Genomic DNA, 53,818 nt, shown 5'->3' with positions numbered 1-53,818 from the left:
GCGGAAGTCTTTGCCCTCGCCCAAAATCAGGTGCGCCAATTTGACGACACGGTCCAAAGTATCGAAGCCCTGGCCAAAGCGTCCCAAGGGCTGATCCGGATCGTTTCCGTCCCTTCGGTGGCAGCACTGCTGTTTCCATCGCTGCTTGACCACCTGTCCGGCGCCTTTCCCGGCCTGAAGATCGAGTTGAGGGACACCGACACCCGACAGGTTTTGGACAGCCTCGCCGAGGGGCGGGCGGATGTGGGGATTGCCTCGGGTCATCACCCGTTGAACGGAATACAGGCCGAGCCGCTGTTTCAGGACAGGTTCGGGCTTGTGGCCGCCGCTGATCACGCCCTGATCACCGCGCACGAGCCACCAACGCTGAGCCAGGTCGCGGCCAAGGGATTCGTGCACAACTCGCTGTGCCAACTCATTGAAAATCCCGGTTTCGAAGACGTAATCGCAGAGTCTGCGATCACGGTGCACAACACTCACTCGTTGATCGCCATGGTCGCAACCGGGCGGTGGGTGACCATACTGCCCGAAACGGTCGCACGGTTTTTGCCGGAAAACACTGCCTTCCGTCCGATCGAGGATTTGTCGGACGTTCGTGATGTCTATCTGTACACCCGCGAGCGAACACAGTTCCCAGAAGTGGCAGAAGAGTGTCGCAGCCATATCCTGAATTGGCCTCGCAATCGAGACCCCAGAGAACAACCCTGCCAAGCGCACCCAAACGAGCGGGGTAGGTATAAAAAATACGATGGATAGAAAACAACGTACCGCACCGCCGGAAAGCCGCTCAGACAAGGACAAGCTTTTTTGCGTTTTCGGAGAAGATGGTGCCCCCACACGGACTCGAACCGCGGACCTACTGATTACAAATCAGTTGCTCTACCAGCTGAGCTATAGGGGCAAGCATTACGCTTTCAAATACCTTTGCAGGCACAGGCAAGAACGGGCTACCACTCCCACCTTTTCAACCCACTGTGATTACATGGCTAACGAAAGACAAGTAATCCCATAGAGCCGATGGCGCTGTGATTAGGTGAAAGCCTCAATAAAGGCAAGCGGGTTTGCGACGGAATTGCGCAACAACATGCGGAAAATCGGCGCCAAATCAAATCGCCTCGATCATCTGCAACACAGACGCCGCAGATCGGTACACCGCAACGGTGGTTGCGAGGCATCTCGACCCGGTTGTTCCTGGCGCTGTCCTGTTGACCACAATCAAGTTTCGACGTTCTCAGGCAATCTTTATCATTGCGAAAGAATGGCAGGTTTGACTGTCTATCGTTCAACCTGTAACCCCGAAACGTATTCAATCGAAGGGCAAGGACAGCGGTCGACATGCATGTGGCCATTCACTCCGGTGTGGTTTATTCAGACGGGGGGCTCCTGCTCAAATCGCTTAAGGCGAATGCCAAAGTATTGCAGGAAAACGGCATTGTGCTGTTTGGTCCGCGCAGGTTCCGGAAGGCATTCAAGACGCCGCTGAATGCACTGGACGAAGGCAAGCTGACACCAGATGCCTTCGAGCGTTTGAGAGCCCAAATTCCTGATGATCCGGAAACCGGCCGGGTGGTCATGAGCACTGCGGACTTCATCGGAGAACTGAACAGCGCCATAAAGGACGGCCAATTCTTCCCCCATGCAGGTCGTCGGCTGGCCTTGCTGGATCAGGCTTTCGAAGAACACGAGGTCGAATTGTTTATCGGGCTGCAGAATCCGGGCAGCTTCATACCCAAGGTATTGATGGCATTGCCGGACGAAACCCGCGAGAGCATTCTGGCGTCAACGGACCTGAGTTGCCTGAGTTGGCTGACCCTTATCGAGGATATTCACGATCTTGCCCCCTCCGTTTCCATTACGGTCTGGGCCAATGAGGAGTGCCCGTTGATCTGGGGGGACATCATCCGCAGCCTGTGCGGTCTGAGCGCCGAAATACCGCTGACCGAGGAGTTTTCGCTGCTGTCCTCGCTGGTTGACGCAGACGGCAAGCGGGAGATTGAAGAGATCCAACAGGTCGGGCACACCGACCCCGCCCTCCTGCAAGACCGCCTCGCGGCCGTCTTTTCGCAGCACGCCTTGCCGGACAGAATCGAGGAGGAACTGGACTTCCCCGGGTGGAGCGCCGAAATCCACGCGGCGTTTTCTGAGCTTTACACACAGGATCTGGAACGGCTCAAGAAAATGCCGGGCGTGCGGTTTCTGGGGCGCTGACCGAAGCCTCAGAAGGCCCGAGGCTTACATGCCCAGGGCTTCCTTGTACATTTCCAACACCGCTTCTTCTTCGGCGATATCGTCTTTGTCACGCTTGCGCAGCGCGATAACCTTGCGCATCACCTTGGTGTCGTAGCCACGTGCCTTGGCCTCAGCCATCACTTCCTTCTGCTGGTCAGCGATGTCTTTCTTTTCGGCCTCCAGACGTTCGAACCGTTCGATGAACTGGCGCAGCTCGCCTGCTGTCACGCGGTAGTTCGCAGCGGCCTGGTCTTCGGTCATGTCTTCCATATGCGTCTCTCCCAAGTGGAATTCTCTTTAGCCGGGGTCACGGGCAACATGTCGGATACCGTGCCGGCGGGTCCGCCGCAAGCGAACAATGGGGCTGGTTGCCTTGTGCCGCCGGCAACGATCCGCTAAGCGCATCGGCAGCGAAACAGAACGATGCGGGGCGCAATGTTCGAGGTGTTCATCTGGGGAGGCGCCAGCCTGTCATTGGCCGGGCTGGCAGGATTGGTCTGGTGCATTCTGCGCGTGATGAAGGCTCGTCGGTCAGGCTTGACTGACGACGAATTGCGGGCTGCCGTTCAGCGGGTGCTGCCTTGGAACATGGGTGCGCTGTTTCTGTCCGTCATAGGACTGATGCTGGTTATCCTTGGCATATCGTTCGGCTGACCGCCGGCGTCAAATCGGCATATTGTCGAACTGGGCTTCAACCGCATCTTCGATCAAGGCAGCGTCCAGCCGTCGAAAGCGCGATGGTACGCTCATGCCCTGAGCGCGCATGCGTTCAATTACCTTGGTGACACTGGGCTGCAGTGCCAGACGGGTCTCGAGATTTGCCCCGTGCAGTTTCCGCTCCAGCCGCTCGGCTTCGAAAAAAAGCTCGTTCGTGGTCATGTCCATCCTCCCAAATGCTGCCATCCTGCCTGATATAGGTAACAGGACTGAGACCAACACAGGACCCGCCCAAACCCAGCAAGAAATCGCCCGCGCTCTATCCGGCGGCCGGCGCTGGGCCGCGAGTCGATCGAATATTAACCTGATTTCGACCAAACTGCCTTGACAGACATCAATCCGCAAAAGCCGCAGCGGAAGAAACCGCATTGCGCAAGAACGGTCACGCCGTGGAACTGGACAGGGCTGACTCTGCGACCTAAGAAATCGGCATGGAGATTCGACAGATCACGCCCCGCTATTTCGTCTCGCCGCAGATCACGGTCGAGGATGTGCCCGCCATCGTTGACGCCGGCTTCGTCAAGGTCATCTGCAACCGGCCGAATGTCGAAGTGCCTGCGGCCATGCAATCAGAGGCAATCGGCCAGGCCGTGCGGGATGCGGGTCTCGAGTTTGAGGTGCTTGAACTGACGCACCAAACCATGACGCCCGAGAACGTGGCACGGCAGCGCGACCTTGCCGAGTCTTGCGAAGGCCCGGTTCTTGCCTACTGTGCCTCGGGCACCCGCTGTTCCGTCGTTTGGGCCCTTGGGCAGTGCGACACAATGAGCCCCGATGAAATACTCGAAGCCACGGCAAAGGCGGGCTACGCGCTGGACGGTCTGCGCCCGGCATTGCTGCAGATGCGGGCTGCGAGCACCTGATTTCAAACGTCAGTCGTTGGGTCGTTCCGCAAGAGTCGGAAGACCCGCCAATTCGGATATTTCGGACGCGAGGCGGTCGGTGCTTGTTTGCGCGAAGTCTTCATCCACTGCGGATTGCGCATGCGATCGGTCTTGGGCAACAGCGTCCTGACGCGACAAATCAACATCTGCTATTTCAGCCGGCGCGTCCCTTCGCTTGTGCTCGACAAAGCTCTGCGCTTCGGGTCGTGTTGGGGCAGTTGGCTGCAGAAACTCGTTGATACGCACGGCCCGTTGACCGCCACATTGGCCCAGACGTCCCGTAGTGGCCTGGGTCCGATCAATCGCGGCAATGTCGATCCGATCAAGTCGCGCTCCCGCAAGTGGCAGCAGATCCCCGATGCCCAGCTCCGACAGCGTTGTCAGCGGAAGATGCATCCGACAAATCACCGCATTGAGTTCGGCCCGAACCACGCCTGCGGCTTGCGACAGTGTCTTGAGAGGCTCCAAATCTGCATGCCCGTGCTGCCCCTCGACCACCGAAATTTCCTGCAGCAGGATGAGGACCGTTCCTTGCCGTACACCGCCCTCGACTTCAACCGTGAACTCGAACGCATCATACCCGTCCTCGACCAGTGCCAAAGACAGCGTGCGCCGATCGACCGCCCTTGAAGCGAACTCATATCCGTTCAGGCGGGCTGCATCGCTTTGATCATCGACCAGTTCTCGGGCCCGTTCCAGCATGTCCTCGACCAACGGGACCACCATTGCCGCATCGGTGTCGGTGAGGGCGCGAGGCTGGGGCGGGTCCGGGAATACTTCGCCCATTGTCTGCTTCTGGATGACCGCCGAGACCAAACCGACGTCCAAGACAACACTGGCCACCCTGCCCTCCTTGGTCGCGAACAGCAGAAACATCTGACCGTCTTCCAGCCCGTTCGCGACGACTTCCTGGCATCTTCTGGCCTGTTTCGCGCCAATGACGGATGCTGATAGTTTGAACCGTTCGACCGCGGCGCGGGCAATCGCAAGGCGCAATGCCCGCAGCAGCGCCCGGGATTTGCTACCCGGCCCCTCTTGTCCTGCCGACAATTTACGCGCCAAGGCCGCGCTGACAGTCTTTGACATCGCAACGGTCCGCCAGTTTCGATTCTGCTCGTTACTGGTCTAGCCCATTTTTCGTTACGAATACCTTTACTTGGCCGTTACTGAGCGGCCTGGCGGTGAGGCAATGGCAGGCTCACGCGGAACGCTGCGCCGCCCTGCCCGGGCAGATAGGTGATTTCTCCCCCAAGCCGGTGCATGATCTCACGGCAAATAGCCAGTCCAAGGCCCGCACCACCCGCCTTGTCGAATCCGACTCGCGCGAATTTCTCAAAGATCATCGACTGGGCGTCCGGCGGGATGCCGCTGCCATTGTCGACAAAGTCGATCACCGCCTGGCCACCGACATCATGGGCTGAAATCGTCAGGACCGGCTCGGGCGCGTCACAGTATTTCTGTGCGTTCGAAATCAAATTGATGAAGACCTGCCCCAGGCGATCCAGATCGGAATGCAACGCGATGCGCTCGGCAGACAGATTGCGGCGAATGGTCAAAGGGCTGTCTGCTCCGGCCATAGTCGTTGAAACGGCCCGATCCAGAACCGTCCGCAAGCTGGCATCACCCATATTCAAGCTGACCTGACCGTTTTCCAGAACGCTCAGGTCCAGCAGGTCATCCAGCAGCCGCGTCAGTCGCAGCGCTTCGTCATGGATGATCGTCGCATAACGCCGGGAATCCTCAGCGCTCAGCCCGTCAGTGTCCCGCATGATCTCCGAAAAGGCACGAATGGACGTCATCGGAGTGCGCAACTCGTGGCTGACCTGCCCCAGAAAGGCATCTTTCTGACGCGAGATCTGGGTCAGTTTTTCGTTGGCCTCGCGCAGCTTGCGGGCCGTTCGGCTCAGTTCGGCCGACTTCGCCTCAAGCTGGCTGGAGTATTCGAGCAACTGCGCGGATTCATCGGCCACCGCCAACAGATCCTCGACCGAAACGGACGAACCTCCGACGATCTGCCCGATCATGGCATGAGCTGTGGCCGCACCGACCGAGCCGCTCAATTCGCGCTCCAGCCGCTCCAGAAAACCCGGCGTAGGTTCTGGCCAGCGCCCGCGCACGCCCTGCTTTTCCGCCTCGGCCTGAAAGAAATCCTGAGCGGGACCGGCCCCGAGGATCCGTTGGGTCATGATCATCAGGTCTTCACTCTGGGCAACGGACCCCGTCCACCCCCCGGGCGCGACAGAATGATCAAAGACATTGACGAACTGCGCCCCCTGCAACCGTTCAAGCGGGCTGGGAAAGCTCAGAAGTGACGCTAGGCAAAAGGCCAACGTGTTCAGTGACAGCGACCACAGCACCGTGTGGGTCATCGGGTCCAAACCATCAAGACCGAACAACGCTTGCGGACGCAGCCACCCCAGACCGAAAGGACCGTTTTCGATGACCGAGGCGGACATGACACTGCCGCCCATCCCCGGCAGCAACAGCGTGTAGATCCAAAGGAAGAACCCCACGCTCAGCCCAACAAGGGCACCTGTCCGTGTCGCCCCGCGCCAGAACAGGCCGCCGACCAGAGCCGGCAGAATCTGCGACACACCCGCAAATGCCACCAAGCCGATCGAGGCCAGCGCGGCGCCGCCACCGGACATACGATAGTAGAAGAACCCCAAGGCCATGATGGCGGCAATCGAAACCCGGCGCGCCATCAGCACCACGTTTCGCACATCGCCTGACATGGAACTGGCGTTCTCGCGTGTATTCAGCCAGATCGGCATCACGACGTGGTTCGAGACCATGGTCGACAAGGCCATCGCCGTCACGATGACCATCGACGTGGCAGACGAAAAACCGCCGATGAAAGACAGCATCGCCAGCCAGTCATTTCCCTGTGACAGAGGAACCGTCAGCACAAATAGGTCCGGATTTGACCCGGCCGGCAGCAGATCCAGCCCGACGACCGCAATGGGAACCACGAAAAGGCTCATCAAAAGAAGGTAGAGCGGGAACGCCCAGGCCGCCGTTCTCAGGTGACTTTCGTCATCGTTCTCGACGACCATGACCTGAAACATCCGCGGCAAGCAGACAAAAGCAGCCGCCGACAGGAAGGTAATGGCCATCCAACGTCCGGTATCCACGTTCCAACGCCCGATTTCCGACGCGTCGATCCGCTCCATCATAGGCGTGACGCCTCCGGCCACCCCCCAGACGACAAAGATACCCACCGCCAACAGAGCAAACAGTTTGACGACGGATTCCAACGCGATGGCGGTCACCACACCATGGTGCCGTTCATTGGCATCCAGATTCCGGGTGCCGAACAGAATGGCAAACACGGCCAGACCCGCGGCCACCCAGAATACGCTGGCGCCCTCGCGGTAAAGGCCCGAAGGATCGGCCTCGGCGAAAATCGAGAAAGACAGCGTTATCGATTGAAGTTGCAGCGCGATATAGGGTGTGCCCCCCAGCACGGCGAGGATAGTCACACAAATGGCCAAGGTGTTCGACTTGCCATAACGCGATGAGATCAAGTCGGCGACTGATGTCACCCTCTGGCTGCGACCCACACGCACCAGCTTGCGCAGCCCCCACCACCAGCTGATCATCACCAAGGTCGGCCCGAGGTAGATCGTCACGAATTCCAGACCGGACCGGGCCGCATTGCCAACCGCGCCATAGAAGGTCCAGGCGGTGCAGTAGATCGACAAAGACAGCGTGTAGATCAACGGTGACCGCAGCCATTTGCCTCGCCCCGCGGCGGCCATGCGATCGGCTGCGAACGCAACGCCGAACAAAAGCACGACGTAGCCCAGGCAAACAAGGATCAGGACATTCAGCGTGGCCATTGCTCACTCTCTGCCGCGGACCCTTCCGAGGACGACATCCGCCGGGCAGCAAAACCGAACAGAAGGCTGACCACGATCAGGGCGGCCCAGCATGAAAAGATATAAAGAATGGCTGACGACAATGGGATGCCAGAGTTTTCCGGCCCCGGATCCGGCCACAGCAGCGGGATGCAGATCAGGCCCGCGCCGACAAAGGGCAGCATTCGGGCCGCATCGGCCAGCCTTCGGCGGCGGTAACTCTGCCGTTCCAAAAACACCGACGGACGCGGGCCTGTCGGGCGGGCTGGCTCGTTTTCCGGTGTGTTCATGACTGTGACGCCTGCGCGTGCAAATCACGCACAGCCGTCAGCACTTCGGTATTCGAGAACGGTTTCGTCATAAACCGGCTGACGCCTGCTTTTTCCGCCATCTCGCGGTCCCGCGACTGACCGCGAGCGGTCAGCATCAGAACAGGCAGGGCGCGCATCTCCTCGTGCTCGCGCAATTCGCGCAGAACATCCATACCGCTCTTGCCGGGCAGCATCACATCCAGAATGACCAGATCAGGCTGCGCAGACAGTATCGTTTGAACCGCGTTTTCACCTTCGGCATGGGTTTCGACCTGCCACCCTTCGCGGGTCAGCAGAAACCTGATTGCCTCCGTGATGTTCGGTTCATCCTCGATCAACAGAACCTTGCGGCTCATATGTTCACTTCCTCCCCAAGACCGGTCGCACCTCCAGCCACCTGCCAAGTGCAGATTAATCGCTGTGTCAGGAAACTGTCAAAAACCTTCACTCAAAATCGACGGCTCCCGCCGGGAGTCGCACGGCTTTCGGGGGCAGATCCTGCAGCTTGTGCCGACCTGTACCGGCAAGTCGGTGGCCACGCCGGGCTCTTCTACCGGCAGCACCAGCATCGCCGATCTGTACACAGGTTCCTGACCGAAGGCGCTGACGGGCTGAGGCCAGGCGATTGCAAAGCAGTCGAAATCCGCCGGCGTCCGGCCCAACAGGGTCACACGTTTTCGGATCGGCACAAGGGGCCGGTTCAGCGCGCTGAAGACCGGCCACAAAGGACAGGCTTCGCCGTGGCGCGGCATTGCGAAACCGGGGACCGGCTTGAACAGCAAAATGCTTCCCGATGAATCGCATATGACCAAACCGGCCGGACGCGGCATGACATCCTCGGGCAGAAACGCAAGCCGTCGCAGGACTGTCGGCACTTCAACCGAAAACCGTGCGGCAAGACGCAGGGGATCAACGCCTTCGACCTCCAGTGCCTGCGAAACCGCCTCCAGCGGCATGGCCCGGGAATCCGCCGCATAGGCGTCGAGCACCTGACGCGCGACAGATCTTGAGGCGGAAGAGGCCATCTCGGCCTGCGCGAGGGATACCGGGTCCTGTCCAGTCTCAAGTTCCGGCAAATGAAACCCGCGCTTCTCCAGAAATGCCTCGACCTCCTCCATCGGCAACCCGCGCCGTTCGCCGGTGTCCTCGCTTTCGTCCAGAAAGGCGACCAGAGCTTTTGAGCTTTCGGCCAGACGTTCGGCATCCTGGTGCAGGTTTCGGTGGAATCTGTCGCGCCACTCGGCCTCGATCTCGCCCGGTTCCGCCAGGATGGCGGCTGTCGACCGAATCGCTGCTGCGGCGGACAGGACTTCGTGCATGGATGCCGCAAGGTGCGGGTCATGGGTCAGCCGGTCTGACAGGGTTTCCACGGTGCGCTCCAGCGAAACCACCCGACGATGCATCTGTGCCAGTACAGCGGCCCAGCCGGGAAACCGGCCGGCGAACTCATCCAGCGCCTCAACCTCGGCCTTTTGGCCGACCGCATCCGCCGCCGCCTCACGAAGAGCCGCGATCAGCGTCGCCTCGACCCCCTGCGTCAAAACCGAAGGCTCAACGGACAAAGCCGAAGCGATATCGACCAGCAGTTTGCCCCCGATGCGCCGCCGGTTGTGCTCGATCAAATTCAGATATGACGCTGAAATGCCGACCTGACGCGCCAGCTGGGCCTGACGCAATCCCGAGATTTGCCGCCTTTCGCGGATACGGCTGCCCGTCAATGAATCACGCATGATGCCCCCGCCGAAACGTGTTCGAGTTGCCCTCGAAACAACCCCGTATTTTCTGAATACTTCATGTATTTATATGATTTACGCCGCCCTTTTCAAAGCAGTTTTACAACATTGACAATGTCGTGGCTTTCGCCGGGCTCTGATCGCTTTCGGACGCCAAAGCAATCCTGTGCTGCAATGCCCTCTTCAATTCCGGCCGAATTGGCGGCACGATAGGCAAATGAGTGATCCGGCCTTCGAATACGCACCTATCGGGCTTGTCGAGCTTGAAAACCGCATCATCCGGCGGTGCAATTTGCAGTTTGCCCGGACATTCGGGGGCAACGAATCCGACTACCGCAACCTGCCTTTGCTGCACCTTTACCCTTCCGTTGCCGATTGGGAGAGAATTGGCGCACGAAGTCTTCAGGTCATGCGGGACACCGGCTACTACACGGACGAGCGGGTCATGCGCCGCCGCAACGGCGACTTGTTCTGGTGTCGCGCCCGCGGCCGGTCGCTGACACCCGATGACCCATTCCGCCATGGAATATGGAGCTTTTCCGACATTTCCGAGGAACGCCCGCTGGTCGAATTGACCAAACGCGAACGTGAAGTCGCGATCCTGTCCTGTCGCGGCCTGTCGGCCAAGGAAATCGGCGTCGAACTGGGGCTCAGCTACCGGACCATCGAAGCCTACCGCGCCCGGCTGCTCGAGAAATTCGGCGCGCGCAAGCTGCCGGAACTGGTCGCCAAACTGTCCGGCACGCCGCTCTGACCGTCGTGGACCCTGCCGATAACGCAGAAACCGGGGCCGAACGGCCCCAGTCGGCGCTTTTCATGGCCGCGCGGTTGCCTTATAACGCAGCGTAATTGACCAGAGCCCGCGCAGATAGACGGGCCAAAGGGGAACCTTCGAGGACACTCATGACAGACAACAGACACGAAGCGGATGTGACGTTCATCAAGGCACTGGCCGAACTCTTGCGCGAAAACGACCTGACTGAGTTGCAGGTGAAACGGGAATATGGCGAAGAAGACAGCCTGAACGTCCGGGTCAGCCGAGTAAGCCCGACAGCCGCGCCTGTGCAAGTTGCCGTCCCGGCACCCGCTGCCGCGCCGGCACCTGTCGCAGCCCCCGCTGCTGCCCCCGCCGAAGCACCCGCTGCCGTCGAGGACCCGGCGAGCCACCCTGGCGCGGTGACCTCGCCCATGGTTGGTACCGTCTATATGCAGCCGGAACCCGGCGCGTCCCCGTTCATTGCCGTTGGCGCATCTGTTTCCGAAGGCGACACGCTGCTGATCGTCGAAGCGATGAAGACCATGAACCACATCCACGCCCCCAAATCCGGCACCGTCAAGCGGATCCTGGTCGGGGATGGCGACGCTGTCGAATTCGGCACTCCTCTGGTCATCATCGAGTAAGGCGGGCCCATGTTCGACAAGATCCTGATTGCCAACCGAGGCGAGATCGCCCTGCGTGTGATCCGCGCCGCGCGCGAGATGGGGATTGCGACGGTTGCCGTGCACTCGACCGCTGACAGTGACGCCATGCACGTGCGCATGGCTGACGAGTCCGTGTGTATCGGACCGGCACCCGGCCCCCAGAGCTATCTCTCGATGCCCGCGATCATCTCGGCCTGTGAAATCACCGGCGCCCAGGCGATCCACCCCGGCTATGGCTTTCTGTCCGAAAATGCCGAGTTCGTTCAGATCGTCGAAGACCACGGCATCACGTTCATCGGCCCTACCGCGGAACACATCCGCATCATGGGCGACAAGATCACCGCCAAAGACACCATGAAAGAGCTGGGCGTTCCCTGCGTACCGGGCTCGGACGGCGGCGTTCCGGATCTTGAGTCGGCCAAGCGCATCGGTGAAGAGATCGGCTATCCGGTCATCATCAAGGCCACCGCAGGTGGTGGTGGACGCGGCATGAAAGTCGCGCAGACCGCGGCCGAAATGGAAAGCGCCTTCATGACTGCGCGGGCCGAGGGCAAAGCCGCGTTCGGCAATGACGAAGTCTATATCGAGAAATACCTGACCACGCCCCGCCACATCGAGATTCAGGTCTTCGGCGACGGCAAGGGCAATGCGGTCCACCTGGCTGAGCGCGACTGTTCGCTGCAGCGCCGTCACCAGAAAGTATTCGAAGAGGCTCCGGGCCCCTGCATCACTCCTGAGGAACGCGCCCAAATCGGCAAGGTCTGCGCGGATGCGGTCGCCAAGATCAACTATATCGGCGCGGGCACGATCGAGTTCCTGTATGAAAATGGCGAGTTCTATTTCATTGAGATGAACACCCGCCTGCAGGTCGAACACCCTGTGACCGAAGGCATTTTCGGCGTCGACCTTGTTCGCGAGCAGATCCTTGTTGCGGCCGGAGAACCGATGTCGTTCGGCCAGGATGATCTGGAGATCAACGGCCACGCGATCGAAGTTCGGATCAATGCCGAAAAGCTGCCGAATTTCGCGCCCTGCCCGGGCAAGATCACGGCGTATCACGCACCGGGCGGCCTGGGTGTCCGGATGGATTCGGCGCTGTACAACGGGTATTCGATCCCACCCTACTACGACTCGTTGATCGGCAAGCTGATCGTGCACGGGCGCGACCGCCCCGAAGCGCTGGCGCGGTTGAATCGGGCCTTGGGTGAATTGATCGTGGACGGTGTGGACACGACGGTTCCCCTGTTTCACGCACTTCTGCAGGAACCCGACATCCACAGCGGCGATTACAACATCCACTGGCTGGAGCACTGGCTTGCGGAGAACATGGCCTAGTATCGACCAAGCCGCGAGAGCACGCGCTCTCGGGCTTGTCGCCGCGGTGTGAGCCATGGGCCTGACGCCTGATCTGCTTTTGCACGGCTATTCCATTGGAATCTTCCCGATGGCTGAACACAGGAACGACCCGGATCTTTTCTGGGTCGATCCAAAGCTGCGGGGTGTATTCCCGTTGGACGGGTTTCACATCTCCCGCAGCCTTGCGCGACGCATCCGGAACTGCGGGTTCTCCGTGACCATAAACCGGGATTTTGCAGCCGTCGTAGACGGATGCGCGGACCGGGCGGACACCTGGATCAATGACGAACTGCGCAGACTCTATGCCCAACTGCACCACTCGGGCCGCGCCCATTCACTTGAGGTTTGGGAGGGCGAGGAGCTTGTCGGTGGCGTCTATGGAGTTGCCTTGGGTGCGGCATTTTTCGGGGAAAGCATGTTTTCGCGCCGTACCGATGCGTCAAAAATTGCGCTCGCCTATCTGGTCGACCGATTGCGCCAGACGGGCTTTCAACTGTTCGACACACAATTTCTGACGGCACATTTGGCTTCGTTGGGGGCGATCGAAATCCCCAGACAGCAATACCGCCAACTTCTGGATCAGGCCACTGCTTCCAGCGCAGATTTCACCGCCGAGGTGTGTCAGACCCCTCAGGGGGTGATACAACGGATTACCCAGACATCGTAGCGCGAGTGATCCAGGGCGTTGAGCGCCGGGGACGTGGCGATCATCCAGCCGTCGAACAGCTGGTCGGCCTTTCCCTTTTCCCAAATCGTAAGATAGGCAAACGCGTCACCGGTCGGGTTTTCAGACGGATACCGGCAATCACCCAAGGCGACATCCAAGCCGAAAACTTCGACCGTATCACCGGTCGGCACCTGCACGTCCACCGTCTGACCGCTGACCTTGTCCAGCCCGCGCAGCATGGCCCCCGGTCCCGAGGAAACCTTCTGCTGCGCGCCGGCCGTCGTCGCGGCCAACAGCAGCGCCATCAGGGCGGCACGCATCATTCGCTGCCATCCCCGGCCACAAACTTGACCAGCAACGAGATCAGGCTGACGGCTCCTTGCGTGTCTTCAATCTGATCGCCCGGCTCAAAATAGAACGGAGATCCGCCGGGCATGACCTCGACGAAGTTGCCCCCCAGAAGGCCTTCGGACGAGATCACGATCGCGCTGTCATCCGGAATCTGGATGTTTTCGGCAACCGAGATCGTCGTATCGGCACGGTAGGTTTCAGGGTTCAACTCGACATCGGTCACGGTGCCGATCTTTACACCCGCGAGGCGCACATCTGTGCCCACCGCCACACCCTCAAGCGACCGAAAGGACGCCTCAAGGTGATAGCCCCCGTTTTCGCGCGACCAGCCCGTGGACTGGCTGGCATACACGCCAAACGCCAATGCACTGGCCAGCACGACACCGCCGACAAGAACTTCGGTCATGTTGTGGGTCGACATGTGGATCTCGCTTATTCTGGGCTCCAGGCTTCGTAGTCCTTGCGCTCGATCGGATCGGGACGGCGCAGGGACCCCGCCGGCACATAGGCCATCGCGGTGCCCGTAAGATTTTCCTGATGCGGCTTTTCCCACGCCTTGTGTGGCAGTGGCTTGTCGGTCGGAGGCTCATCCCAGGTGCGGTGCAACCAGCCGTGCCATTCCGGGTCGATCCGGCTGGCCTCGGCCTCTCCATTGAAGATCACCCACCGTTTGCTGTCATCGGCGTTGCGATAAAACACGTTGCCCTGATCGTCCTCGCCCACCTTGATACCTTTGCGCGCAGTGTAGATCTGCGTGTTCAGAGTGGCCCCGTTCCACCAGGTCACGGCCCGCAAAAGAGTGTTCAGGATTCCCATCGGCTGCCTCCGGCATTTCTGTCCATGCAGATATGGACCAAAGCCGAGCAGAGGTCCAGAGCCACAAAGAGCGCACCCATTACTTGGGCAAGAATGCGGTGACCTCGATTTCGATTCGGTATTTTGGATCAATCAAGCCGCATTCGATCATCGTCGCAACAGGCGGGTTGGCACCGAACGTCTCGGCCAGGACCGGCCAGCACGCTTCAAATTCGCGGCGATCGGGCAGCATATAAGTCACGCGCACCACGTCGGCAAAAGAGGCGCCCGCCTCTGCCAAGGCGTTGCCTATGATCGTCAGCGCCGAGCGGCATTGGTCGACGACGCCTTCGCCCTGCCCGACCGTTCCGGCAACATGGACCCAGCCACCCGCGACAACGGCCCGGCAGTAGCCGACCTTGGCTTCGAACTCACCGCCCGAGGAAATACGTTGGATCGTCATGACGCCCTCACATGAAAACGGCGCGGACTTTGCCGCGCCGTATCTGCATTAAATTTCAAACAGTTCAGCCGGCAGATGCCGATTCCGGCGCGGCATCCGCATAGATGATCAGCGGCTGCGCGTCCGACGTCACGGCCTCTTCGTTAACGACCACCTTGGTCACGTTCTTCATGCCCGGCAGTTCGAACATCGTGTCCAAAAGAATGTCTTCCAGGATGGAACGCAGGCCGCGGGCACCGGTCTTGCGTTCGATCGCCTTCTTGGCAATCGCCGCAAGCGCGTCGTCGGTAAAGTCCAGTTCGACGTTCTCCAACTCGAACAAACGCTGGTATTGCTTGACCAGCGCGTTCTTGGGCTTGGTCAGGATGGTGACAAGCGCGTCCTCATCCAGGTCCTCAAGCGTTGCCAGCACCGGCAGACGTCCAACGAATTCCGGGATCAACCCGAATTTCAGCAGATCCTCGGGCTCGAGATCCTGAAAGATCTCGCCCACGCCGCGTTCGTCATTGTCACGCACATCGGCGCCAAAACCCATAGCCGAGCCTTTGCCGCGCTGCGCGATGATCTTGTCCAGACCTGCAAAAGCGCCGCCGCAGATGAACAGGATGTTGGTGGTGTCCACCTGCAGGAATTCCTGCTGCGGGTGCTTGCGCCCGCCCTGCGGCGGAACGCTGGCCACGGTTCCTTCCATCAGCTTCAGCAGGGCCTGCTGCACACCCTCGCCCGACACGTCGCGGGTGATCGAGGGGTTTTCGGATTTACGAGTGATCTTGTCGACCTCGTCGATATAGACGATGCCGCGCTGGGCGCGCTCGACATTGTATTCGCTGGCCTGCAACAGCTTGAGGATGATGTTCTCGACATCCTCGCCCACGTAACCGGCTTCGGTCAGCGTGGTCGCGTCAGCCATCGTGAACGGCACGTCCAGAATCCGCGCGAGCGTCTGCGCCAGCAAGGTTTTGCCGCACCCGGTCGGACCAATCAGCAGAATGTTCGACTTGGCCAACTCGATGTCACCACCGGCCTTCTGCGCGTGGTTCAGACGTTTGTAGTGGTTGTGCACGGCAACCGACAGGACACGCTTGGCCCGAGCCTGGCCGATGACATAGTCGTCCAACACCTCGCAGATATCTTTGGGGGTGGGCACACCGTCCGAGGATTTCAGTCCGCTGGCTTTGGTTTCCTCGCGGATGATGTCCATGCACAGTTCGACGCATTCATCACAGATGAACACGGTCGGTCCAGCAATAAGCTTACGCACCTCATGCTGGCTTTTTCCACAGAAGCTGCAGTAGAGCGTGTTCTTGCTGTCGCCGCCTGAATTCGTCGCCATGTTCTACCTTTCGGGCTCCATCCCTGCGGCCCGGATCCGGACCGCGCTTGCCGCCTGTCCGTGCAGCTTAGGCCAGCACCGGGGCAGCTACAATGTCAAAATCGCACCCCGCACCCGTGGGTGCGGGGTTTCCGCATCACGCTTCGGTCGGTTCGGATTTGGAGCGGCTTTCGACGATCTCGTCGATATGGCCCCACTCTTTTGCTTCTTCCGGGCTCATGAAATTGTCACGGTCCAAAGCCTTTTCAATGGCCTTTTTCGACTGTCCGGTATGCTTGGCATAGATATCGTACAAACGATCCTTCAGCTTCTGCGTTTCGGCCGCGTGAATCATGATGTCGCTGGCTTGACCCTGGTAACCGCCGCTGGGCTGGTGCACCATGATGCGGCTGTTCGGCAGCGAGAAGCGCATCCCCTTCTCTCCGCCCGCCAGCAGGACCGACCCCATCGAGGCCGCCTGGCCGATCACCAATGTCGAACATTTTGGCTTGATGTACTGCATTGTGTCGTAGATCGACAGACCGCTGGTCACGACACCGCCGGGCGAGTTGATGTAGATCGAGATTTCCTTGTTGGGATTCTCGGCTTCCAGATGCAGAAGCTGCGCTACGATCAGGTGGCTCATCCCGTCATGGATCGGGCCATTGATGAAGATGATCCGCTCCTTCAGCAGGCGAGAGAAGATGTCATAGGCCCTTTCGCCGCGGCTGGTCTGCTCAACGACCATCGGGACGAGCGTATTCATGTAGGTGTCAACTGGATCGAACATTCGGAACCTGCCTGCTTTGGTGTGAACCGGGACCATACCCGATGAGAAGTTACATGAGTCTTAGTGTTGCCTTCGGGGGCCTGCAAGGGGCAGCGGACACGCGACGCCGATTGAGAAATACGGATCAGTCCGCATCGTCGGGATCCCGCAAAACAGAGCGAACAACCGCGCAGAACGCAAATACCCGGCTGTTTTTTGGCCTCGCCGCCATTCACAGCGCTTTCATCACGCCATTTTGATCCATGCATATGGAAATATCTGATCATTCTGTATAGAGACCCAATTCGCTCAGGCGAAACTAACAAAGGGAACACCTGCCCCACACTCACCAAGGGGCCAACAAGGACAAGAAGATGGCACTTCCCCAACTTTCCGAAGACATCTCGCGCGACGACATGGACCGGATGGCCGCTAACGCAACCCGCGCTTCGAATTTTCTGAAAGCGATCAGCCACGAGGGCCGGTTGATGATCCTCTGTCATCTGGTATCCGGCGAAAAATCGGTGACTGAACTCGAGTCACTGCTGTCCGCCCGACAGGCCGCCGTTTCACAGCAACTGTCGCGGCTGCGCCTTGAGGGGCTGGTCACGCCCCGGCGCGAAGGCAAGGCAATCTACTATCGCCTTGCAGACGACAGGCCTCGCAAAATGCTGGAAACGGTATACGAGTTGTTCTGCGACGAGGAATAAGTCAGAAAACCCATTGAACGGCGAAGGGCGCAACAGTTCGTTGCGCCCTTCTTTGTTCACGAGTTGCCGCTGCAGGCCTGGAAACTTGCGGCCATTGCGCGCAACAGGTCCGGATACAGGGTTGGACCCGGCTCGAGCGCAACCCCGATCGGGTCAAGCACGATGATTTGTGCATCCACCCCTTCGGTCGCGGCAGAGATCAGGCGAGTGTCAAATTGCGGCTCGGAAAAAGCGCAATCAATGCCTTCCTCTTCAATCCGGGCTCTGAGCTCGGCCAGACGTGCCGGTCCGGGTGCGGCCGCGTCGCCCAGGCTCACGGTGCCCGACGACGCCAGATCGAACCGGTGTTCGAAATACTGGTAGGCGTCGTGAAAGGTGACAAACCGCGGTTCTGACTGCGCCAGATCCGCCCGGATCTCGGCCTCCAAAGCACTCAGGCCTTCAACCGCCTTGTCCGCATTGGCTTGGTACCGCGCAGCGTTATCCGGGTCCTTCTCTGACAGGGTTTCGGCAATTGTCTGCACCCAGACGCGCGCGTTTTCCGGGTCCAGCCAGGCATGCGGGTCTACACCGTCATGGTCATGCCCGTGGTCATGGTCATGTGCATCGTGATCAGCGTGCTCTTCATGTTTCTCATGTTCATCGTGGTCCGCATGGTCGTCGTGACCTGCATGATCCTCGTGTTCTGCGTGATCCTCGTGATCATCGTTTTTTGCATGGTCATCATGGTCCGAATGATCGTCGTGATCGTCGCGGTCTGCATGCTCCTCTTCGCCCTCATGATGATCGGCCAAGTCGCGGAAATCGTGCCGCACGGTCCCCGCCACCTCCAGCAACTCAACCTGCGTCGCTCCCTCGGACAGGGCGCCAAGTGGTCCCGTCATCCACGGGGTCAATTCCGGGCCTACCCAAAAAACCACGTCCGCAGATTGCAACGCTCGCGCCTCGGACGGGCGCATGGCGTGATCATGAGGTGAGGCTCCGGGCGGGATGATCAGGGAAGGCTCGGCAACACCGTCCATGACTTGGGCAACCAACGCGTGAACCGGTGCGATATCGACGGCAACGTTGGGCGCATCGGCCGCCGCCTTTCCGGCCAGCACGACGCCGGCCAGCAACAAGAATTTTCGGGACATGTCACCTCCTTAAATGATATGTTATTACATTGCTGATCGGCTTGATATTGCCCACGTTATAACATATCAAGTCAAAAATTTCGGAGCGCACATGAGCACAGTAGGCTTCAGGCACCACAATCATAACCACTGCATGAAAACCGCGCTGAGCAAGGCCGAGGAAAAATGCGCCAACCAAAAGCTTCAGTTCACGGCGGTGCGCCGCCGGGTGTTGGAGATATTGTTGGAGCAGCACAAGGCAATGGGAGCCTATGACATTCTGGCTGTTCTGTCGGCCGAAGGCATGGGGTCGCAACCTCCGGTGGCCTATCGTGCACTGGACTTTCTGGTGCAGCATGGGTTCGTGCACCGTATCGAGCAGATGAACGCCTATGCGGCCTGCGCCCACCCCACGCACGACCACGTGCCTGCGTTTCTGATTTGCCGGGCGTGCAAGGCCGTGGCCGAAACCGAAACCGAGCTGACCCAGGGCCGGCTTGGTGCTGCCGCCGATACGTCAGGCTTCACCATTGAAAGGATCGTGGTCGAGGCCGAAGGTCTTTGCCCGGACTGCATTGGAACGCAGCCATGACGACCCCCCTCATTTCTCTACAGAACCTGTCGGTTCGCCTGGATGGCCGGCTCATTCTGGACAACGTATCCGCCCAGATCGCCGCTGGTGAAATCGTCACCATTGTCGGCCCGAACGGTTCGGGAAAATCGACCCTGCTGCGCGCCATGATCGGGGCAGTTCCCGCGGCTCAGGGCACTGTTCGGCGCGCTCCGGGTTTGCGGATCGGCTACGTCCCCCAAAAACTCGCGCTGGACGCCGCTCTGCCGCTGACGGTGCAACGATTCCTTGGTCTGCCGAAGCGGGTTTCGGCCAGCAAGGCCAAAACCGCGCTTGAACTGGCCGGCGTGCCGGACTTGCGTGACAGACAGATGACCCGGCTGTCCGGCGGTCAGTTTCAACGCGTCCTTCTGGCCCGCGCGCTGCTGGAAGAGCCTCAGGTGCTGCTGCTGGACGAAGCAACCCAGGGGCTTGATCAGCCCGGCGCAGCTGCCTTCTATGAACGCATTGAACAGGTTCGCACGGACCTCGGCTGCGCCATAGTCATGGTCAGCCATGACTTGCACGTCGTCATGGCCGCGTCCGACCGGGTTCTGTGCCTGAACGGGCATGTCTGCTGTGAAGGGGCACCCCAAATGGTCGCGGACGCGCCCGAATATCGGGCGTTGTTCGGCAGCGGAACGCGGGGCACGATGGCCTTGTACCAACACAAGCACAGTCATACCCACGATCACAATCACGCGCAGGATACGTCACACTGATGCTGGACGATTTCATGGTTCGCGCAGCCCTTGCAGGGCTCGGTGTTTCGATCGCCGCGGCACCGCTGGGGTGCTTTGTCGTCTGGCGGCGCATGGCCTATCTGGGAGAAGCCACCGCACATGCGGCCGTATTGGGTGTAGCGCTGGCGCTCAGCTTTTCTCTGCCGATGCTGCCCGCAATCATTGCCGCTGCGCTTGCCATGGGCTTGTCGGTCAGCCTGCTGCGCGGTCGCGGTTACGCCATGGACACGCTTCTGGGTGTGATTGCACACACCGCACTGGCCGCCGGCTTGGTAACCGTGGCGTTGCTGTCCGATGTCCGACTGGACCTGAATGCCTTTTTGTTCGGCGATATCCTTGCCGTCACAAAGTCCGATCTGGCCACGATCTGGATCGGTGGCGCCACGATTTTGGCGCTGATGGTCTGGCGCTGGTCAGCCCTTCTGGTTTCGACACTCAACCCGGACTTGGCTCAGGCATCCGGGATCGATCCTAAACGAGAAGAACTATGGCTGACTCTGGCGATGGCACTGGCCGTTGCGGTCGCCATCAAAGTTGTCGGAATTCTTCTGATCGCGGCCCTGCTGGTCATTCCAGCGGCCGGAGCCCGCCCTTTGGCCCGCACCCCAGAAAGTATGGCTTTCACCGCTGCGATCATAGGCTCGACGGCGGCGTTGGGCGGGCTGGGCGGTGCATATTGGGCGGATACACCCGCTGGACCAAGCATCGTTTGCGCGGCCGCGTTGATCTTTGTCGCGACGGCCATCCTTGGTCCCATCTTCCGCAAAGGCTGATCACCCAAAAAGGTTTGTCTGCATTGCCTGAATGGTGCTACCGATTGGTAGTCGACCAACCAAGGAGATATCGATGATCCGCACTATTCTGATCGGGCTGAGCCTTTTGGCCCTGACGGCCTGTGAAACCGCAAAAGGCGCGGGCAAAGACATCGAAAAAGCCGGCGACGCCATCCAGGGCGCGGCGACGGACGTTCAGGAAAGCCTCTGACACCCGTCAGCATCTAGCGGACAGCGGCGCAGCACTACCAACATATGGTTGAAAGTTCCGGGCGACCGGATTATTGTCCCTGCCACAGGTGCATAGACGCGGTAATGCATTACTGACACGACTGCGGGGTTCTCGTGCAATTGCGCAAGAACCCCGTTCCCGTTCTGACGGGCGGTGAGTGGAAGCCTGTACGAAACCGAAATCGGCAAAAGGAAAAGGCGCCAGGTGCGCAGACGCGGTCTTTGCATGTGCCCTTGCGGACACCCCTGACGCCTTGCCGGGTCGACACGCCCGAGGGACGCCCCGATCCAGTTGCTTCAGCCCCCGAGGGGACCTCGCTGCCGCAAAGCACCTGATGGCGCTCTGCCGCCCGCTCTGGCCTTCTGAGAAGCTGACCGCTCAAGCCGGGCTTGCGCCCCTCCTGACTGGTCACCTACCGGTAAGCCCTTGCAACCCGACGAAAATCCTAAGATCTGCCTGCGGTGCCAGGACCCCCTGACCTTTGCGTCCCGCCTTGGATCGTCATGAGCCTTGGCGATGTCTGAACCTTGGCACTCGCCCTCCCGTCCGGCAAGAAAATAGCACTGCAGCATGAAAATTAGCCGGGGATAAAATGTTGATATCCGACTGGAAGACGATGTGGATAAGTCGGGAAATGATGAAATCCGGCTGGGTTGCGCTGGGAAAAGCCGAAGGCCGATTTCTCTTCGTTCAATTGGGCGATTTCTGCGGGTGCGAAGAGAAAATCCCGGCCCTCATGGCGGACCTGACGTGACAGATACGGGCATATCGCTCGAATCGACATCGATGAGTCGCCACACGCAACGGTGAACGAACGTGCAGCCCACGAATTGAGAAGCGTTCCGACCCGGACGAGGCAACCTACTACTCTCCGTCTCCCGCAAAATCGGGCAACGGCAACTACCCCCTACAACCGCCTGGGCCGGAGACGCTTCAGTTCACCTGTCGTTCCAGAACCGTGCTGTAGGTGGTTCCAGTCCGCAGGCTACGGAAATCCGCATAGATCTTGCCGTCCTCGTACCGCGCATCGATCAGCGCATTGACGCCGGAGGTCGGATCAGCAGCGGTTTCGACAATGCCGATCTTGCCCGAACCATCCTGGCTGATCGAGCCGGTGGCCTCGTGCATCGTCCAGTCATCCATGGCATTGCGCCGCCACATGCTGGGCCCCCAGAAGACGTTTTCGTGCTGCGCCTGGATCTCGAGCACCCATTCCGAGGTGTTGAACCGCGGCGCGGTGGCGGTGTTGGCGTTCGACGGCGACACCGTGGTCTGGCTGGCCGTCCACGTGCCGCGCAGGTCGGGCATGGCATCGGCGAGGGCGGCAGAGCCCATGGTCAATGTCGCGGCCACGGCGGCGGCGCTGGCGGTCATGTATCTGGTCATGGGCTCTCTCCCTGTGATCGGCCGGCCTTGCTGGCCTGCTGAACAGATTGGAAGGGCGCGCGGCCGTTACAACTTACCTAAGGGAAACTTCATGAAGGGTTCATGCGGCGCTCACCGACGGGCTCAGGCCCAGGCCAGCGCGGTGCCCGCGATGACAAGGGCGATGCCCAGCCCCTCGCGGTAGGAAAAGGACTCGCCGAACAGGAAGAACGAGGCGATGGCGATCAGCACGACCTCGGCCCCCAGAATGCCGGTATAGATGATGCCCAGCCGTTCGTCGCGCAGCGCGGCGAGTTCCAGGGTGGCGGCAGCCAGCAAGGTGGCGACGATCAGCAGCCCCAGCCCGAAGCCGGGGAGTTTCCACCAGAACTTCATCGAGATCATGGCCACCGAATAGAGACCCGCCGATCCAAGCGCGATGATGGGGATCATGGACATAAAGGCCTCCGCCGCTGGTTTCCGTTAGGTCAACCTTAGCAGGTGCGGGTCGGAGGGGCTGTGAAGTGGGTCACGTTGTAGAGAGGCCCCTCCCAGAGTTGTCGACGGGTGGCAGGATCAGTTCAGGCCGAGCATGTCCTTGGCCTTGGCCAGCGTATCGACCGAGGCCTGGTGATCCCCGGCGTCGTGCAGTTGCTGGCCTTCGTCGCTGAGGTCGGTGCCTGCCGCCAGAGCCGCGCCGATGGCGGCGATGTCGGTGGGGCATTGGAAGGCGAAAGCGGGCATGGCGAACAGCCAGAGTGCGGAAGCGATCGTCAGATGCTTCATCGGTGTATCCTCCCATAATGAGGGCGGCAGGATATCACGAAACGCCTCCCGGCTCAGCGGACCTCGGTCGGGTGAAATCGCCCCCCCCCGGCGGCAAGCGCGGGTGTGGCGGTTGATTGGCAGAGATGAGGGCAGCGCCGGCCCGAGGGGAGGCGCAAACGCGCCGCCCCATGGGGGCGGGTCGGCGCGGCCCGGCGGTGCCGCCGGGCGGGGAGTAACTTTGAGCAATGCGCAATTGCAAAGGTTCAGATTAGTTTTGTAGTAAGGCCTTCAAGTACAAGCGATAGTTGATCGCAGCGACCTGAATGCTAATACTGTTCGCATAACTCCAACCAAAAACAAAAAACCTCAAATGACTCTCACCGAATTGTTAGGTTGCCATCAGGAACCCGATGGCCGTTGGAAGGTAAATTCTCGCGAGCGCACAGACCTAGAGTTCAAGGAAAACGGCGACGCAAACGCCATAAGAAAGTGTCTAAAAACCATTGCCGGATTCGCAAATGGGAAGGGCGGCAGGATTGTGTTCGGTGTTAGTGATCGCCCTCGCTATGTGACCGGTGTTAGAGAGTTTCCGGACGAAGCTACAATTCAGGATCTAATTCTTTCTAGCCTCTATCCCGCCCCAGAGATTCAAGTTGTTGAACACGAAATCGACGACCTTCGCGTCATAGAGATGCTAGTAGAGACCCATGCCAATCGACCGATAATCGCAATTAAAGACATTCAGACAAAAGAGAAGAAAAATACTACCGTTCTCTCTCAAGGCGTCGTATACGCTCGGCGGTCTGGCCAAACCAAGCCAATTTCAGGAGAAGAATTCGGCAGCATACTCGATTGGCGGGATACAAAAACTAGAAACTCAATCCTGTCATTGCTCAACCGCGCCGAGGAAATTGGCTACGAGAATGTAGCAGTTGCCGACTTCCGAAAATATGGAAGAGCGGATGAAAACGTTACTCTCTGGGTCCCGGAAGCAGCAGCAAAGAGCTTGAATATCATTGATCGCGCCAAACTAGTGGAAGACAACGGCGCGCCAGCCTTTCAGATTAGAGGACAAGTAAAACTTACCGTTCCCTCAGAGAAAGACCCGCGAAAACCCTTGCTACCCAAAAGGGCGGCGCGGGTCCTCAAGGACCCGATAGCAAAAATCTTTGGTGATTGGTTTCCTTGGACTGAACAACATCTAAGAAAGGCGGCGACACATCTAGGCTTTTGGGACAACCCCCGCGGGGATGAAAAAAACACTGGTTTTGAACATCTTTCGGAAAGACCCGTTTACTTTGAAGCTGGGCGCGCCGCCATCCAGCGTTTTGCAAATCGAAATCCAGCCGAATTTGTCGAAGTCGTCGGCTCGAAAGAAACGCAACGTAGATGGAAGGAAGAAGCGACCAAAGCGGCGGCAAGCGCGGACTAACTGTCCATCTTCAACGCCGAAATAAACGCCTCTTGCGGGATGTCGACCTTGCCGAACTGGCGCATCTTTTTCTTGCCGGCCTTCTGCTTTTCCAGCAGTTTCCGCTTACGCGTGGCATCCCCACCGTAACATTTCGCGGTCACGTCCTTGCGCAGCGCGGATAGGGTCTCGCGGGCGATGACCTTGCCGCCGATGGCCGCCTGGATCGGGATCTTGAACATGTGGCGCGGGATCAGCTCTTTCAGCTTTTCGCACATGGCGCGGCCGCGGGTCTCGGCGCGGTCGCGGTGGACCATGACCGACAGCGCGTCCACCGGCTCGTCATTCACCAGGATCGACATCTTGACCAGGCTGTCCTCGCGGTAGCCGGTCATCTGGTAGTCGAAGCTGGCATAGCCTTTCGTCACCGATTTCAGGCGGTCGTAAAAGTCGAAGACGACCTCGTTCAGCGGCAGGTCATAGACGACCATCGCGCGGCTGCCCGCATAGGTCAGGTCCATCTGAATGCCGCGGCGGTCTTGGCAGAGTTTCAACACGTCGCCCAGGTATTCGTCGGGCACAAGGATGGTGGCCTTGATGCGCGGTTCTTCCAAGTGGTCGACCTTGGACATGTCGGGCATGTCGGCGGGGTTGTGCAGCTCGATCATCTCGCCGTCTTTCATGTAGACGTGATAGATCACCGACGGCGCGGTGGTGATGAGCTCGATATCGTATTCGCGTTCGATGCGGTCGCGGATGACCTCGAGGTGCAGCAGGCCGAGGAAGCCGCAGCGGAAGCCAAAGCCCAGCGCGGCCGAGGTTTCCATCTCGAACGAGAAGCTGGCGTCGTTCAGGGCCAGTTTCTCGATCGCGTCGCGCAGGTCTTCGAATTCGGCGCTGTCCACGGGGAACAGGCCGCAGAAAACCACCGGCTGCGCGGGTTTGAAGCCCGGCAGAGCGGTTTCGGCACCGTTGCGGTCATTGGTGATGGTGTCGCCCACACGGGTGTCGCGGACCTGCTTGATCGAGGCGGTGAGGAAGCCGATCTCACCCGGACCCAGCTGGTCGACCATCTGCATCTCGGGGCGGAACACGCCCACGCGGTCGACATGGTGCAGGGTGCCGTTCGACATGAACTTGACCCGCATGCCCTTTTTCAGAACGCCGTCCATGATGCGGACCAGAACGATCACACCCAGATAGGCGTCGTACCAGCTGTCCACCAGCATCGCCTTGAGCGGCGCGTCGCGCTCGCCCTTGGGCGCGGGCAGCTTGTGCACGATCGCCTCGAGCGTTTCGTGTATCCCCTCTCCCGTCTTGGCCGAGACGCGGATGGCGTCGGTGGCGTCGATACCGATCACGTCCTCGATCTGTTCGGCCACGCGGTCGCAGTCGGAGGCCGGCAGGTCGATCTTGTTCAGCACCGGCACGATCTCGTGGTCGGCGTCGATGGCCTGATAGACGTTGGCCAGGGTCTGCGCCTCGACCCCTTGCGTCGAGTCGACCACCAGCAGCGAGCCTTCGACCGCGCGCATGGACCGCGAGACTTCATAGGCAAAGTCCACGTGGCCGGGGGTGTCGATCAGGTTCAGCACATACTTTTCGCCATTGTCGGCGGTATAGTCGATGCGGACCGTGTTGGCCTTGATGGTGATGCCGCGTTCGCGCTCGATATCCATGCTGTCGAGCAGCTGTTCCTTCATGTCGCGATCCTGCACAGTCCCGGTCTCCTGGATGAGCCGGTCGGCAAGGGTGGATTTGCCATGGTCGATATGCGCGACGATGGAGAAATTGCGGATATGAGCGAGGTCTGTCATAGCGTCGGGATATGGTTCGAAATCGGACGCTGGTCAAGGTGAGACAGCACGTCGGACGCCCCATATTTCAGCGCTATGAGGCCACGACGCTGCGGTTGGCTTCGTTCCAAGCCCTCAGCTGCATTCAGGCGACCGTACGTAGACAGAACTCGGCCGTGTTGCACCGTCCAAAACGGGGTTCGAAGGGCATGCCACGGCCGACCATAGTGCCAACCGCGGCACTTTCGACTCAGGTACGGAGTTTCTGAAAGCAAATTGTTGAACGGCAGGAAAACTTGGACGATACTGCGCCGCAAGCCGAGAGGGACACAAGACTCCTCCGGGCAGGCAAAACGAGGCATGAGCATGAAACAGTTCCTCATTATCGCGCTATGCGCCACATCGCTTATCACTTTGGCCCCGGCCATGACCGAAGCGGCACAGATCAAACGTGCATGTTTGGCGTCCGACCGCTCGGCGGCGACACGCGACAGGTGCAAGTGCATCCAGCGGGTGGCAGATCAGGCTTTGACCAACAAAGACCAGAAAACCGTGGCCAAGTGGTTCACCGACCCGCATCAGGCCCAGGAGCTGAAGATGTCGAAATCCGCTCGCGATGACGCGCTGTGGGAGCGGTATCAGAACTTTGGCCGCATGGCGCAGGCGATCTGCAGCTGACGCTGACCGCGATCCTTGACCTGACCCGCCCTGCGCCTCAGTAATGGCGCAGTGAAAGGGAAATCATATGGTGACGAAAGGGTTGACCCTGCGCGGTCTCGAAGTGTTCGAGGCCTTGGCGCGGACCGGTTCGGTGGCACAGGCTGCCGATATTACCGGACTCAGCCAGCCATCGGTCAGCCAGCAGTTGCGCAATCTCGAGAATGCTCTGGGCACGGACCTGGTGGATCACGGGCGCAGACCCATGCGCCTGACCCAAGCCGGGCGCAGCTTTCTGGCGCGGGCCGAATCCGTACTGGCCGAGTTGCAGATGGCCCAAAGCGAGCTGTCGGTCATGGACCTGGGTCATCTGAGCACGCTTTCGATCGGCCTGATCGACGATTTCGACAATGACCTGACCCCGCGTCTTGCCACGTTGCTGGCCGACAGCCTGACCCGTTCCAAGTTCAAACTCATAACTCTCCCCAGCCTCGAAATCTTTGAGGCGCTGGCTTCGCAACGCCTGCATCTGGCGGTTTCGGCCCATAGCGGCGAGGTGCTTGAAGGCGTGGTGGAGTACCCTTTGGTGCAGGATCCTTTCATTCTGGTCGCGCCGAAGGGCGGTGTGCCCAATGGGGGCGTAGAGGCTGCTTTGCAGACCCTGCCCTTTCTGCGCTATGCGCGGGAACAGTTGATCAGCCGGCAAATCGAAAGCCACCTGGCGCGGCAACAGCTGCAGTTCGAAGAGCGGTTCGAGATCGGGTCGCACTTGGCACTGATGGCGATGGTGGCACGCGGCCTTGGCTGGGCGATCACCACGCCGTTGGGATACATGCGGGCAGCCCGCTTCCACGAAGGCATGGATGTCTACCCGGCTCCGTTCGGAGAGTTCTCGCGCACTATTTCCCTGTTCACTCGGTCTGACTGGTCAGATCAGGTTCCGCGCGAAGTCGCGGGCATGACGCGCCGTTTGATGCAAAGCCAGATGATCGAACCAGCCCTTTCCCGCCTGCCCTGGTTATCAGGTCAGTTGAAGGTGATCGGCGGCTAGCCGTCCAGATATGCCACCAACCCATCCACGGCGGCTTCGATGAGGTCCAGCGCCCCGTCGAAATCACGGGTATAGTAGGGGTCGGGCACATGATCGGCGCCGGTGTGGGGCGCAAAATCGGTCAACAAGCGTACGGGTGTAGGATTGTCGGCCGGGCGCAAAGCCTCGATCTTGGCGATGTTTTCGCTGTCCATACCGATGATTAGGTCAAACCTGTCGAAATCAGACACCGCAAACTGGCGCGCGCGCAGATCGCTCAGCTCCAGCCCTCGGTTGCGAGCCGCGTGTTGCATCGGCGCATAGGGTGGATCCCCGACATGCCAGTCGGACGTTCCGGCACTGTCACAGGCATGATGAGGCGCCCTGACACGGAAAACACCTTCGGCAGCAGGGGAACGGCAGATGTTGCCGAGGCAGACAAACAGGATACGCTGTGACATGGCTCGGGTTTAACGTGTGGAGGGCGAATGGAAAAGATCGTGATTTTGACCGGAGCCGGGATTTCGGCGGAAAGCGGATTGGGCACCTTTCGCGATGAAGGCGGATTGTGGGCCCAGCACCGGATCGAAGACGTGGCGACACCCGAAGGTTTTGCCCGAAACCCTGCCCTTGTCCATGGCTTCTACAACGCGCGCCGGGTGCAGGCGGGTGGCGCCGACCCAAATGCAGCCCACACAGCACTGGCCCGGCTTCAGCACGACTGGCCGGGAGAAGTGGTGATCGTAACGCAGAACGTGGACAGCCTGCACGAAGCCGGAGGTGCGACCAGGGTTATCCACATGCACGGCATCCTGTCCGGCGCGCTGTGCGCCTCTTGCGGGCATCGCTGGACTGCGCCAGCGGAAATGTCCGTGGGCGAACCGTGCCCCGCCTGCCGCGCGGCAACCGCCCGACCCGACATCGTGTGGTTCGGCGAAATGCCTTACCACATGGATCAGATTTACGACCATCTGGCACAGGCCGGGATATTCGCCGCCATCGGAACCTCTGGCCAAGTCTACCCGGCTGCGGCCTTCGTGCACGAAGCCATAGCTGCGGGCGCACAGACGGTCGAATTGAACCTCGAGCCTTCGGTTGGTGCATCCAGCTTCGATCAGACGCTGCTTGGCCCCGCCACCCAGATCGTGCCACGCTGGGTCGATGACTTGCTGGGCCGCAGGTGACACGGATCATTCTGCTGGGCTAAGCTGAAAGAACCTGAACCAGGAGAAACAGATGACCGAGCCTGAAGCCCCCCGTGGTGAAATCGTTGACGACGAAGGCATCGACAGCCGCGAAGCGCTGGGCGACACCCTTGCGGATCTGTGGTGGACGTTCCTGCTGCGCGGATTGCTTGCGGGGGCCGTTGGCGTCGCCGCGTTGTTCTGGCCAACGGGCAGCATCGCTCTTTTGCTGCGGCTGGTAGGGGTGCTGCTGATCCTCGATGGCGGCCTGACCCTGCTTGGCTTTGGGCGGCGGGGACTGATCGGAGGCGCGGGTATCGGGGCGGTCTTGATTGGGCTGGTCTTTTTGATCTGGCCGGAAGGCACAGCACGTCTGACGTTCTTTCTGCTGGGCGCCTGGGCGTTGATCATCGGGATCGGCTCGCTGATTTCGTTGGGCCAGATGCATCAGCTGGACCCAGAACGTGCGACCGTCCGGAACTCGGGCATCGTGGCTCTTATCATCGGGCTGGTGCTGATCTTCTGGCCCGGAAGCGGCGTTGTCGCACTGGGCTGGGCAATCGCATTCTCCGCCTTGGCCTTTGCCGGCGTCATGCTGTTCATGGCCGCACGTTTCAAACGGGCCGGAGAACGGGTTTCGATGCGCGTGGTCAACAAGTGAAGAACAACGCTGATCGGCAGTTGAAACGCGAACAGGCCGGGGCTTGACCCGGCCTGACGCATGGATGACGGCCGCATCGCGGCCCGAAGACAGGCGTTCTGTTAGTTCGAGTGCTTCATTTGCCCGTGGCCGTCTTTCCGTTCCAGGTCCACGGGAATCTCGACAACGACCTCACCGGCCCGCTCAAAAACCAAAGTGACGGGTATGGTTGCGCCCTGCTCAAACGGCTGCTTGAGCCCCATGAACATCACATGGTCCCCGCCCCGCTGCAGCATATGCGCCTCGCCGGCGGGGATCGCAAAACCCTCCTCGACTTCCATCATCTTGGCCACGCCGTTGTCGTCAATCTTGTGCGTATGCAACTCGACCCGTGCAGCGATATCGGATTTGACAGCGACGAGTTGATCATCGGTGTCGCCTGAATTGCGGATCATCATGAAGGCCGCACCAGCCTTGGCATTGGCCCCCGAGGATCGGGCGTAGGCATCCTCAACCGAGATCACACTTTCCGCATGGGCGGCGGTGGACATGATTGCAGCGACGAAAATAGCGGGCAGAATTGATTTGAAGGGCATCTCGCCTCTCCTTTTTGACTGTCTGATTGTGTTGCGAAGGGTCTCAGACAGGGGCCGGCGGCGCGCGCGCCGGTCGCTGCGGGATCGGAGCCGCAACGAGGCTGTCGGAACGCAACGGTATGTCAGACTTTGCCCGCTCGGGCCCTTTCGGTGCCGGCGGAGGGGCATCCAGAACCGCACCCAGCAAGTTGAGCGCATAGTCGGGACAGAAATGAGGTGGTTTGGTGGGCTGGCCGTGCTCGTCCTTATAGACAACCACAGGACCGTTCCCGGTGCAAAGCACCATTTGACCGACCGCCGCATTCAATCCCCGTGACGCCGCAAAACCCTGGCCTGTCAGAACCAGCATCAGCGACAGTAGCAACGGCAACACGAGGCGATAGGATCGGGTCATCTTGGCAGAGGTTTAGGCCCGATCGGAAACGGACTTCAAGTGCCTTCGTGAACGCTGAGACAGTTTGGCGCGAACCAAGAAAAAGGGCCGGCCTGACTGGCCGGCCCCTGAATTTGTCTTGATCGAGACCTTCAAAGAATTCCGCGATCATCCGGACCGGTGTTGAGACCGGTATGCAGCCGGTTCACCCGCCGCTGCATCCGCGCACAGCTGGAAAATGAGCCAACCAGAAGAGTCGAAAGGAAGGAAATAATAATTGAAGTATTCGCAGACATTACCACACTCCGCCGTAGAATAACCGCATACATAAAACAGATTAAAAACCCTGTATGTGAACAATGTCACGTAGTCGCGCCCTTCTGCCTTCCGCACCGACGCCGCGTGCGGCACGCGCCCAACGGCAAAGTGATCCGGACGGTCTGGTTTGGGCGGAAATTCAGGCGTAGATCGTGGTCATGCCACTCAAAGCGCACACAGAAATTCAGTTCCTCAGGCTGCCGCAGATTGAGCCGGCTGAAATCGCACGGCACATGTCTGATCCCCGCGTCGCTCGGCATCTGCCTTTGCTGACGGGGCCCTGGGACATCGCGATGGCGCGGGCTTTCATAGACGCAAAAGAGGCCTGCTGGGAACGCGACGGGCTTGGGCACTGGGCGATCACGTCCGGCGGTTGCTATGTCGGCTGGGGCGGCTTCCAGCGTGAAGGCAGTGAATGGGATTTCGCTCTGGTCCTGACGGCGGATGCCTTCGGTCTGGGCACGCGCATCACCCGCAAGGCCATCGCATTCGCCCGAGCCGATGAACGCATTCCATATGTCACTTTTCTGCTTCCACCGTCCCGCCGCAATCTCTCCGCGCTACGGCGTATCGGCGCGCATTATGTCGGTCCGGTGACCTATTCCGGCGCGCAGTTCCTGAAATACAGGCTTGAGACAGGTTGAGGCCCACCGACAAACGAAAAGCCCCTGCACCAATGGGTACAGGGGCCACGAAACAGTCTTTGGGAAAATCAGGCCGAGGCTTGCGCCTTGGCGATTTCCTTTTTCACTTTCAGCGCGTTGGCGGACAGCTCTTCGTCCTTGGCTTTTGCCAGGAACGCGTCCAGACCACCACGGTGATCGACCGAGCGCAGCGCGGCGGCCGAGATGCGCAGCTTGACGCCACGACCCAGGGTTTCCGACTGCAGGGTCACGTCGTTCAGGTTGGGCAGAAAACGACGACGAGTTCTGTTTTTGGCGTGGCTGACATTGTTGCCAGTCATCGGGCCTTTTCCGGTCAGTTCGCAACGGCGCGACATGGTTTCTTCCTTTGTTTCTGGAGGCCGGGCATCAATCCGCAGCCAAATCACAAGGGGCACAACCCGAAGTCGCGCCCGAAAACTGGTTGGATGCGTTTAGTGGGAATCGCCGGAAGGGTCAAGACAGCAGCTGCGAAATCTTTCCTTGCCAATAAATGGCCCTGAAACGGCTCAGGCATCAACAAGCAAAGGCCTGTGATTTTTGAGGTGACGAGCAATCAGACGGGCCTGCTGATGGTTTATCGGGATCAACCTAGCGGGTTCGGATTCGTGGTTCTCATCAGCCAGTTCCGGAAAAATCGCAAGGATTTCAGTCCTTGCCGCGGGTCCCAGAGATTTCAGCGCCTCAGGGCCAGTATACAGGCTTTCGGTCGGCGCGGATTCGGCAAACAGAATCTCGTGCCGATCGAGCAGCAGATGGAAATACTCGATGCTGTCGACCGTGCAATCTACGAATATCCCCGGCAGCGCCGTCAGCTTGATCGCGGGAATCAGAACTTGAGACTGGCCGAACATGCGTTGCGCGATGCGAGAACCGACCATCATGCGGTGCTGGCGGGAAACCAACAGGTCCCGCGTGGGCAGCCCTGCACCCAAAGCCCCGGCGCAAATACGAACTGGGCGCAGTTTCGGATTGGCCCTCAGATCAACCGCATCAAACCTGCGCCGACCGATCCAGCGGATGGATTGGTTGCCGCTCTCGGCCGTACAGATCAGGTCACCGGTGCGCAGGTCTTGCACCTGTACCGGGCCGCGGTCAGTCAGAATGCTCGTGCCAGCGGTAAAGCAGGGAACGCCGGATCCGTTTTCAAATGCGGAATAGGTGACTGTAATACCCGACGGCAGGGTGAAACTGCCGCTGGTCAACGAATAGCTGGTGCCGGCAGACACGGTAAATGTCCCGAACGAGCTGTCATTAACCACGGTTCCAGCAGGCAGGTTCAGCGTGTCGGTACCACTGCCACCGCGCACGTCGCCGGACACGCTGGTGCTGCGGAAGTTCAGAACATCATTTCCGCCGCCCAGACGGATATTACCAATGACCGAGCCTTGCAGCGTGACCGTGTCGTCGTCTGATCCGGCTCTTACCTGACCGCCGATCGTGCTGCCGATCACCGTGATCGTATCGATCCCGGCATTTCCACGGACACTGCCAGAGATGGTACTGTTGGTGACAGTGATGATGTCGTTGCCTCCGCGCGCGCGGATATCATCAATCGGCGTACCCTGAGGGGTGCCATTCAGCGTACCGTTGTCATTGGTGACATCGATATCGTCGTCGCCGTTTGTCCCAAAGATATCGGGCATAAGAGGCGGGTCCTGTCTCTCCGCTTGGTCACGGCAAGTCAGCTGCGCTCTGGTTTTTCTATGTGCTGGGCGCCAAGACCAAGGATTTCACCTGCACTCAGGCTACAGAACTCTTGGGCGTTGCGCCAAGTTTTCCTGTCCGCGCGGGCATTGGTGTTACCCGGATGCAAGAGTCCTCAGCATCCGCTCGGCCGCCACCGAGGGGCTGAGCCGCCCCGACCCGACCTCGGCGCCCAGCCGGTCCATCTCGGATCGGGCCTGCGGGGTCTCCAGCTTGGCGAGCAGCGCATGGCGCACCTCCTGGTCGAACCAGTAGCGGGCCTGTTCGGCGCGGTTGGCGTCCCAATGGCCATTCTGTTTGCGCCAATCGGCCAAGGCCTGCATTTCGGCCCAGGCCTGGTCCAAGCCCTGTTCCTCGACCGCTGAAACGGTCATCGCCTTGGGAAAGCCCTCGGGGTCCTGCGGGCGTTTGCGCAGTAGGCGCAGCGCCCCGGCATAGTCGGCGCAGGTTCGGGTGGCGGTGGCTTTCAGGTCGCCGTCGGCCTTGTTCACAAGGATCATGTCGGCCATCTCCATGATGCCGCGCTTGACGCCCTGCAATTCATCCCCGCCAGCCGGGGCCAGCAGCAGCAGGAACAGGTCGGACATTTCCGACACCACAGTTTCCGACTGACCCACGCCCACCGTTTCAATCAGCACCACGTCGAACCCGGCCGCCTCGCACAGGGCGATTGCCTCGCGCGTGCGGCGGGCGACGCCGCCCAGATGGCTCTGGCTGGGCGACGGGCGGATGAAGGCGTTCGGCTCGCGGCTGAGGCGTTCCATCCGGGTCTTGTCGCCCAGGATCGAGCCGCCCGACCGGGCCGAGCTGGGATCGACCGCCAGAACCGCGACCCGCAGTCCCTGCCCGATCAGCATCATGCCGAAACTTTCGATGAAGGTGGACTTGCCCACCCCCGGCGTTCCCGACAGGCCGATGCGCAGCGCCTGCTGCCCGGCGCCCGACAGCGCCTCGAGCAGCTGCGCTGTCTGGGCGCGGTGATCGGCGCGGGTGCTTTCGACAAGGGTGATCGCGCGGGCCAGCGCCCGGCGGTCGCCCTTGAGGATCCTGTCGGCAAGCTCGGCTGTGGTCATGGGCGGGGTCCTTCGTCGAAATCTGCCTTAGATGACGGGGATGTGCCGGGTTTGTCCAGTACCGCCGCGCGCGGGATTTGACGCAGGCGTTCTGGACCTTGGCCGAGGCTTTGGCGATAAGGCGGCATGACCCGCCTACCGATCGACGATGCCCTGCCCGACCTGATCGCAGCGCTGCGCACGCGTGGCCGTGCCGTGCTGCAGGCTCCGCCCGGCGCCGGCAAGACCACGCGCGTGCCGCTCGCGATGCGCGACGCCGGCTTGTGCGACGGACGCATCGTGATGCTGGAGCCGCGGCGGCTGGCCGCCCGCGCCGCCGCCGAACGCATGGCCGAGACACTGGGCGAACGCGCGGGCCAGACCGTCGGCTATCGCGTGCGGGGCGAGGCGAAAGTGTCGAAAGCCACCCGGATCGAGGTGGTGACCGAAGGCATCCTGACCCGGATGCTGCAATCCGAACCCGACCTGCCCGGCGTTGGGGCGGTGATCTTCGACGAATTCCACGAACGCTCTTTGAACGCCGATCTGGGGCTGGCCCTGTGCCTAGAGGTCGCCGGTGCGCTGCGCGACGATCTGATCCTGCTGGCAATGTCAGCCACGCTGGATGCCGATCCGGTGGCCCGGTTGATGGACGCACCGCTGGTGACATCCGAGGGGCGCAGTTTTCCGGTTCAGACCCGCTGGCTGGACCGCCCTCTGGGCCCGCAGGCGCGGCGGCTGGACGCGTTGGTCGATCTGGTGGTGCAGGCCGAGCGCGAGACCCGCGCCACCGGCGGCGGTATTTTGGTGTTCCTGCCTGGCGAGGGCGAGATCCGCCGGACCGAGGCCGCGCTGGCCGGGCGGCTGCCCGGCGATTGCGCGATCCGGCCATTGTTCGGCGCCCTGCCCTTTGCCGCCCAGCGCGCCGCCCTTGCGCCGGCCGAGACCGGGCGCAAGGTGGTGCTGGCCACCTCGATCGCCGAGACCTCGCTGACCATTCCGGACATCCGGGTGGTGGTAGACATGGGCCAGGCCCGCCGCGCGCGGTTCGATCCGGGCTCGGGCATGTCGCGGCTGGTGACCGAGCGCGTCACCCGCGCCGAGGCGACCCAACGCGCGGGCCGCGCGGGCCGCGTGGCCGAAGGGCTGTGCTATCGCCTGTGGTCGAAGGGTGAGGAAGGCGCCCTGCCCGCCTTTCCGCCCGCCGAAATCGAAGCCGCCGACCTGACCGGTCTTGCGCTGGAACTGGCCCTGTGGGGGGCCGAGCCGCAGGATCTGGCCTTTCTGACACCACCGCCCGAGGGGGCGCTGGCCGAGGCACGCGCGCTGCTGCGGATGCTGAGCGCGCTGGACAGCAAGGGCCGGATCACCGACCATGGCCGCGCACTGGCTGGTCTGCCGCTGCATCCGCGGCTGGGGCACATGCTGGTCACGGCAGGCGCGCAGGCCGCCCCGCTTGCCGCGCTGATGGCCGAGCGCGACCCGTTGAAGGGCGCACCGGTGGACCTGTCGCTGCGGCTCGAGGCGCTGCGCGATCCGCGCGCCTATCAGCGAAACCGGGTCTGGCCCGCCAATCCCGGCGTTCTGGACCGGATCCGGTCCGAGGCGAAACGGCTACGCGGCCAGATCAAGACCGAAGGCGACCCGCTGAGCCCGGCGGCGATGGCCGCACTGGCCTATCCCGACCGGGTCGGCCAGCGGCGCAAGGGCGACGCGCCACGCTATGTGCTGTCGGGCGGCAAGGGTGTGGTGATGGACCCCGGCGATCCGCTGGCCGCGGCCCCGTATCTGGTGGCCATCGACACGGACGGCAACCCGCGCGAGGCCCGGCTGCGCATGGCCGCGCAGATCACCGAGGCCGAGATCCGCGCGTTGTTCGCCGACCAGATCGAATGGGTCGAGAGCTGCGCTTGGTCGAAACGGGACCGCCGGGTGGTGGCCCGGCGGCAGGAACGGTTCGGGGCGCTGGTGCTGGATGACCGCATCTGGAAGGACGTGCCCGACGAGTCCGTGGCCCGCGCGATGCTGGACGGCGTGCGCGATCTGGGCCTGCGGCTCGAGGGCAAGGCCGCGCGATTGGCCGCGCGGGTCGAGCTGGTGCGGGCGGCGGGCGTCGACCTGCCGGACTTTTCGGAAAACGGGCTGATGGACACGCTTGAGGACTGGCTGCTGTCGATGCTGACCGGCGTGCGCAGTGCCGAGGATTGGAAGCGGTTCGACCTGCTGCCCGCTCTTCAGGCGCGGCTGAGTTGGGACCAGACGCAGGAACTGGACCGCCGCGCGCCCCCGGCCTTCGTCACGCCGCTGGGGCGCAAGGTTCCAATCGACTATGGCAAGGCGGTGCCCGAAATCGCAGTTCGCCTGCAGGAGATGTTCGGGGTCACCCAGCACCCTATTGTGGGCGGCGAGCCGATGAAGATCACCCTTCTGTCCCCCGCGCAACGCCCGATCCAGATCACCCGCGACCTGCCGGGGTTCTGGGCCGGGTCCTATGCCGATGTGCGAAAGGACATGCGCGCGCAATACCCCAAGCACCCCTGGCCCGAGGACCCGACCCAGGCCGACCCGACCCTGCGGGCCAAACGCAGGGGTGCTTGAATACCGCCTGTCAGATTGATATCTCTCGCCGTCTGGAAGGCAGAACAACAAAAAAACGGCAGGCACCCGCAATGACATGGCTGCACAAATTATGGGAGGGGGTTGTGAAACCCCTGTTTCAGCGTCCGCGCCTGGTGCAGTTCGCGGCGCTGTGTACCCGTGGCGATGGCCCTGATACGCAAGTGCTGCTGGTCACCAGCCGCGACACCGGGCGGTGGATCATCCCCAAGGGCTGGCCGATTGACGGGCTGAACGGGGCCGAAGCCGCCGCGCAGGAGGCCTGGGAAGAGGCCGGCGTGCGCAACGCCGAGGTCGATCCAGAGCCGGTCGGCAGCTACTGCTACGGCAAGGTCCGCAAAAGTGGCGTGATCGATCCGGTCTGCACCACGGTCTATCGGCTGCGGGTCACCGACCTGGCCGATGAATTTCCAGAAATGCACGAACGCACCCGCGAGTGGGTCTCGCCGCAAGAGGCGTCTGAACGCGTCCATGAACCAGAGCTGAAAAAGCTGCTGTTGCGGATCTAACCGCCGGCACCGCTCAGCCCTGCCCGGATCTGATCGGCAGTCAGCGGACCCGTCTCGCCCCGCGTGATCAGCCCGGCCACCCGGTCGCAGATCGGAGTCGGCGTGCCGGTTTCACGGCCCAGGCGAATGATCTCGCCCTGCAGGCTGTCGATTTCGGTCGGACGACCGGCATCCAGATCATAGGCCATCGAGGTGCGCGCGGCGGGGTCGATCGTCAGCATCCGCGCCGCGATGCGCGAAAACAGCGGTGTGGGCAGGCGCAGGACATGCGGCGTCATCCAGGCCGGCAGCGGCGTGGTCGAGGCCACGGGGCGCCCGGAGGCGGCCAGAACCGCCAGCGCCTCGGCCATCTGGTCGGCCATCAGACGGCGCCAGTCGCGGTTCAAGAGCTGTTCGCGCAGGGTCAGGCCCGACAGCGCGTTCAGCGCGTTGTTGAGGTTGATGACCAGCTTGCCCCATTGCACCGCCTCGATCCCATCGGTTTCGGTGACGGGCAGATCGGACGAGGACAGGCGGCGGGCCAGCGCGCCAGGGCCGGACTGGATCACGATGTCGCCGGATGTCGCGCGATGCCAGGTGGCCGGACCGGCAGGCACAACGTTGAACGGCACCATCCCGGCGCGCACGTCCCGCCCGGGCAGCGCGGTGTGCAGGGTGCGGGCGTTTTCCATCCCGTTCTGCAACGAAATGACCGGGGCCGCAGCCGGGGTGTGCGCGGCGATCAGGCGGGCCATCTCGGCGGTGGCGCCGGTTTTTACCGTGACCAGAACCAGATCGGCGTCGGACAGGCAGGCCGGGTCATCGGACAGGGTCAGACGGTCGGCGGGGATCGTTTTGCGCATGCCGGAATAGTCAGTCACGGTCAGCTCGTTCTGCCGGATCGGATCCAGCACCCGCGCCCGGCCCAGCAGCGTAACGTCATGCCCGGCATCGGCCAACAGCCCCCCGCAATAGCATCCGATGCTACCCGCGCCCGCGATCACCAGTTTCATGCCGCCCCCTTCCCGTTTGCCGCCAAGGATCGCCGGGATCCCTCGGGCAGGCAAGCCGGGCGAGCGCTGACGTGACGTTCAGCGCGCGCGCCGGGGTTTGGTGCGTTCCAGTTCGGGAGTGATCGGAATGAAATCGTCTTCGTCCCCCGGCGGCAGGTGGAAGGCGCCGTTGGCCCAATCGGCGGATTTCCATTCGCGGATCGCGGTTTCGATCTTGTCCTTCGAAGACGAGACGAAGTTCCACCAGATATACCGATCCTCATTCATGGTGGCCCCGCCCAGCAGCATCAGCCGCGCACCCGCCGGCCCGGCGGTCACCGACAGGCGGTCACCCGGGCGGAAGACCATCATGCGGCCTTCCTCAAACCGGTCACCTGCGATCTCGACCGAGCCCTGAGTGACGTAGACGCCCCGATCCTCGTGATCGTCGGGCAACGGGAAGGCGGCGCCGGGGTCCAGTTGCACGTCCAGATAGAAGGTTTCCGACAGCATCGTGACCGGGCTGGTTTCCCCATAGGCCGAGCCGAGGATCAGCCGGGCGCTGACACCGGCATCCTGAATATGCGGCAACGCACCCTGCTTGTGGTGTTCGAAATCGGGGGCCATGTCTTCGTGCGCCTCGGGCAACGCGATCCAGGTCTGGATGCCGAACAGGCTGTGCCGCTTGGCGCGGGTTTCGGCGCTGGTGCGTTCGGAATGGGTGACGCCGCGGCCCGCGACCATCCAGTTGACCTCGCCGGGATAGATCATCTGATGTGTGCCGAGGCTGTCGCGATGTTCAAATTCGCCCTGGTACAGGTAGGTGACCGTGCCCAGCCCGATATGCGGATGCGGGCGTACGTCGATGCCGCCATCGGTGATGAACTCGGCCGGTCCCATCTGGTCGAAGAAGATGAAGGGCCCTACCAACTGACGCTTGACCGAGGGCAGCGCGCGGCGCACCTCGAACCCGCCCAGATCGCGGGCGCGCGGGATGATCAGGGTTTCAAGCGCCGAACCTTCGCTGACGCATTCGGGGCTGTGGGTGGGGTTCCAGCTCATGTCGGCCTCCAATCCGGTGCGGCGGGATGTTCACCCTTGCCAATCTAGCGCAAAATACCAGCGGACAAAGTGCATCTGCGCACAGACAGGCTGCACCCCGGATCAGCCCTGTGCGCGGGGCCAGAGTTGTGGAAAGAACGGGCCGGCGATCCGGTCGCCCTCGGCATAGCCGGCGGCTTCAAACTGCGCCCGCTCCTCCTTGGCCCAATCGCCGCGATACCGGATAACCCCGTCCGGCCCGGTCATGCGCAGGGTGAACCGGCGCACGGTTTCCGTGGGTGTGACCGAGGACAGCCCCCCGTGCAGCGTGCGCATGTCGAAATAGATGCAGTCGCCCAACTCCATATCCCATTGCAGCAGGTCATAGGCGCCGGGGTCGGCATTCACGTCCGGCGGCGGGTGATAGGTGCGGCCTGCAACCTGCGTGGGCTCATAGCTGGGGTGCCCGTCGGCAAAACGCACCCGCATGAACAGCTTGTCCCACAGGTGCGAGCCGCGCACGAAGGCGATCCCGTTGTCCTTGCCGACCGGTTCAAGCGGCAGCCACAGCACGCACATCGAGCCTTCGAAGTCGAAATAGGACAGGTCCTGATGGAATGGCGGGCGCGAGGTCGATCCGGCCTCGCGCAGGAACCAGTTGTCCATCACCAGATTGATCGGCGCGGCGCCCAGCAACTCGGAAGCGATTGGCGCGCAGGGCGAGTTGAGGACGAAGTTCTCGAACTGGGGGATCTTGCTCCAGGCCCAGTAATCCTCAAGATAGGCCGGCGCATCCGGGTCCTTGGTGTGGCGGGTGAAGTTCTCGGTCGGGGTTTGCAGATCGGCGTCGATGCCCGCGCGCAGCAACTCCAGCCAGTCCGCGCTGAATTTCTGGCGCAACACCACCGCGCCATCGCGGCGGAAGGCATCGATTTCATCCTTGGTCAGCAGGTTGGCATCGGTCATCGGTTTCCCCCTTGGTGACGCAAGGAAAAGGATCGCACCCGAATGGCACAGGCGTCAAAGATTATTGCCGCCTCGGTCCATTCCACGCGCTTTCGTCCGCTGGTTGGCCGGATTTTTCCCGGATCGCTCGGAATGAGCCGTGATCGTGCTATCCTTCCAGTGTGGCGGTTGGAACAGCTGCCGGGTCAGCACAGGAGAGGTTTCGATGCCCGGAGATTCACTGAACCGAAGAACCATGTTGGTGGCCGGCACGGCGTTGGTTGCCACGGCCGGCAACGGCCTGATTCTGCCTGCGCGGGCCAATGGGCTGGCGCCGACCCCGTCGATGCGAGGCGGATCGAACAACTATCGCCCGGGCGCGCCGATCGTCGACAGGATCGGCGGCGGCGGCTTCTGGATGACCGGCACAGTACGGCGGGCCGGCGACGGCGCGCCCTTACCCGGTCTGCGCATCCAGATCTGGGCGCACACGACCGAAGGCCACGAGCGCGACCCGCAGAGCCACGGTGCCACCCTGACAGATGCGAACGGAGAATTCCGGCTGGAGATGCCACAGATCGTGCCGGCCTTTGGTCAGCCGCACGGACATCTGGCCTATGACAGCGGCGAATTCGAGACCGTCTTCCTGCGCCCGATCATGTCCAGTGCGCGCGACAAGACTCTCGCCGCGCATTTCGTTCTGCAACCGGTCTGAACCAGGTGCCACGCCCGGGCGTCCTTGCGGTCTGGCTGGCGCTGATCGCGGCCATGTCGGTGCCTGTGGTGGTGGCGGGGTTCAGCCCGTATCTGGCCTGGCGCAGCCCGATCTATATCGCTGCAGGCTTTGCCGGGATCATTGGGTTGGGATTGCTGCTGGTGCAGCCGATGCTGGCCGCGCGCATGTTGCCGGGGCTGACCACGATGAACAGCCGAATGGCGCACCGCTGGGTCGGGTGCACCCTGATCGTCATGCTTGGCCTGCATGTGGGCGGGTTGTGGATCACCAGCCCCCCGGACGTGGTGGATGCCCTTCTGTTCCGGTCCCCCACCCCGTTCTCGGCCTGGGGCGTGGCGGCCATGTGGGCAGCGTTCGTTGCCGCGGCGCTGGCCGCGCTGCGCAGCCGGCTGGGATGGCGGTTCCGCCTTTGGCGGTTGGCCCATGCCAGTCTTGCGCTTGTGACCATCCTGGGCACCGTCGTTCATGCCCTGCTGATCGAGGGCGCAATGGAAACCGTCACCAAGGCCACATTGTGCGGACTTGTATTGTTCGCCTGCTTCGGGGCGTTGATCAGACTGCAGGTCTGGGACGTTAAACCGCGAGGTTAGGCGACGGGCGCACGTCAGGTCGCCAGGCGCTTGGCATAGGTGGCGCGGTTCATCTCTACATCCCGCACCGTGATGCTGCCGACCGTTGGCGCAGCGGCGGTCAGAACATCCAGAATGATCGCGTTCAGCTCGGCTCGCGTCCGTTCATCCCGTCCCTGCATCAGCAACAGTGAGGCATGGATGAAGGTCTGCGGCTCAGTCCCGATGAAGGAATACGGGATCGGCATCGCGCGAATTTTCAGCGTTGGTGCGTCAAACTCCTGATGCGTGGCGAGGACCGTATAGAGTTCTTCGCATATGGCTTGAAAATCATGCGATCGCTCAAGCCCAGTTGAAAATTCCAAGACGACGTGCGGCATGGGAGCCTCCGGGATTGAAAGAGAACCCGCGGCTCCCATTGAATGTCTGAGGGGGCTTCAGACGCCCAAACACCAGCGCATCACAGCCTTCTGCGCGTGCAGGCGGTTTTCGGCCTCGTCGAAGATCACCGAGTTCGGCCCGTCCATCACCTCCGAGGTCGCTTCCTCTTCGCGGTGGGCGGGCAGGCAGTGCATGAACAGGGCGTCGGGCTTGGCATGGGACATGAGTTCTGCGTTGACCTGATAGGGCCGCAGCAGGTTGTGCCGACGTTCCTTCGCGGATTGGGAATCGTGCATTGAAACCCAGGTGTCGGCCACAACCAGATCGGCGCCTTCGACGGCCTTGTACGGATCGCGCTCGATCACGATCTTCGAGCCCTTCTGGCGGGCGAAACCCATGAACTCTTCCTCGGGGTCGAACTGGGAGGGGCCGGTGAAGGTCAGGTCAAACCCGAACTGGCCCGCCGCGTGCAGGAACGAGGCGCAGACATTGTTGCCGTCCCCCGTCCAGACCACCTTTTTCCCGGCGATGGGGCCGCGGTGTTCTTCATAGGTCAGCACGTCGGCCATGATCTGGCAGGGATGGGTGCGGTCGGTCAGGCCGTTGATCACGGGCACGTCCGAGTATTCGGCCATCTCGGTCAGGATGGTTTCGTCGAAGGTGCGGATCATGATCATGTCGACATAGCGCGACAGCACGCGGGCGGTGTCGGCGATGGTTTCGCCATGGCCCAGCTGCATGTCCTTGCCTGACAGCACCATGGTCTGACCGCCCATCTGGCGCACGCCCACATCGAATGACACGCGGGTCCGGGTCGAGGGCTTTTCGAAGATCAGCGCCACCATGCGGCCGGCCAGCGGCTGTTCGTCGTCGGGCGCGGCCTTGGGACGGCCCAACCGGGCCTGCTTCATCGCGCCGGCCTGGTCGATCATCGACCGCAGCGCGGCGGCGTCGGTTTTGTGGATATCAAGGAAATGGTTCATGTCGGTTCGCTTTTTCACTGTCGGTTGCCGGGGGGCACCGCCCCCGGCGTATTCGGGAATAGGGGGCGTCAGGCCGAGGCGAGTTGGCCTTGAACCTGCCGGGCGGCTTTCTCGAGGCGTATCTGGGCCTGGGCAATATCATCCTCGGTCAGGGTCAGCGGCGGCAGCAGGCGGATCACGTTGTCGGCCGCGGGCACGGTGATGACTTCGTTGTCATAACCGGCCGCGACAACATCGGTGTTGGGCGCTTTGCATTTCAGGCCCAGCATCAGGCCGGATCCGCGGACCTCTTCGAACACGTCGGGGTGATCGGCGACTAGGCCCTCGAGCTTTTGGCGTAGCAGACCCGCCTTTCGGTTGACGCCGTCCAGGAAGGCCGGGGTTGCCACGTGGTCCAGAACCGCGCAGCCCACCGCGCAGCCCAGCGGGTTGCCGCCATAGGTCGACCCATGGGTGCCCGCGGTCATGCCGCTGGCGGCCGCTTCGGTAGCCAGCACCGCACCTAACGGGAAGCCGCCACCGATACCCTTGGCCGCCATCATGATGTCGGGCGTGATGCCTGCCCATTCATGGGCAAAGAGTTTCCCGGTCCGGCCGACGCCGCACTGCACCTCGTCGAGGATCAGCAGCAAGCCGTTGTCGTCGCAGATCTGGCGCAGGGCCTTGAGTTCGACATCGGGGACGGGGCGGATGCCGCCCTCGCCCTGGATCGGCTCGATCATGATCGCGGCGGTCTTGTCGCTGATCGCGTTGGTCACACCGTCCAGATCGCCGAAGGCGACATGCACGAACCCCGGCAGCAGCGGGCCGAACCCCTTGGTCATTTTCTCGGACCCGGCAGCGGCGATGCCCGCTGAAGAACGCCCATGGAAAGACCCATCAAACGTGATGATCTCTACCCGCTCGGGTTGCCCCTGATCGTAGAAGTATTTGCGGGCCATCTTGACCGCCAATTCGCAGGACTCGGTGCCCGAATTGGTGAAGAACACCGTGTCGGCAAAGGTCAGATCCACCAGCTTGTCGGCCAGCGCCTGCTGCTGCGGAATATGGTACAGGTTCGACACGTGCCACAGCGCGTGCGCCTGCTCGGTCAAGGCGCCGACCAGTGCCGGGTGTGCATGGCCCAGCGCATTCACCGCGATCCCCGCGCCCAGATCAAGGAAACGTCGGCCGTCCGCCTCGGTCAGCCAGGCGCCTTCGCCCTTCACGAAGGTCAGCGGAGCACGATTGTAGGTCGGCAGAACGGACGGGATCATCGGATCATCCTTTTTGGAAAACTTGAACCCAGTGACTGAAACACTGAGACCGGGTTCGTCAACAGATTTGGTGAGAGATGCGCGGATTTGGTTCGCGCGCGCAGGATCAAACGGGCCGGTTACGCAATGATGCGTCGACGTCGGAGCGGCAGGATATGCACGAGTTTGATCATGGGCGCCCGTATAGCGGGGTCAGCCCAGTGTGGAAAGGCAAAATGCAACCGCCCATGGATTTTTTGCTGGCGCGGGTCGGGCGCCTTGCAATTCGGGCTTGTCATTTCTCTTACGCTGGCGCACCGATGGCCCATGTTCTCACCACAAGCCCACAACCCTGCTCTGGCAGCCTTACTTATCTTCTGCGCCAGCGCTTTCATCGCGGGCACGACATTGCTGGCCAAAGCTCTGGGCACCGAGACACTGGGCCCGCCCCTGCACCCGATGCAGATCAGCCATGGCCGGTTCCTGTTCGCATTTGTGGTCATCGTGGCAGCGGTTGGCGTTCTGCGTCCCCAACTACGGCGTCCACATTGGGGCCTGCATATCGGACGCACCAGTTTCGGGTGGACTGGCATTACCCTGATGTTCGCGTCGGTCGCCTATATCCCCATTGCCGATGCCACGGCGATATCGTTTCTGAACCCTGTTTTCGCGATGGTTCTGGCCATTCCTCTGCTGAAAGAGACCGTTGGGCCTTGGCGCTGGCTGGCGGCGGCGGTGGCTTTGACGGGGGCGATCATCCTGCTGCGCCCGACCCCCGACAGCTTTCAACCCGCGGCCCTGCTGGCCTTGGCGGCGGCGGCAGTGATCGGGATGGAACTGATCTTCATCAAAAAGCTGTCCGGTCGAGAGAGTCCCATCCAGATCCTGCTCATCAACAATGCCATGGGCTTGACGATTGCCAGCATCGCGGTCGCAACCGTCTGGCAGCCACCATCGCCCGCTCAGTGGGCGGCTTTGGCCGGCATTGGCTTTCTGATGGCTTGCGCGCAGGCCTGCTTCGTCAATGGAATGGCCCGGGCAGATGCCTCGTTCGTAGCACCGATCAGCTATGCAACGCTGATATTCGCCGCGCTTTATGACTTTGCGGTGTTCCGGGTCGTTCCGGATTGGGTCAGTCTGCTGGGCTCAGGGGTCATTCTGACCGGAGCGCTGATCCTTGTCTGGCGCGAGGCCCGAGCCAGACGCCGCTAAAATTTTTTTCTACGGCCTTGTCCGCAGGCGACCCCGATGTCGCAAACTCTCATGAAACCGACACCGCATGACGCACCCTGAATGCGGTTGGTTAGAGAGATTGCCCGATGCACGAACGCCGAATCCCGGAATGGGTCCGTCATGCGCCCGCGCCCTCCGTTCGCAAGTTCGGAATACTTGCCGGGTTCGAGGCCGTCGTTCGAGGCATCCTGATTTCCGTATTCCCCTTGGTGATGTACCGGGCCATGGGCGACGCCGGGTCCGTCTCGCTCGTTTACTTTCTGGTCGGCCTCGTTTCGCTATTGGCCGGACTGATGGTACCGTTCCTGATCCGTTATGTCCCGCGGCGATGGGCCTACACAGCGGGCTGCGTTATGTTCATCACCGGCGCTCTGCTGGCCATCGACGGCAGCCCCGAGGCCGTGATCGGGGCGCTTGCGCTGAACACCGTGGCCGCGGTGGTGACCTTTATCTGCTTCAACGCCTACGTTTTGGACTACATCAGCAAGATCGAGCTCGGCCGCTGCGAAACAAGCCGGATGTTCTACAGCGCGCTGGGTTGGACAGCGGGGCCGATGGCAGGCGTGATGCTGATGGAATTATGGGCGCCGGCCCCTTTCATCATCAGCGCGACCGCCGCCACCGGGATGCTGATCATGTTCTGGGCCATGCGTCTGGGCAACGGCAAACTGATTACCAAGGCCAGGAGGGCAACGAAAAATCCGCTGTCTTTTCTACCACGGTTCTTTGCCCAACCACGGCTGGTGGCCGGGTATCTGTTTGCCATGATCCGGTCCTGTGGCTGGTGGATCTATGTGGTCTACCTTCCGATTTTCGCCATCGAAAACGGGTTGGGTGAGCAATTGGGCGGCACGCTTTTGTCAGCCACGAACGCCATGCTGTTTGCTGCCCCCCTGATTCTGCGCTGGGTCCAGAACCGGTCTCTGCGCAGCGCCGTACGAACGGGCTTTGCCGCCTGCGCCACATGTTTTCTGTTGGCTGCAATTCTCTCGGGCTGGCCGGTGGCATCGGTCGTCGCACTGGTCATGGGGTCAATCTGGTTGATCGTGCTGGACATTTGTGCCGGTCTGCCATTCCTGATGGCGGTGAAGCCGTCCGAGCGGACAGAGATGTCCGCAATCTATTCCAGCTATCGCGACGTTTCGGGAATTCTGACACCGGGCGTTGCCGCCTTGGTGTTGCTGGCGACACCGGTGGCTGGTGTTTTTGCAGCAGGTGGGTTTGCACTGCTGGGCGCCTGGTCCGTGGCCGCGCGACTGCATCCGCGGCTGGGACGCCCACGCGTGCCTCTACAGCCCGGTTCGTTGTCCGAAGCTGCCTAGGCCTTCAAACGGTAACCGGTCCGCAGCATTTGCCAGATGACGGCGCAGATCAGCAGGGTGGACAGCAAACAGACGGCCATCCCCAACATCGGGTTGCTGTCCGACACGCCGATCATGCCGTATCGCAATCCGTCGATCAGGTAGAAAACGGGGTTCACGTGGCTGATCCTGTTCAGCAACGGCGGCAACGCGTCGACCGAGTAGAAGGTGCCAGACAGAAACGCCAAAGGGGTGACGATGAAGTTGGTAATGGCGGCCATCTGATCGAACTTGTTGGCGAAAACCCCTGCCAGCAGGCCCAGCGCGCCCATGAACGCACCCCCAAGAATGACGAAAACCAAGGCCAGCGCGGGATGCTGCGGCATCAACCCCAAGCCAAGCGCCAGCGCAGCGGCCAGCATCAACGCGATCAGCACACCCCGTGCTATGCCGCCCGCCAGATAGCCCAGCAAGATCTCGAGCGGGGACAGCGGCGGCATCAGGGTATCGACGATGTTGCCCTGCACTTTCGAGATCACCATCGAGGACGAAGTGTTGGCAAAGGCGTTCTGAATCACCGTCATCATCATGATCCCGGGCGCCAGGAATGTCAGGAAGGGCACGCCCATGACATCCGGTCGCCCCGGGCCGACGGCAATGCTGAAGATCAGCAGGAACAGCCCCGCTGTGACCAGAGGCGCCAGCAGGGTCTGCGTCCAGACCGCCAGGAAGCGCAGGGTTTCGCGCTGGGCCAGTGTCCACAACCCCATCCAGTTGACCGCTCCGAAACGGCGCATGTCCTGATCCGCGAGATTCTGCATTCCTGCCCCCAATCTGATTCGATGACCGCTTGTAACTCGGCCCGCAGTGATTAGAATAGGGCGCTGAGACGAATTCCGAAGGCGGCCCGTGACCGAGGCCGCTTTCCCGCTTTTGAAAGGCTACCCATGTCCTGGACAGACGAGCGCGTTGAACTGCTCAAGAAAATGTGGGGCGAAGGCCAGTCGGCCAGCCAGATCGCCAAGGAACTGGGCGGGGTCACCCGCAATGCGGTGATCGGCAAGGTCCATCGCCTGGGCCTGTCGAACCGGACCGCCGGCGCCGCACCGGCCAAGGCCGAGCCCAAGGAAAAACCGGCCCCCGCACCCAAGGCCGAGGCCAAGCCCAAACCCGCCCCCAAGACCGAACCGGCTCGCCCTGCAGCAGCCGCGCCGGCCGCCGAGGCAAAGCCGGCCACGCCGCCGCGCCGCCAGATCATTCCGGCCGGCCAGCCGCTGCCGCCGCAGCCCTCGGCCAATGAGATCAGCCCCGAGGCACTGGCCAAGGTCAACGAGGTCGAGAAGAAGGCCAAGAAGCTGACCCTGATGGAACTGACCGAAAAGACCTGCAAATGGCCCGTGGGCGATCCGGCCACGGATGATTTCTGGTTCTGCGGTCTGCCGGCCGAGCCGGGCAAACCCTATTGCGAGGCGCATGTGGGCGTCGCCTTCCAACCCATGAGCTCGCGCCGCGACCGGCGTCGTTGAGGCCCATGCCCCAGGATCCGACAGCGATGGAGGATACCTGGCTGGCCCGGGCCAAACGGCTTTTGGCGCTGGCCGAAACCGGCCAGCATTTCACCACCGATCCGTTCGACCGCGAACGCTATGACGAGATCGCCGGAATGGCCCGCGCGATGCTGGCCGATCTGGGTCGGGTGCCTTTGTCACAGATCGAAATGGCGATGCCTGCCCACTCGGGCGGATACGCAACACCCAGCATCGACATCCGCGCCGCCGTAATTCGCAACGGCGGTATCCTGCTGGTACGGGAACGCAGCGACGGGTTGTGGGCGATGCCTGGCGGTTTTGCCGATATCGGCAGCTCTCCGTCGGAGAACATCGAACGCGAAGTCTTGGAGGAAGCCGGTCTGCGTGTCGCGGCGCAGACACTCTATGCCGTACGCCACAAGGCACGGCATCCCTACCCGGCAGATCCACGGGATTTCTACAAACTGTTCTTCCTGTGTAGCCCTTTCGATGCCGCCACCCCGATACCGGGCCCCGAAACCAGCGAAGCGGCGTTTTTTGCCCCGGATGCGTTGCCGGACCTGTCCCTGACACGCAATCTGGAAAAAGACATCCACGATGCGTTTCAAGCGAACGGCAAGTCACCCAGCCCGGCGACGTTTGACTGACCGTTACTGCGCCGGGTGCGAATGCGGCCCTGCCGGCAGGTGCACCCATTTGGGCAGTTCGTCGGGCGAAACCGAGACATGCAGGCGTTCGGACGGGTCCTGACCTACGGTGCGATGCTTGCGCAGCAGGAAGATCTTGCCCCACCCCCGCCACGTCCCGACCGACGGTGCATGGGGATCAGTGGGAAAGCGGTTGCGCCAGTCTTCAGGCAGCGGCAGACCATGCAACTCGGCCTTGTCGAGCATCCACACCAGCGAAATATTGGCCAGCGGTCGCGCGGGCTCGAACCCGCTGAGTTGCCCCCCGACGTCACCATGTGTGCCGCGGAACCAGACCTGTTCGCAGTGACCGCGGAAATCCGGTGCTGTCGCCCAAAGGACCGGCGTGAAGACCTCTCGCGTTTCATCCAGCGCCAGCGCGTGATACCCGTGGCGGGTGGACGGCCCAAGGTGGTGGCTGTGAAATGAATGCCGCTCTTCGGCCATGCGCCACAGCAACGGCAGGCGCAGTCCCAATGCCTTGACCGTGTCCCAGACGCCGATCATCTCAACTTCGACGCCGTCGTGGCAGAAATTCCGGCGAAAGTCTTGCGCGGCCTGCCCGCCCGGGTTGCACTCATAATGCCGGTAGGCCTGCTTGATGTTGCGCTCGGTCGCATGCTCGGCCTGCAACAGACCGATCATATCGATGACGCCGGCAAGGCTGCGCACACCATAGGCGCCGCGGGAATAGCCGATGAAGTAGATCCGATCGCCGGGCTTGTACCGCGAGGCAAGATAGCCGTAGGCCCTGCGGATCTGGCGATTGATCCCCCGCCCCATCATCACGTCCAGCGTGGATTTCCAGCTCTCCCATTGCACGCCCGCTTCATAGAAGACCGAGACCTGATTGCCCATTTCACAGCACAATCGAAAGGTCTGGCCGGCATGGGTTTCGAAGCCGGGCTCCAGGGTCGACATCGTTCCGTCCAGGATGATGACATGACTGATGGGTTCGCGGTGGCGCGTTTCGGCAGAATGCTCGGACCGCAGGGGGCGGCCGAGCCATCCAAGTATCTTCTTACCGAACCGCGACAGTACCATTCGACAACAATTCCCAAACCTTGACCGGAGTGAACGGCATGTCCGCCTGCCGCACTCCATGATCCCAGAGCGCATCCTGCACCGCATTTGCAACCGCGGCCAATGCGCCAACGGTGCCTGCCTCGCCGCAACCTTTCATTCCCATGGGGTTGGCCGTTGACGGAACCGGCGCCGAGGTAAACCTAATCATGGGTATGTCAGCGGCGCGCGGCAAGGCGTAATCCATGAACGTTGCCGTGAGCAACTGCCCCTCACCATCATGCACCACGTGCTCGCACAGCGCCTGGCCGATGCCCTGGGCCACCCCGCCATGCACCTGCCCTTCGGCCAGCATGGGGTTGATGAGATTGCCGAAATCATCGACGACCGTATAGCGGTCGACCGTCGTCGTGCCGGTTTCCGGGTCGATCACGATCTCGGCAACATGGGCGCCGTTGGGATAGCTGCGCGCCTCGAGCCGCGTGCGGGCCTCGTGCTGCAGCAGGTCGGTGCGGCCATCCGCGCGGGCCATCTCGGCCGCTTCGATCAGCGTGGGCGTCAGGTTCGACCCCGGCGCGCGAAAGGTTTCATGGTCGAAGGTCACATCACTTTCCTCGACCCCCATTTTATCCGCCAGATAGGGCGTGAATGCGGCAATCATCTGGTCAATCGTGACCAGCGTCGCCGCGCTTTGCACCGTGACCGAGCGCGACCCGCCGGTTCCACCGCCCTGCGCCATGCGGTCGCTGTCACCCTGCACGACCCGGATCCGGTAGGTTGGAATTCCCGTCTGATCCGACAGGAACTGGGCATAGACCGTTTCATGCCCCTGCCCGTTCGATTGCGTCCCGACATACAGGTTCACGGTTCCGTCCTGACAGAGTTCGACTTTTGCGCCTTCGGAAGGGTCACCCAGAATGCTTTCGATATAGTAACAAAGCCCCTGTCCCCGGATCAGGCCGCGTTCGGCGTCGGTGGCCTTGCGCGCGGCGAAACCGGCGGTCTGTTCGGCGGCGCGGGACAGGACCATTCCGAAATCGCCCACGTCATAGGTTTCACCGGTCGCCGAGACATAGGGAAAGGCGTCGGGCCGGATGAAGTTGCGGCGGCGCAGTTCCCACGGGTCGACGCCCAGTTCCCGCGCGGCGCGGTCCATCGCGCGTTCCAGCACATAGATCGCCTCGGGTCGGCCGGCACCGCGATAGGCATCGACCTGAGTGGTGTTGGTATAAAACCCCTCGACCCGCAGATAGGTTTTCTGCACGTCATAGACGCCGGGCAGCACGCATTTGAACAGGTTGGTCTGGATCGCCTGACCGAAATGGCTGTTGTAGGCGCCCAGGTTGCAGCGGCTGTGGACCCGGTAGGCGGTGATGCGAAGATCCTCGTCAAAGGCCAGCTCGGCCAGCGAGGTCAGGTCGCGCCCGTGGTGGTCGGACAACATCGCCTCGGTCCGGTCCGACATCCAGTGCACGGGCTGGCCCAGTTGCATCGCCGCCACCGCGACCGAGAAATACTCGGGATACGGCATCGCCTTCATGCCGAACCCGCCGCCGACGTCTGGCGTGGTGACATGGACCGCCTGAGGGTCCAGCCGCAGCTTGTCGGCCAGCTGCGCCTTCATCCCCCAGACACCCTGCCCGCCATAGCTGAAATGCAGCCGCCCGTCGGACCAGACCGCATTGCAGCCGCGCGGCTCGATCGAGTTCACGATCACCCGGTTGTCGGCCACCTGCAGCGACACGACATGGGCGGCGGCGTCAAAGGCGGCCTGGGTCGCGGCCTCGTCGCCCACCGCCCAGTCAAAGGCGCGGTTGTCGGGGGCCTCGGGGTGCAGCGGCTCACCGCCCGGCGCAAGGTCCAGCTTGGCGGGGCGGTCGGCGGTATCCATCCAGATCAGCTCGGCGGCGTCGCGGGCCTGTGCGGGCGTATCAGCCACGACCATCGCCACCGGCTCGCCGACGAAGCGCACCCGGTCGCGGGCCAGCATGTGGCGCGGGGGATTGGCGGCACGGCTGCCGTCGCGGTTGACAAGGATCGTGGCGCTCAGCACCGGGTCGATTCCGGCGGCGATCAAGTCATCGATGGTCAGCACCAGCCGCACGCCGGGCGCGGCGCGGGCGGCGTCGGGGTCCAGCCCGGTGATGTCGCCATGCGCCACCGGGCTGCGAAAGAACACCGCGTGCAGCGCGCCGGGTGGCACCGTTTCGTCCATGTAGCGCCCCTGCCCGGTCAGGAACCGCTGATCCTCGGTCCGGGTGACCGGTTGGCTCTTGCCGAACTTTTCCATGACGCGCCCCTTTCACTGCCTCCGACCGCGACCCTAGCCTTGATGCGGCGGATGTCCAGTGCGCGAGGTGCTTGGCCCTTTCCCTTCCCGCCGCCATTCGCTATTGCAGGCGCTGACCCAAGATCGATGACGCAGGACGCACCCGATGGCGATGGACAAGACATTCAACGCGGCCGAGGCCGAGGCCCGGATCTACAAGGCCTGGGAAGAGGCCGGAGCCTTCAAGGCAGGCGCGAACAAGTCGCGCGACGAAAGCTTTTGCATCATGATCCCGCCGCCGAACGTGACCGGCGCGCTGCATGTGGGCCACGCGTTCAACAACACCCTGCAGGACATTCTGACCCGCTGGCACCGGATGCGCGGGTTCGACACGTTGTGGCAGCCCGGCCAGGACCATGCCGGCATCGCCACCCAGATGCAGGTCGAAAAGAAGCTGATGGCCGAGGAAGGCAAGAAGCGCACCGACTACGCGCGCGAGGAGTTTCTGGCCAAGGTCTGGGAGTGGAAGGGCGAATACGGCGGCACCATCATCGAGCAGCTGAAACGCCTCGGCTCCTCGTGCGACTGGTCGCGCAACGCCTTCACCATGGCCGGTGCGGCCGGCGACCCGCGCACGGGCCACGAAAACAGCCCCAACTTCCATGACGCGGTCATCAAGGTCTTTGTCGACATGTACGACAAGGGCCTGATCTACCGCGGCAAGCGGCTGGTCAACTGGGACCCGCATTTCGAGACCGCGATCTCGGACCTCGAGGTCGAGAATATCGAGGTCGCCGGCCATATGTGGCACTTCAAGTACCCGCTGGCCGGGGGCGAGACCTACACCTATGTCGAAAAGGACGAGGACGGGAACATCGTGCTCGAGGAAGAGCGCGACTACATCTCGATCGCCACGACCCGACCCGAGACCATGCTGGGCGACGGCGCGGTTGCCGTGCACCCGTCGGACGAACGCTATGCGCCCATCGTCGGCAAGCTGTGCGAAATCCCGGTGGGCCCGAAAGAGCACCGCCGCCAGATCCCGATCATCACCGACGAATACCCCGACCCGAATTTCGGCTCTGGCGCGGTGAAGATCACCGGCGCGCATGACTTCAACGACTATCAGGTGGCCAAGCGCGGCAAGATCCCGATGTACCGCCTGATGGACACGCGCGGC

At 61.7% G+C, this 53,818-nt stretch carries 60 protein-coding genes and 1 tRNA gene (2 of these 61 cut by a window edge); 28 read left to right on the top strand and 33 right to left on the bottom strand.

Features of this window, described 5'->3' with window-relative positions:
- Window positions 1-756: the 3' portion of a LysR family transcriptional regulator gene (locus ACR0NB_RS01370; protein ID WP_480774754.1), read on the top strand. It extends 186 nt beyond the left edge of the window; only the last 756 of its 942 coding nucleotides appear in the window; the start codon falls outside the window, past its left edge; the stop codon is at window positions 754-756.
- Window positions 757-825: 69 nt separating this feature from the next.
- On the opposite strand, the gene ACR0NB_RS01365 is transcribed toward ACR0NB_RS01370, so the two are convergent.
- Window positions 826-901, bottom strand: a tRNA-Thr gene (locus tag ACR0NB_RS01365).
- A 434-nt stretch (window positions 902-1,335) separates the two neighbouring features.
- Between ACR0NB_RS01365 and ACR0NB_RS01360 the strand changes: the two genes are divergently transcribed.
- Complete coding sequence (locus tag ACR0NB_RS01360; protein WP_480774753.1) at window positions 1,336-2,208, top strand: hypothetical protein; 873 nt, start codon at window positions 1,336-1,338, stop codon at window positions 2,206-2,208.
- A gap of 24 nt (window positions 2,209-2,232) precedes the next feature.
- Here ACR0NB_RS01360 and ACR0NB_RS01355 read toward each other — a convergent pair whose 3' ends face one another.
- Window positions 2,233-2,499: a DUF2312 domain-containing protein gene (locus ACR0NB_RS01355; RefSeq protein WP_093962669.1), complete on the bottom strand. Its 267-nt coding sequence runs from the start codon at window positions 2,497-2,499 to the stop codon at window positions 2,233-2,235.
- Between the two features lie 165 nt (window positions 2,500-2,664).
- On the opposite strand from ACR0NB_RS01355, the gene ACR0NB_RS01350 reads away from it, so the two are divergent.
- Window positions 2,665-2,883, top strand: a complete 219-nt coding sequence (locus ACR0NB_RS01350) for a hypothetical protein (RefSeq protein ID WP_093962670.1) — start codon at window positions 2,665-2,667, stop codon at window positions 2,881-2,883.
- 9 nt (window positions 2,884-2,892) lie between these two features.
- Here the strand turns inward: ACR0NB_RS01350 and ACR0NB_RS01345 are convergent, their stop codons facing one another.
- A complete protein-coding gene (locus ACR0NB_RS01345) occupies window positions 2,893-3,108 on the bottom strand; it encodes a hypothetical protein (protein WP_480774752.1) in 216 nt (71 codons plus the stop codon).
- Between the two features lie 269 nt (window positions 3,109-3,377).
- Here ACR0NB_RS01345 and ACR0NB_RS01340 point away from each other — a divergent pair, with 269 nt between their 5' ends.
- The gene (locus ACR0NB_RS01340) at window positions 3,378-3,809 is read left to right on the top strand and encodes a protein tyrosine phosphatase family protein (RefSeq protein WP_170538979.1); all 432 of its coding nucleotides are present in this window, start codon (window positions 3,378-3,380) and stop codon (window positions 3,807-3,809) included.
- 9 nt (window positions 3,810-3,818) lie between these two features.
- Here the strand turns inward: ACR0NB_RS01340 and ACR0NB_RS01335 are convergent, their stop codons facing one another.
- The 5 genes from ACR0NB_RS01335 to ACR0NB_RS01315 all read right to left on the bottom strand — a co-directional run bounded on the left by ACR0NB_RS01335 (window position 3,819) and on the right by ACR0NB_RS01315 (window position 9,731).
- A complete protein-coding gene (locus ACR0NB_RS01335) occupies window positions 3,819-4,916 on the bottom strand; it encodes a FliM/FliN family flagellar motor C-terminal domain-containing protein (RefSeq protein ID WP_480774751.1) in 1,098 nt (365 codons plus the stop codon).
- Window positions 4,917-4,993: 77 nt separating this feature from the next.
- Window positions 4,994-7,672, bottom strand: coding sequence for a sensor histidine kinase (locus tag ACR0NB_RS01330; protein ID WP_170538983.1), 2,679 nt, complete (start codon window positions 7,670-7,672; stop codon window positions 4,994-4,996).
- Window positions 7,660-7,980, bottom strand: coding sequence for a hypothetical protein (locus ACR0NB_RS01325; protein WP_480728660.1), 321 nt, complete (start codon window positions 7,978-7,980; stop codon window positions 7,660-7,662). Before ACR0NB_RS01325 ends, ACR0NB_RS01330 begins: the two co-directional genes overlap by 13 nt.
- A complete protein-coding gene (locus ACR0NB_RS01320) occupies window positions 7,977-8,357 on the bottom strand; it encodes a response regulator transcription factor (protein ID WP_093962675.1) in 381 nt (126 codons plus the stop codon). The genes ACR0NB_RS01325 and ACR0NB_RS01320 overlap by 4 nt, the downstream gene beginning before the upstream one ends.
- Before the next feature lie 78 nt (window positions 8,358-8,435).
- On the bottom strand, window positions 8,436-9,731 hold the full coding sequence (locus ACR0NB_RS01315) for a helix-turn-helix domain-containing protein (protein ID WP_480774750.1): 1,296 nt from the start codon (window positions 9,729-9,731) through the stop codon (window positions 8,436-8,438).
- A 220-nt stretch (window positions 9,732-9,951) separates the two neighbouring features.
- Here ACR0NB_RS01315 and ACR0NB_RS01310 point away from each other — a divergent pair, with 220 nt between their 5' ends.
- The 4 genes from ACR0NB_RS01310 (at window position 9,952) to aat (ending at window position 13,179) form a co-directional block, all read left to right on the top strand.
- The gene (locus tag ACR0NB_RS01310) at window positions 9,952-10,488 is read left to right on the top strand and encodes a LuxR C-terminal-related transcriptional regulator (RefSeq protein WP_093962677.1); all 537 of its coding nucleotides are present in this window, start codon (window positions 9,952-9,954) and stop codon (window positions 10,486-10,488) included.
- A gap of 149 nt (window positions 10,489-10,637) precedes the next feature.
- Window positions 10,638-11,135 carry an acetyl-CoA carboxylase biotin carboxyl carrier protein gene (accB, locus tag ACR0NB_RS01305; RefSeq protein WP_170337596.1) on the top strand — a complete coding sequence of 166 codons (498 nt, stop codon included), beginning with the start codon at window positions 10,638-10,640 and terminating at the stop codon, window positions 11,133-11,135.
- 9 nt (window positions 11,136-11,144) lie between these two features.
- On the top strand, window positions 11,145-12,491 hold the full coding sequence (gene accC, locus ACR0NB_RS01300; RefSeq protein ID WP_170358311.1) for an acetyl-CoA carboxylase biotin carboxylase subunit: 1,347 nt from the start codon (window positions 11,145-11,147) through the stop codon (window positions 12,489-12,491).
- Window positions 12,492-12,546: 55 nt separating this feature from the next.
- Complete coding sequence (gene aat / locus ACR0NB_RS01295) at window positions 12,547-13,179, top strand: leucyl/phenylalanyl-tRNA--protein transferase (protein WP_170441632.1); 633 nt, start codon at window positions 12,547-12,549, stop codon at window positions 13,177-13,179.
- Here the strand turns inward: aat and ACR0NB_RS01290 are convergent.
- From ACR0NB_RS01290 to ACR0NB_RS01265, 6 genes are all read right to left on the bottom strand, one after another.
- Window positions 13,143-13,502, bottom strand: a complete 360-nt coding sequence (locus ACR0NB_RS01290) for a DUF2155 domain-containing protein (RefSeq protein WP_170358308.1) — start codon at window positions 13,500-13,502, stop codon at window positions 13,143-13,145. The genes aat and ACR0NB_RS01290 overlap by 37 nt on opposite strands.
- Window positions 13,499-13,951, bottom strand: coding sequence for an outer membrane lipid asymmetry maintenance protein MlaD (gene mlaD / locus ACR0NB_RS01285; RefSeq protein ID WP_093962682.1), 453 nt, complete (start codon window positions 13,949-13,951; stop codon window positions 13,499-13,501). Before mlaD ends, ACR0NB_RS01290 begins: the two co-directional genes overlap by 4 nt.
- Window positions 13,952-13,962: 11 nt before the next feature.
- Window positions 13,963-14,346, bottom strand: coding sequence for an NADH:ubiquinone oxidoreductase subunit NDUFA12 (locus ACR0NB_RS01280; RefSeq protein WP_093962683.1), 384 nt, complete (start codon window positions 14,344-14,346; stop codon window positions 13,963-13,965).
- Window positions 14,347-14,425: 79 nt separating this feature from the next.
- A complete protein-coding gene (locus ACR0NB_RS01275) occupies window positions 14,426-14,788 on the bottom strand; it encodes a RidA family protein (RefSeq protein WP_170338037.1) in 363 nt (120 codons plus the stop codon).
- A gap of 64 nt (window positions 14,789-14,852) precedes the next feature.
- A complete protein-coding gene (gene clpX, locus ACR0NB_RS01270) occupies window positions 14,853-16,121 on the bottom strand; it encodes an ATP-dependent Clp protease ATP-binding subunit ClpX (protein ID WP_170337591.1) in 1,269 nt (422 codons plus the stop codon).
- 136 nt (window positions 16,122-16,257) lie between these two features.
- The gene (locus tag ACR0NB_RS01265) at window positions 16,258-16,890 is read right to left on the bottom strand and encodes an ATP-dependent Clp protease proteolytic subunit (RefSeq protein ID WP_093962686.1); all 633 of its coding nucleotides are present in this window, start codon (window positions 16,888-16,890) and stop codon (window positions 16,258-16,260) included.
- Between the two features lie 353 nt (window positions 16,891-17,243).
- Here ACR0NB_RS01265 and ACR0NB_RS01260 point away from each other — a divergent pair, with 353 nt between their 5' ends.
- Window positions 17,244-17,579, top strand: a complete 336-nt coding sequence (locus tag ACR0NB_RS01260) for an ArsR/SmtB family transcription factor (RefSeq protein WP_093962687.1) — start codon at window positions 17,244-17,246, stop codon at window positions 17,577-17,579.
- 56 nt (window positions 17,580-17,635) lie between these two features.
- On the opposite strand, the gene ACR0NB_RS01255 is transcribed toward ACR0NB_RS01260, so the two are convergent.
- Window positions 17,636-18,715, bottom strand: coding sequence for a zinc ABC transporter substrate-binding protein (locus tag ACR0NB_RS01255; RefSeq protein WP_480774749.1), 1,080 nt, complete (start codon window positions 18,713-18,715; stop codon window positions 17,636-17,638).
- 91 nt (window positions 18,716-18,806) lie between these two features.
- Here ACR0NB_RS01255 and ACR0NB_RS01250 point away from each other — a divergent pair, with 91 nt between their 5' ends.
- From ACR0NB_RS01250 to ACR0NB_RS01235, 4 genes are all read left to right on the top strand, one after another.
- Window positions 18,807-19,286: a Fur family transcriptional regulator gene (locus ACR0NB_RS01250; protein WP_170458389.1), complete on the top strand. Its 480-nt coding sequence runs from the start codon at window positions 18,807-18,809 to the stop codon at window positions 19,284-19,286.
- Window positions 19,283-20,026 carry an ATP-binding cassette domain-containing protein gene (locus ACR0NB_RS01245; RefSeq protein ID WP_480774748.1) on the top strand — a complete coding sequence of 248 codons (744 nt, stop codon included), beginning with the start codon at window positions 19,283-19,285 and terminating at the stop codon, window positions 20,024-20,026. The genes ACR0NB_RS01250 and ACR0NB_RS01245 overlap by 4 nt, the downstream gene beginning before the upstream one ends.
- Window positions 20,026-20,820, top strand: coding sequence for an iron chelate uptake ABC transporter family permease subunit (locus tag ACR0NB_RS01240; protein ID WP_480774747.1), 795 nt, complete (start codon window positions 20,026-20,028; stop codon window positions 20,818-20,820). Before ACR0NB_RS01245 ends, ACR0NB_RS01240 begins: the two co-directional genes overlap by 1 nt.
- Window positions 20,821-20,893: 73 nt before the next feature.
- Window positions 20,894-21,031, top strand: coding sequence for an entericidin A/B family lipoprotein (locus ACR0NB_RS01235; RefSeq protein WP_093962692.1), 138 nt, complete (start codon window positions 20,894-20,896; stop codon window positions 21,029-21,031).
- Between the two features lie 954 nt (window positions 21,032-21,985).
- Here ACR0NB_RS01235 and ACR0NB_RS01230 read toward each other — a convergent pair.
- The 3 genes from ACR0NB_RS01230 to ACR0NB_RS01220 form a co-directional block, all read right to left on the bottom strand.
- Window positions 21,986-22,438, bottom strand: a complete 453-nt coding sequence (locus ACR0NB_RS01230) for a hypothetical protein (protein ID WP_480774746.1) — start codon at window positions 22,436-22,438, stop codon at window positions 21,986-21,988.
- Window positions 22,439-22,561: 123 nt separating this feature from the next.
- Complete coding sequence (locus ACR0NB_RS01225) at window positions 22,562-22,876, bottom strand: hypothetical protein (RefSeq protein WP_254429350.1); 315 nt, start codon at window positions 22,874-22,876, stop codon at window positions 22,562-22,564.
- Window positions 22,877-22,993: 117 nt separating this feature from the next.
- Window positions 22,994-23,203 carry a hypothetical protein gene (locus ACR0NB_RS01220; RefSeq protein ID WP_480774745.1) on the bottom strand — a complete coding sequence of 70 codons (210 nt, stop codon included), beginning with the start codon at window positions 23,201-23,203 and terminating at the stop codon, window positions 22,994-22,996.
- A 352-nt stretch (window positions 23,204-23,555) separates the two neighbouring features.
- Between ACR0NB_RS01220 and ACR0NB_RS01215 the strand changes: the two genes are divergently transcribed.
- On the top strand, window positions 23,556-24,617 hold the full coding sequence (locus ACR0NB_RS01215) for an AlbA family DNA-binding domain-containing protein (protein ID WP_480774744.1): 1,062 nt from the start codon (window positions 23,556-23,558) through the stop codon (window positions 24,615-24,617).
- Here ACR0NB_RS01215 and lepA read toward each other — a convergent pair.
- Window positions 24,614-26,413: a translation elongation factor 4 gene (gene lepA / locus ACR0NB_RS01210; protein WP_170417689.1), complete on the bottom strand. Its 1,800-nt coding sequence runs from the start codon at window positions 26,411-26,413 to the stop codon at window positions 24,614-24,616. The genes ACR0NB_RS01215 and lepA overlap by 4 nt on opposite strands.
- Window positions 26,414-26,758: 345 nt before the next feature.
- Here lepA and ACR0NB_RS01205 point away from each other — a divergent pair, with 345 nt between their 5' ends.
- Window positions 26,759-27,070: a hypothetical protein gene (locus tag ACR0NB_RS01205; RefSeq protein WP_170358294.1), complete on the top strand. Its 312-nt coding sequence runs from the start codon at window positions 26,759-26,761 to the stop codon at window positions 27,068-27,070.
- Between the two features lie 67 nt (window positions 27,071-27,137).
- On the top strand, window positions 27,138-28,100 hold the full coding sequence (locus ACR0NB_RS01200; RefSeq protein ID WP_480774743.1) for a LysR family transcriptional regulator: 963 nt from the start codon (window positions 27,138-27,140) through the stop codon (window positions 28,098-28,100).
- Here ACR0NB_RS01200 and ACR0NB_RS01195 read toward each other — a convergent pair.
- On the bottom strand, window positions 28,097-28,540 hold the full coding sequence (locus tag ACR0NB_RS01195; protein WP_480774742.1) for a low molecular weight protein-tyrosine-phosphatase: 444 nt from the start codon (window positions 28,538-28,540) through the stop codon (window positions 28,097-28,099). The genes ACR0NB_RS01200 and ACR0NB_RS01195 overlap by 4 nt on opposite strands.
- Window positions 28,541-28,567: 27 nt before the next feature.
- On the opposite strand from ACR0NB_RS01195, the gene ACR0NB_RS01190 reads away from it, so the two are divergent.
- Together ACR0NB_RS01190 and ACR0NB_RS01185 are read left to right on the top strand one after the other, a co-directional pair.
- Window positions 28,568-29,263, top strand: a complete 696-nt coding sequence (locus tag ACR0NB_RS01190; RefSeq protein ID WP_170435217.1) for an NAD-dependent deacylase — start codon at window positions 28,568-28,570, stop codon at window positions 29,261-29,263.
- Window positions 29,264-29,315: 52 nt separating this feature from the next.
- The gene (locus ACR0NB_RS01185; protein ID WP_170358289.1) at window positions 29,316-29,924 is read left to right on the top strand and encodes an HdeD family acid-resistance protein; all 609 of its coding nucleotides are present in this window, start codon (window positions 29,316-29,318) and stop codon (window positions 29,922-29,924) included.
- A 101-nt stretch (window positions 29,925-30,025) separates the two neighbouring features.
- Here the strand turns inward: ACR0NB_RS01185 and ACR0NB_RS01180 are convergent, their stop codons facing one another.
- Window positions 30,026-30,499: a copper chaperone PCu(A)C gene (locus tag ACR0NB_RS01180; protein WP_170435219.1), complete on the bottom strand. Its 474-nt coding sequence runs from the start codon at window positions 30,497-30,499 to the stop codon at window positions 30,026-30,028.
- Window positions 30,500-31,348: 849 nt separating this feature from the next.
- Between ACR0NB_RS01180 and ACR0NB_RS01175 the strand changes: the two genes are divergently transcribed.
- Window positions 31,349-31,834 (top strand): GNAT family N-acetyltransferase, encoded by a 486-nt coding sequence (locus tag ACR0NB_RS01175; RefSeq protein ID WP_480774741.1) that lies wholly within the window; start codon window positions 31,349-31,351, stop codon window positions 31,832-31,834.
- Between the two features lie 68 nt (window positions 31,835-31,902).
- On the opposite strand, the gene rpmB is transcribed toward ACR0NB_RS01175, so the two are convergent.
- The 3 genes from rpmB to meaB all read right to left on the bottom strand — a co-directional run bounded on the left by rpmB (window position 31,903) and on the right by meaB (window position 34,632).
- Window positions 31,903-32,190 carry a 50S ribosomal protein L28 gene (rpmB, locus tag ACR0NB_RS01170; protein WP_039532366.1) on the bottom strand — a complete coding sequence of 96 codons (288 nt, stop codon included), beginning with the start codon at window positions 32,188-32,190 and terminating at the stop codon, window positions 31,903-31,905.
- 171 nt (window positions 32,191-32,361) lie between these two features.
- Window positions 32,362-33,498: a Hint domain-containing protein gene (locus tag ACR0NB_RS01165; protein ID WP_480774740.1), complete on the bottom strand. Its 1,137-nt coding sequence runs from the start codon at window positions 33,496-33,498 to the stop codon at window positions 32,362-32,364.
- Window positions 33,499-33,654: 156 nt separating this feature from the next.
- A complete protein-coding gene (meaB, locus tag ACR0NB_RS01160) occupies window positions 33,655-34,632 on the bottom strand; it encodes a methylmalonyl Co-A mutase-associated GTPase MeaB (RefSeq protein WP_480774739.1) in 978 nt (325 codons plus the stop codon).
- Window positions 34,633-34,758: 126 nt separating this feature from the next.
- Here meaB and hrpB point away from each other — a divergent pair, with 126 nt between their 5' ends.
- Window positions 34,759-37,209 (top strand): ATP-dependent helicase HrpB, encoded by a 2,451-nt coding sequence (hrpB, locus tag ACR0NB_RS01155; RefSeq protein WP_480774738.1) that lies wholly within the window; start codon window positions 34,759-34,761, stop codon window positions 37,207-37,209.
- 71 nt (window positions 37,210-37,280) lie between these two features.
- Window positions 37,281-37,736, top strand: a complete 456-nt coding sequence (locus ACR0NB_RS01150) for an NUDIX hydrolase (protein ID WP_480774737.1) — start codon at window positions 37,281-37,283, stop codon at window positions 37,734-37,736.
- Here the strand turns inward: ACR0NB_RS01150 and ACR0NB_RS01145 are convergent.
- The 3 genes from ACR0NB_RS01145 to ACR0NB_RS01135 form a co-directional block, all read right to left on the bottom strand.
- Window positions 37,733-38,728 carry a 2-dehydropantoate 2-reductase gene (locus ACR0NB_RS01145; RefSeq protein WP_480774736.1) on the bottom strand — a complete coding sequence of 332 codons (996 nt, stop codon included), beginning with the start codon at window positions 38,726-38,728 and terminating at the stop codon, window positions 37,733-37,735. The two genes, ACR0NB_RS01150 and ACR0NB_RS01145, sit on opposite strands and share 4 nt — an antisense overlap.
- A 78-nt stretch (window positions 38,729-38,806) precedes the next feature.
- Window positions 38,807-39,769 (bottom strand): pirin family protein, encoded by a 963-nt coding sequence (locus ACR0NB_RS01140; protein ID WP_480774735.1) that lies wholly within the window; start codon window positions 39,767-39,769, stop codon window positions 38,807-38,809.
- 102 nt (window positions 39,770-39,871) lie between these two features.
- Complete coding sequence (locus tag ACR0NB_RS01135) at window positions 39,872-40,714, bottom strand: phytanoyl-CoA dioxygenase family protein (RefSeq protein ID WP_480774734.1); 843 nt, start codon at window positions 40,712-40,714, stop codon at window positions 39,872-39,874.
- Window positions 40,715-40,919: 205 nt separating this feature from the next.
- On the opposite strand from ACR0NB_RS01135, the gene ACR0NB_RS01130 reads away from it, so the two are divergent.
- Window positions 40,920-41,408 carry a twin-arginine translocation pathway signal gene (locus ACR0NB_RS01130; RefSeq protein WP_480774733.1) on the top strand — a complete coding sequence of 163 codons (489 nt, stop codon included), beginning with the start codon at window positions 40,920-40,922 and terminating at the stop codon, window positions 41,406-41,408.
- A 5-nt stretch (window positions 41,409-41,413) separates the two neighbouring features.
- Window positions 41,414-42,019: a ferric reductase-like transmembrane domain-containing protein gene (locus ACR0NB_RS01125; RefSeq protein ID WP_480774732.1), complete on the top strand. Its 606-nt coding sequence runs from the start codon at window positions 41,414-41,416 to the stop codon at window positions 42,017-42,019.
- A 14-nt stretch (window positions 42,020-42,033) separates the two neighbouring features.
- Here the strand turns inward: ACR0NB_RS01125 and ACR0NB_RS01120 are convergent, their stop codons facing one another.
- The 3 genes from ACR0NB_RS01120 to ACR0NB_RS01110 all read right to left on the bottom strand — a co-directional run bounded on the left by ACR0NB_RS01120 (window position 42,034) and on the right by ACR0NB_RS01110 (window position 44,618).
- A complete protein-coding gene (locus tag ACR0NB_RS01120; RefSeq protein WP_480774731.1) occupies window positions 42,034-42,378 on the bottom strand; it encodes a 5-carboxymethyl-2-hydroxymuconate Delta-isomerase in 345 nt (114 codons plus the stop codon).
- A 57-nt stretch (window positions 42,379-42,435) separates the two neighbouring features.
- A complete protein-coding gene (argF, locus tag ACR0NB_RS01115; RefSeq protein ID WP_480774730.1) occupies window positions 42,436-43,362 on the bottom strand; it encodes an ornithine carbamoyltransferase in 927 nt (308 codons plus the stop codon).
- A 68-nt stretch (window positions 43,363-43,430) separates the two neighbouring features.
- The gene (locus ACR0NB_RS01110; RefSeq protein ID WP_170417642.1) at window positions 43,431-44,618 is read right to left on the bottom strand and encodes an aspartate aminotransferase family protein; all 1,188 of its coding nucleotides are present in this window, start codon (window positions 44,616-44,618) and stop codon (window positions 43,431-43,433) included.
- Window positions 44,619-44,924: 306 nt separating this feature from the next.
- Here ACR0NB_RS01110 and ACR0NB_RS01105 point away from each other — a divergent pair, with 306 nt between their 5' ends.
- Window positions 44,925-45,809, top strand: coding sequence for a DMT family transporter (locus ACR0NB_RS01105; RefSeq protein WP_480720594.1), 885 nt, complete (start codon window positions 44,925-44,927; stop codon window positions 45,807-45,809).
- Between the two features lie 107 nt (window positions 45,810-45,916).
- A complete protein-coding gene (locus ACR0NB_RS01100) occupies window positions 45,917-47,152 on the top strand; it encodes an MFS transporter (protein ID WP_480774729.1) in 1,236 nt (411 codons plus the stop codon).
- Here the strand turns inward: ACR0NB_RS01100 and ACR0NB_RS01095 are convergent.
- The gene (locus tag ACR0NB_RS01095) at window positions 47,149-47,952 is read right to left on the bottom strand and encodes an ABC transporter permease (protein ID WP_480774728.1); all 804 of its coding nucleotides are present in this window, start codon (window positions 47,950-47,952) and stop codon (window positions 47,149-47,151) included. The genes ACR0NB_RS01100 and ACR0NB_RS01095 overlap by 4 nt on opposite strands.
- Window positions 47,953-48,078: 126 nt before the next feature.
- Here ACR0NB_RS01095 and ACR0NB_RS01090 point away from each other — a divergent pair, with 126 nt between their 5' ends.
- Together ACR0NB_RS01090 and ACR0NB_RS01085 are read left to right on the top strand one after the other, a co-directional pair.
- Entirely contained in the window at window positions 48,079-48,657 is a 579-nt protein-coding gene (locus ACR0NB_RS01090; RefSeq protein ID WP_005977688.1) for a GcrA family cell cycle regulator, read from the top strand.
- Between the two features lie 5 nt (window positions 48,658-48,662).
- Complete coding sequence (locus ACR0NB_RS01085) at window positions 48,663-49,307, top strand: NUDIX hydrolase (RefSeq protein ID WP_480774727.1); 645 nt, start codon at window positions 48,663-48,665, stop codon at window positions 49,305-49,307.
- A 3-nt stretch (window positions 49,308-49,310) separates the two neighbouring features.
- Here the strand turns inward: ACR0NB_RS01085 and ACR0NB_RS01080 are convergent, their stop codons facing one another.
- Window positions 49,311-50,390: a DUF2235 domain-containing protein gene (locus ACR0NB_RS01080; protein ID WP_480774726.1), complete on the bottom strand. Its 1,080-nt coding sequence runs from the start codon at window positions 50,388-50,390 to the stop codon at window positions 49,311-49,313.
- Entirely contained in the window at window positions 50,368-52,659 is a 2,292-nt protein-coding gene (locus tag ACR0NB_RS01075; protein ID WP_480774725.1) for a xanthine dehydrogenase family protein molybdopterin-binding subunit, read from the bottom strand. The genes ACR0NB_RS01080 and ACR0NB_RS01075 overlap by 23 nt, the downstream gene beginning before the upstream one ends.
- A 145-nt stretch (window positions 52,660-52,804) precedes the next feature.
- Here ACR0NB_RS01075 and ACR0NB_RS01070 point away from each other — a divergent pair, with 145 nt between their 5' ends.
- Window positions 52,805-53,818: the 5' portion of a valine--tRNA ligase gene (locus tag ACR0NB_RS01070; protein ID WP_480774724.1), read on the top strand. It continues 2,148 nt past the right edge of the window; the window shows 1,014 of its 3,162 coding nt (coding positions 1-1,014); it begins with the start codon at window positions 52,805-52,807; the stop codon falls past the right edge of the window.

This window comes from Ruegeria sp. CG3 (assembly GCF_056537205.1).
Note: the sequence above shows the minus strand (reverse complement) of the source record. Positions and strands in the feature narration are given on the sequence as shown.

Coding starts and splice junctions, on each gene's coding strand:
- ACR0NB_RS01360 (WP_480774753.1), top strand. CDS start 1,336: ATGCATGTGGCCATTCACTCCGGTGTGGTTTATTCAGACGGGGGGCTC.
- ACR0NB_RS01355 (WP_093962669.1), bottom strand. CDS start 2,499: ATGGAAGACATGACCGAAGACCAGGCCGCTGCGAACTACCGCGTGACA.
- ACR0NB_RS01350 (WP_093962670.1), top strand. CDS start 2,665: ATGTTCGAGGTGTTCATCTGGGGAGGCGCCAGCCTGTCATTGGCCGGG.
- ACR0NB_RS01345 (WP_480774752.1), bottom strand. CDS start 3,108: ATGACCACGAACGAGCTTTTTTTCGAAGCCGAGCGGCTGGAGCGGAAA.
- ACR0NB_RS01340 (WP_170538979.1), top strand. CDS start 3,378: ATGGAGATTCGACAGATCACGCCCCGCTATTTCGTCTCGCCGCAGATC.
- ACR0NB_RS01335 (WP_480774751.1), bottom strand. CDS start 4,916: ATGTCAAAGACTGTCAGCGCGGCCTTGGCGCGTAAATTGTCGGCAGGA.
- ACR0NB_RS01330 (WP_170538983.1), bottom strand. CDS start 7,672: ATGGCCACGCTGAATGTCCTGATCCTTGTTTGCCTGGGCTACGTCGTG.
- ACR0NB_RS01325 (WP_480728660.1), bottom strand. CDS start 7,980: ATGAACACACCGGAAAACGAGCCAGCCCGCCCGACAGGCCCGCGTCCG.
- ACR0NB_RS01320 (WP_093962675.1), bottom strand. CDS start 8,357: ATGAGCCGCAAGGTTCTGTTGATCGAGGATGAACCGAACATCACGGAG.
- ACR0NB_RS01315 (WP_480774750.1), bottom strand. CDS start 9,731: ATGCGTGATTCATTGACGGGCAGCCGTATCCGCGAAAGGCGGCAAATC.
- ACR0NB_RS01310 (WP_093962677.1), top strand. CDS start 9,952: ATGAGTGATCCGGCCTTCGAATACGCACCTATCGGGCTTGTCGAGCTT.
- accB (WP_170337596.1), top strand. CDS start 10,638: ATGACAGACAACAGACACGAAGCGGATGTGACGTTCATCAAGGCACTG.
- accC (WP_170358311.1), top strand. CDS start 11,145: ATGTTCGACAAGATCCTGATTGCCAACCGAGGCGAGATCGCCCTGCGT.
- aat (WP_170441632.1), top strand. CDS start 12,547: ATGGGCCTGACGCCTGATCTGCTTTTGCACGGCTATTCCATTGGAATC.
- ACR0NB_RS01290 (WP_170358308.1), bottom strand. CDS start 13,502: ATGATGCGTGCCGCCCTGATGGCGCTGCTGTTGGCCGCGACGACGGCC.
- mlaD (WP_093962682.1), bottom strand. CDS start 13,951: ATGTCGACCCACAACATGACCGAAGTTCTTGTCGGCGGTGTCGTGCTG.
- ACR0NB_RS01280 (WP_093962683.1), bottom strand. CDS start 14,346: ATGGGAATCCTGAACACTCTTTTGCGGGCCGTGACCTGGTGGAACGGG.
- ACR0NB_RS01275 (WP_170338037.1), bottom strand. CDS start 14,788: ATGACGATCCAACGTATTTCCTCGGGCGGTGAGTTCGAAGCCAAGGTC.
- clpX (WP_170337591.1), bottom strand. CDS start 16,121: ATGGCGACGAATTCAGGCGGCGACAGCAAGAACACGCTCTACTGCAGC.
- ACR0NB_RS01265 (WP_093962686.1), bottom strand. CDS start 16,890: ATGTTCGATCCAGTTGACACCTACATGAATACGCTCGTCCCGATGGTC.
- ACR0NB_RS01260 (WP_093962687.1), top strand. CDS start 17,244: ATGGCACTTCCCCAACTTTCCGAAGACATCTCGCGCGACGACATGGAC.
- ACR0NB_RS01255 (WP_480774749.1), bottom strand. CDS start 18,715: ATGTCCCGAAAATTCTTGTTGCTGGCCGGCGTCGTGCTGGCCGGAAAG.
- ACR0NB_RS01250 (WP_170458389.1), top strand. CDS start 18,807: ATGAGCACAGTAGGCTTCAGGCACCACAATCATAACCACTGCATGAAA.
- ACR0NB_RS01245 (WP_480774748.1), top strand. CDS start 19,283: ATGACGACCCCCCTCATTTCTCTACAGAACCTGTCGGTTCGCCTGGAT.
- ACR0NB_RS01240 (WP_480774747.1), top strand. CDS start 20,026: ATGCTGGACGATTTCATGGTTCGCGCAGCCCTTGCAGGGCTCGGTGTT.
- ACR0NB_RS01235 (WP_093962692.1), top strand. CDS start 20,894: ATGATCCGCACTATTCTGATCGGGCTGAGCCTTTTGGCCCTGACGGCC.
- ACR0NB_RS01230 (WP_480774746.1), bottom strand. CDS start 22,438: ATGACCAGATACATGACCGCCAGCGCCGCCGCCGTGGCCGCGACATTG.
- ACR0NB_RS01225 (WP_254429350.1), bottom strand. CDS start 22,876: ATGTCCATGATCCCCATCATCGCGCTTGGATCGGCGGGTCTCTATTCG.
- ACR0NB_RS01220 (WP_480774745.1), bottom strand. CDS start 23,203: ATGAAGCATCTGACGATCGCTTCCGCACTCTGGCTGTTCGCCATGCCC.
- ACR0NB_RS01215 (WP_480774744.1), top strand. CDS start 23,556: ATGACTCTCACCGAATTGTTAGGTTGCCATCAGGAACCCGATGGCCGT.
- lepA (WP_170417689.1), bottom strand. CDS start 26,413: ATGACAGACCTCGCTCATATCCGCAATTTCTCCATCGTCGCGCATATC.
- ACR0NB_RS01205 (WP_170358294.1), top strand. CDS start 26,759: ATGAAACAGTTCCTCATTATCGCGCTATGCGCCACATCGCTTATCACT.
- ACR0NB_RS01200 (WP_480774743.1), top strand. CDS start 27,138: ATGGTGACGAAAGGGTTGACCCTGCGCGGTCTCGAAGTGTTCGAGGCC.
- ACR0NB_RS01195 (WP_480774742.1), bottom strand. CDS start 28,540: ATGTCACAGCGTATCCTGTTTGTCTGCCTCGGCAACATCTGCCGTTCC.
- ACR0NB_RS01190 (WP_170435217.1), top strand. CDS start 28,568: ATGGAAAAGATCGTGATTTTGACCGGAGCCGGGATTTCGGCGGAAAGC.
- ACR0NB_RS01185 (WP_170358289.1), top strand. CDS start 29,316: ATGACCGAGCCTGAAGCCCCCCGTGGTGAAATCGTTGACGACGAAGGC.
- ACR0NB_RS01180 (WP_170435219.1), bottom strand. CDS start 30,499: ATGCCCTTCAAATCAATTCTGCCCGCTATTTTCGTCGCTGCAATCATG.
- ACR0NB_RS01175 (WP_480774741.1), top strand. CDS start 31,349: ATGCCACTCAAAGCGCACACAGAAATTCAGTTCCTCAGGCTGCCGCAG.
- rpmB (WP_039532366.1), bottom strand. CDS start 32,190: ATGTCGCGCCGTTGCGAACTGACCGGAAAAGGCCCGATGACTGGCAAC.
- ACR0NB_RS01165 (WP_480774740.1), bottom strand. CDS start 33,498: ATGCCCGATATCTTTGGGACAAACGGCGACGACGATATCGATGTCACC.
- meaB (WP_480774739.1), bottom strand. CDS start 34,632: ATGACCACAGCCGAGCTTGCCGACAGGATCCTCAAGGGCGACCGCCGG.
- hrpB (WP_480774738.1), top strand. CDS start 34,759: ATGACCCGCCTACCGATCGACGATGCCCTGCCCGACCTGATCGCAGCG.
- ACR0NB_RS01150 (WP_480774737.1), top strand. CDS start 37,281: ATGACATGGCTGCACAAATTATGGGAGGGGGTTGTGAAACCCCTGTTT.
- ACR0NB_RS01145 (WP_480774736.1), bottom strand. CDS start 38,728: ATGAAACTGGTGATCGCGGGCGCGGGTAGCATCGGATGCTATTGCGGG.
- ACR0NB_RS01140 (WP_480774735.1), bottom strand. CDS start 39,769: ATGAGCTGGAACCCCACCCACAGCCCCGAATGCGTCAGCGAAGGTTCG.
- ACR0NB_RS01135 (WP_480774734.1), bottom strand. CDS start 40,714: ATGACCGATGCCAACCTGCTGACCAAGGATGAAATCGATGCCTTCCGC.
- ACR0NB_RS01130 (WP_480774733.1), top strand. CDS start 40,920: ATGCCCGGAGATTCACTGAACCGAAGAACCATGTTGGTGGCCGGCACG.
- ACR0NB_RS01120 (WP_480774731.1), bottom strand. CDS start 42,378: ATGCCGCACGTCGTCTTGGAATTTTCAACTGGGCTTGAGCGATCGCAT.
- argF (WP_480774730.1), bottom strand. CDS start 43,362: ATGAACCATTTCCTTGATATCCACAAAACCGACGCCGCCGCGCTGCGG.
- ACR0NB_RS01110 (WP_170417642.1), bottom strand. CDS start 44,618: ATGATCCCGTCCGTTCTGCCGACCTACAATCGTGCTCCGCTGACCTTC.
- ACR0NB_RS01105 (WP_480720594.1), top strand. CDS start 44,925: ATGTTCTCACCACAAGCCCACAACCCTGCTCTGGCAGCCTTACTTATC.
- ACR0NB_RS01100 (WP_480774729.1), top strand. CDS start 45,917: ATGCACGAACGCCGAATCCCGGAATGGGTCCGTCATGCGCCCGCGCCC.
- ACR0NB_RS01095 (WP_480774728.1), bottom strand. CDS start 47,952: ATGCAGAATCTCGCGGATCAGGACATGCGCCGTTTCGGAGCGGTCAAC.
- ACR0NB_RS01090 (WP_005977688.1), top strand. CDS start 48,079: ATGTCCTGGACAGACGAGCGCGTTGAACTGCTCAAGAAAATGTGGGGC.
- ACR0NB_RS01085 (WP_480774727.1), top strand. CDS start 48,663: ATGCCCCAGGATCCGACAGCGATGGAGGATACCTGGCTGGCCCGGGCC.
- ACR0NB_RS01080 (WP_480774726.1), bottom strand. CDS start 50,390: ATGGTACTGTCGCGGTTCGGTAAGAAGATACTTGGATGGCTCGGCCGC.
- ACR0NB_RS01075 (WP_480774725.1), bottom strand. CDS start 52,659: ATGGAAAAGTTCGGCAAGAGCCAACCGGTCACCCGGACCGAGGATCAG.